This is a genomic window from Streptococcus suis (genome assembly GCF_046032115.1).
GTDB lineage: Bacteria > Bacillota > Bacilli > Lactobacillales > Streptococcaceae > Streptococcus > Streptococcus suis_AJ.
In genome coordinates, this window is record NZ_JARQOZ010000013.1 from 1 (window position 1) to 56815 (window position 56815).

At 41.3% G+C, this 56815-nt stretch carries 48 protein-coding genes and 1 pseudogene; 3 read left to right on the forward strand and 46 right to left on the reverse strand.

The genetic code is table 11. From position 1 onward, the window contains the following. Positions 1 to 1133 precede the first annotated feature (1133 nt). The 13 genes from P7J36_RS05500 to P7J36_RS05560 form a co-directional block, all read right to left on the reverse strand. A complete protein-coding gene (locus P7J36_RS05500; protein WP_222353261.1) occupies positions 1134 to 1454 on the reverse strand; it encodes a hypothetical protein in 321 nt (106 codons plus the stop codon). 3 nt (positions 1455 to 1457) lie between these two features. Beyond that, positions 1458 to 2600 (reverse strand): glucosyltransferase domain-containing protein, encoded by a 1143-nt coding sequence (locus P7J36_RS05505; protein WP_408551671.1) that lies wholly within the window; start codon positions 2598 to 2600, stop codon positions 1458 to 1460. A 19-nt stretch (positions 2601 to 2619) separates the two neighbouring features. Further along, positions 2620 to 4449, reverse strand: a complete 1830-nt coding sequence (locus P7J36_RS05510; protein ID WP_408551670.1) for a glucosyltransferase domain-containing protein — start codon at positions 4447 to 4449, stop codon at positions 2620 to 2622. A gap of 113 nt (positions 4450 to 4562) precedes the next feature. Then, a complete protein-coding gene (locus P7J36_RS05515; RefSeq protein ID WP_408551669.1) occupies positions 4563 to 6041 on the reverse strand; it encodes a nucleotide sugar dehydrogenase in 1479 nt (492 codons plus the stop codon). Between the two features lie 116 nt (positions 6042 to 6157). After that, positions 6158 to 7654, reverse strand: a complete 1497-nt coding sequence (locus tag P7J36_RS05520) for a polysaccharide biosynthesis protein (RefSeq protein WP_408551668.1) — start codon at positions 7652 to 7654, stop codon at positions 6158 to 6160. Next, entirely contained in the window at positions 7651 to 8682 is a 1032-nt protein-coding gene (locus P7J36_RS05525; RefSeq protein ID WP_408551667.1) for a glycosyltransferase family 2 protein, read from the reverse strand. The genes P7J36_RS05520 and P7J36_RS05525 overlap by 4 nt, the downstream gene beginning before the upstream one ends. Before the next feature lie 2 nt (positions 8683 to 8684). After that, positions 8685 to 9686, reverse strand: coding sequence for a glycosyltransferase family 2 protein (locus P7J36_RS05530; protein ID WP_408551666.1), 1002 nt, complete (start codon positions 9684 to 9686; stop codon positions 8685 to 8687). A 2-nt stretch (positions 9687 to 9688) separates the two neighbouring features. Continuing rightward, positions 9689 to 10687, reverse strand: coding sequence for a glycosyltransferase family 2 protein (locus tag P7J36_RS05535; RefSeq protein ID WP_408551665.1), 999 nt, complete (start codon positions 10685 to 10687; stop codon positions 9689 to 9691). Beyond that, positions 10684 to 11706: a glycosyltransferase family 2 protein gene (locus P7J36_RS05540; RefSeq protein ID WP_408551664.1), complete on the reverse strand. Its 1023-nt coding sequence runs from the start codon at positions 11704 to 11706 to the stop codon at positions 10684 to 10686. The genes P7J36_RS05535 and P7J36_RS05540 overlap by 4 nt, the downstream gene beginning before the upstream one ends. Further along, complete coding sequence (locus tag P7J36_RS05545; RefSeq protein ID WP_408551663.1) at positions 11703 to 12707, reverse strand: glycosyltransferase family 2 protein; 1005 nt, start codon at positions 12705 to 12707, stop codon at positions 11703 to 11705. The genes P7J36_RS05540 and P7J36_RS05545 overlap by 4 nt, the downstream gene beginning before the upstream one ends. Further along, positions 12697 to 13647, reverse strand: a complete 951-nt coding sequence (locus tag P7J36_RS05550) for a capsular polysaccharide synthesis protein (protein WP_408551662.1) — start codon at positions 13645 to 13647, stop codon at positions 12697 to 12699. Before P7J36_RS05550 ends, P7J36_RS05545 begins: the two co-directional genes overlap by 11 nt. A 70-nt stretch (positions 13648 to 13717) precedes the next feature. Next, complete coding sequence (locus tag P7J36_RS05555; RefSeq protein ID WP_408551661.1) at positions 13718 to 14380, reverse strand: glycosyltransferase; 663 nt, start codon at positions 14378 to 14380, stop codon at positions 13718 to 13720. Beyond that, positions 14335 to 14541 (reverse strand): glycosyltransferase family protein, encoded by a 207-nt coding sequence (locus P7J36_RS05560; RefSeq protein ID WP_408551660.1) that lies wholly within the window; start codon positions 14539 to 14541, stop codon positions 14335 to 14337. Before P7J36_RS05560 ends, P7J36_RS05555 begins: the two co-directional genes overlap by 46 nt. Positions 14542 to 14671: 130 nt before the next feature. Between P7J36_RS05560 and P7J36_RS05565 the strand changes: the two genes are divergently transcribed. After that, complete coding sequence (locus tag P7J36_RS05565) at positions 14672 to 14854, forward strand: 4-oxalocrotonate tautomerase (RefSeq protein ID WP_002934978.1); 183 nt, start codon at positions 14672 to 14674, stop codon at positions 14852 to 14854. Between the two features lie 46 nt (positions 14855 to 14900). Here P7J36_RS05565 and lepA read toward each other — a convergent pair whose 3' ends face one another. The 26 genes from lepA to nth all read right to left on the reverse strand — a co-directional run bounded on the left by lepA (position 14901) and on the right by nth (position 43776). Beyond that, entirely contained in the window at positions 14901 to 16733 is a 1833-nt protein-coding gene (gene lepA, locus P7J36_RS05570) for a translation elongation factor 4 (protein ID WP_408551698.1), read from the reverse strand. A gap of 298 nt (positions 16734 to 17031) precedes the next feature. Continuing rightward, positions 17032 to 17445, reverse strand: a complete 414-nt coding sequence (gene ndk, locus P7J36_RS05575; RefSeq protein WP_408551697.1) for a nucleoside-diphosphate kinase — start codon at positions 17443 to 17445, stop codon at positions 17032 to 17034. Positions 17446 to 17467: 22 nt separating this feature from the next. Then, entirely contained in the window at positions 17468 to 18055 is a 588-nt protein-coding gene (gene yihA, locus P7J36_RS05580) for a ribosome biogenesis GTP-binding protein YihA/YsxC (RefSeq protein ID WP_408551696.1), read from the reverse strand. Positions 18056 to 18115: 60 nt separating this feature from the next. Further along, positions 18116 to 19342 (reverse strand): ATP-dependent Clp protease ATP-binding subunit ClpX, encoded by a 1227-nt coding sequence (clpX, locus tag P7J36_RS05585; protein WP_408551695.1) that lies wholly within the window; start codon positions 19340 to 19342, stop codon positions 18116 to 18118. Between the two features lie 21 nt (positions 19343 to 19363). Further along, positions 19364 to 19537, reverse strand: a complete 174-nt coding sequence (locus tag P7J36_RS05590; protein ID WP_002934972.1) for a hypothetical protein — start codon at positions 19535 to 19537, stop codon at positions 19364 to 19366. Positions 19538 to 19539: 2 nt separating this feature from the next. Then, positions 19540 to 20052: a dihydrofolate reductase gene (locus P7J36_RS05595; protein WP_408551694.1), complete on the reverse strand. Its 513-nt coding sequence runs from the start codon at positions 20050 to 20052 to the stop codon at positions 19540 to 19542. A gap of 173 nt (positions 20053 to 20225) precedes the next feature. Further along, the gene (locus tag P7J36_RS05600; protein ID WP_408551693.1) at positions 20226 to 21065 is read right to left on the reverse strand and encodes a thymidylate synthase; all 840 of its coding nucleotides are present in this window, start codon (positions 21063 to 21065) and stop codon (positions 20226 to 20228) included. A 52-nt stretch (positions 21066 to 21117) separates the two neighbouring features. Next, positions 21118 to 21420: a hypothetical protein gene (locus P7J36_RS05605; protein WP_408551692.1), complete on the reverse strand. Its 303-nt coding sequence runs from the start codon at positions 21418 to 21420 to the stop codon at positions 21118 to 21120. An 11-nt stretch (positions 21421 to 21431) separates the two neighbouring features. Next, on the reverse strand, positions 21432 to 21710 hold the full coding sequence (locus P7J36_RS05610) for a hypothetical protein (protein ID WP_002934968.1): 279 nt from the start codon (positions 21708 to 21710) through the stop codon (positions 21432 to 21434). Positions 21711 to 21835: 125 nt separating this feature from the next. Further along, positions 21836 to 22795, reverse strand: a complete 960-nt coding sequence (locus P7J36_RS05615; protein WP_024390350.1) for an ROK family glucokinase — start codon at positions 22793 to 22795, stop codon at positions 21836 to 21838. Positions 22796 to 22886: 91 nt separating this feature from the next. Continuing rightward, positions 22887 to 23222, reverse strand: coding sequence for a hypothetical protein (locus P7J36_RS05620; RefSeq protein ID WP_024410081.1), 336 nt, complete (start codon positions 23220 to 23222; stop codon positions 22887 to 22889). Next, a complete protein-coding gene (locus tag P7J36_RS05625) occupies positions 23223 to 25091 on the reverse strand; it encodes an ABC-F family ATP-binding cassette domain-containing protein (protein ID WP_408551691.1) in 1869 nt (622 codons plus the stop codon). It abuts the gene before it with no gap. Beyond that, the gene (locus tag P7J36_RS05630; RefSeq protein WP_408551690.1) at positions 25084 to 26295 is read right to left on the reverse strand and encodes a CCA tRNA nucleotidyltransferase; all 1212 of its coding nucleotides are present in this window, start codon (positions 26293 to 26295) and stop codon (positions 25084 to 25086) included. Before P7J36_RS05630 ends, P7J36_RS05625 begins: the two co-directional genes overlap by 8 nt. Further along, entirely contained in the window at positions 26292 to 27059 is a 768-nt protein-coding gene (dapB, locus tag P7J36_RS05635) for a 4-hydroxy-tetrahydrodipicolinate reductase (protein ID WP_408551689.1), read from the reverse strand. Before dapB ends, P7J36_RS05630 begins: the two co-directional genes overlap by 4 nt. An 8-nt stretch (positions 27060 to 27067) precedes the next feature. Further along, positions 27068 to 27919: a DegV family protein gene (locus P7J36_RS05640; RefSeq protein ID WP_408551688.1), complete on the reverse strand. Its 852-nt coding sequence runs from the start codon at positions 27917 to 27919 to the stop codon at positions 27068 to 27070. 1 nt (position 27920) lies between these two features. Beyond that, complete coding sequence (locus P7J36_RS05645; protein WP_408551687.1) at positions 27921 to 28295, reverse strand: DUF1149 family protein; 375 nt, start codon at positions 28293 to 28295, stop codon at positions 27921 to 27923. A gap of 148 nt (positions 28296 to 28443) precedes the next feature. Beyond that, positions 28444 to 34116 carry a ZmpA/ZmpB/ZmpC family metallo-endopeptidase gene (locus P7J36_RS05650; protein ID WP_408551686.1) on the reverse strand — a complete coding sequence of 1891 codons (5673 nt, stop codon included), beginning with the start codon at positions 34114 to 34116 and terminating at the stop codon, positions 28444 to 28446. Positions 34117 to 34307: 191 nt separating this feature from the next. Then, positions 34308 to 36257, reverse strand: coding sequence for a PTS fructose transporter subunit IIABC (locus tag P7J36_RS05655; protein ID WP_408551685.1), 1950 nt, complete (start codon positions 36255 to 36257; stop codon positions 34308 to 34310). Next, entirely contained in the window at positions 36254 to 37165 is a 912-nt protein-coding gene (gene pfkB / locus P7J36_RS05660) for a 1-phosphofructokinase (RefSeq protein ID WP_408551684.1), read from the reverse strand. The genes P7J36_RS05655 and pfkB overlap by 4 nt, the downstream gene beginning before the upstream one ends. Further along, positions 37162 to 37911: a DeoR/GlpR family DNA-binding transcription regulator gene (locus P7J36_RS05665; protein ID WP_408551683.1), complete on the reverse strand. Its 750-nt coding sequence runs from the start codon at positions 37909 to 37911 to the stop codon at positions 37162 to 37164. Before P7J36_RS05665 ends, pfkB begins: the two co-directional genes overlap by 4 nt. A 123-nt stretch (positions 37912 to 38034) precedes the next feature. Beyond that, positions 38035 to 39102, reverse strand: a complete 1068-nt coding sequence (locus tag P7J36_RS05670; protein ID WP_408551682.1) for a pyridoxal phosphate-dependent aminotransferase — start codon at positions 39100 to 39102, stop codon at positions 38035 to 38037. A gap of 30 nt (positions 39103 to 39132) precedes the next feature. Next, complete coding sequence (trmD, locus tag P7J36_RS05675; RefSeq protein ID WP_408551681.1) at positions 39133 to 39858, reverse strand: tRNA (guanosine(37)-N1)-methyltransferase TrmD; 726 nt, start codon at positions 39856 to 39858, stop codon at positions 39133 to 39135. Continuing rightward, complete coding sequence (gene rimM / locus P7J36_RS05680; protein ID WP_408551680.1) at positions 39848 to 40366, reverse strand: ribosome maturation factor RimM; 519 nt, start codon at positions 40364 to 40366, stop codon at positions 39848 to 39850. The genes trmD and rimM overlap by 11 nt, the downstream gene beginning before the upstream one ends. Positions 40367 to 40463: 97 nt before the next feature. Next, positions 40464 to 41813: an MATE family efflux transporter gene (locus tag P7J36_RS05685; RefSeq protein WP_408551679.1), complete on the reverse strand. Its 1350-nt coding sequence runs from the start codon at positions 41811 to 41813 to the stop codon at positions 40464 to 40466. A 69-nt stretch (positions 41814 to 41882) separates the two neighbouring features. Further along, positions 41883 to 42866 carry a GMP reductase gene (gene guaC, locus P7J36_RS05690; RefSeq protein WP_408551678.1) on the reverse strand — a complete coding sequence of 328 codons (984 nt, stop codon included), beginning with the start codon at positions 42864 to 42866 and terminating at the stop codon, positions 41883 to 41885. Between the two features lie 286 nt (positions 42867 to 43152). Continuing rightward, positions 43153 to 43776 carry an endonuclease III gene (nth, locus tag P7J36_RS05695; RefSeq protein WP_012775083.1) on the reverse strand — a complete coding sequence of 208 codons (624 nt, stop codon included), beginning with the start codon at positions 43774 to 43776 and terminating at the stop codon, positions 43153 to 43155. A gap of 97 nt (positions 43777 to 43873) precedes the next feature. Between nth and P7J36_RS05700 the strand changes: the two genes are divergently transcribed. Then, positions 43874 to 44725 (forward strand): NAD(P)H-hydrate dehydratase, encoded by an 852-nt coding sequence (locus tag P7J36_RS05700; protein ID WP_408551677.1) that lies wholly within the window; start codon positions 43874 to 43876, stop codon positions 44723 to 44725. Between the two features lie 54 nt (positions 44726 to 44779). Here P7J36_RS05700 and P7J36_RS05705 read toward each other — a convergent pair whose 3' ends face one another. Then, positions 44780 to 49537 (reverse strand): S8 family serine peptidase, encoded by a 4758-nt coding sequence (locus P7J36_RS05705; protein ID WP_408551676.1) that lies wholly within the window; start codon positions 49535 to 49537, stop codon positions 44780 to 44782. A 488-nt stretch (positions 49538 to 50025) separates the two neighbouring features. Between P7J36_RS05705 and P7J36_RS05710 the strand changes: the two are divergent. Then, a pseudogene (locus P7J36_RS05710) lies at positions 50026 to 50229 on the forward strand (IS110 family transposase); the annotation flags it as partial. 52 nt (positions 50230 to 50281) lie between these two features. Here P7J36_RS05710 and P7J36_RS05715 read toward each other — a convergent pair. The 6 genes from P7J36_RS05715 to murB form a co-directional block, all read right to left on the reverse strand. Beyond that, positions 50282 to 51820: a ClC family H(+)/Cl(-) exchange transporter gene (locus P7J36_RS05715; protein WP_408551675.1), complete on the reverse strand. Its 1539-nt coding sequence runs from the start codon at positions 51818 to 51820 to the stop codon at positions 50282 to 50284. 113 nt (positions 51821 to 51933) lie between these two features. Beyond that, positions 51934 to 53004, reverse strand: a complete 1071-nt coding sequence (locus tag P7J36_RS05720) for an ABC transporter substrate-binding protein (RefSeq protein ID WP_408551674.1) — start codon at positions 53002 to 53004, stop codon at positions 51934 to 51936. Continuing rightward, the gene (locus P7J36_RS05725; protein WP_408551673.1) at positions 53004 to 53774 is read right to left on the reverse strand and encodes an ABC transporter permease; all 771 of its coding nucleotides are present in this window, start codon (positions 53772 to 53774) and stop codon (positions 53004 to 53006) included. The genes P7J36_RS05720 and P7J36_RS05725 overlap by 1 nt, the downstream gene beginning before the upstream one ends. Beyond that, entirely contained in the window at positions 53774 to 54574 is an 801-nt protein-coding gene (locus P7J36_RS05730) for an ABC transporter permease (protein WP_408551672.1), read from the reverse strand. The genes P7J36_RS05725 and P7J36_RS05730 overlap by 1 nt, the downstream gene beginning before the upstream one ends. Continuing rightward, positions 54558 to 55712 carry an ABC transporter ATP-binding protein gene (locus P7J36_RS05735; protein WP_014637974.1) on the reverse strand — a complete coding sequence of 385 codons (1155 nt, stop codon included), beginning with the start codon at positions 55710 to 55712 and terminating at the stop codon, positions 54558 to 54560. The genes P7J36_RS05730 and P7J36_RS05735 overlap by 17 nt, the downstream gene beginning before the upstream one ends. Positions 55713 to 55750: 38 nt before the next feature. Then, the gene (murB, locus tag P7J36_RS05740; protein ID WP_024410097.1) at positions 55751 to 56659 is read right to left on the reverse strand and encodes a UDP-N-acetylmuramate dehydrogenase; all 909 of its coding nucleotides are present in this window, start codon (positions 56657 to 56659) and stop codon (positions 55751 to 55753) included. Between the last annotated feature and the right edge of the window lie 156 nt (positions 56660 to 56815).

A 56815-nucleotide genomic window follows, 5' to 3' on the forward strand; every position in this document is an offset into this window, starting at 1 on the left:
ATGGAATTACAAGCAGCCACCACCATATTTGTAGTCAATATGAAGCGAATTATGACCTTAATAGACCAAAAGGAAGAGTAGAAAAATAGGAATTCTCCCAATCATTTAGGAGAATTCCTATTTTTTATAAGAGTCGGAGTAACTGGAGACTTTTTCAGTGGGCTCGGTTTTTCAGCTCTTTTTATAAAACCAAAGAATCTCTCCTCAGTTTTATACCACTTCTTTATTCGATTTTGATTGCCTTGAATAGTGAAAAGGGCTGGGGATAGCCCTTTTCAGCTTATCTCCTGAAAATAGGAAAGAGATAAAGAAAGGGAGTGGGAAAGAACTCGACCATTCATAGAAGAGTTCCCCTCACTTCCAAATATGTAGGTTCGGGCTAAAATAGTCCACTGGACTATTTTGACACAAACTTCGTTTGTTTTATTTCCGCGCTCAAACAGTCACTACTCTGACTGTTTGACCTCCCATCCCCGCACAGCTCCAACAGTCAGAGTAGTGACTGTTGGAGGTTGGAAATAAGGCAAACACTGTTCGCAACAATAGTAAAGGTCAGATTTGGAGTGTGAAACACGAATTGCTGAGATTTGCAAAGCAAATCCTATCTCCCACCTTTAACAGTCTCCCAGACTGTTAAAGCCAATCAACCACTGCGCTGAGATGTTGACACGAACTCTGAGTAGTGGAGCTGGGCTTTTTTCCCAGCCTCTAGGTGTTAACATTTCATCTACCCACTACAGTTTTATTTACGTTAAAATAAGGTAAAATAAGTTTCAAGACCATTGATAAACCAAGACTTCGTCATCGTCTTGGATATATATCGTCATTTAGTTTTTCTTTTATTACTTCGTTAACTCGCTTTGCCGTACTCCAGTACAGCCTGCAGCTCGTTGCCTAGTACTAAAAGTAAACTAAAAGACTATAAAAATCTCAAAGGTTGACCAATTGTTGACCAAAAAATACTCTACATATGCAGGGAAGTAGCTCGTGGGAAGTACTCTCAGATCAAAGACAAAGTCGCTAGAATGACATTTCTAACGACTTTCAGAATGAAGACAAACCTCAATCGAGATATTTGTCTTTTTTCCATCTTCTAGCCTAAATTTTTTTCTAAATATAGAGGACATTTCCCCTCAATACACCGCCATATGGATGGTATCACCTTTGATGATGATTTGGTCTGGTGAGAAGGTTGACCAGTCCTTGCTTTTAAAATAGGCTTTTATAGCGGAATCCTTCTCTGTTTTTTCAAGCTTTTCCCCTGTCATATACGTATAGATTGAAAATGGGTAGAGATTTGTAACGGGGCTTTTCACTAAATTCCCCGTGTTAAGTATTCCCGAATGACTATCTATAAAGTCTGTATATTGATTATCCAAGCGAGGATGTGCATCTGTATATATTGCTCGCTTTGTTACTTTTATCTGCGTCTTTTCCTCATAGTCACGAACCATTTGCTATACCACCTGCATACGGTTTTGGTCCAACTGGGTGACGACTATCTGTTGTAAAAATATTTTGTTAAATGTCAGCGTAAGTACTGCTAGATAGAGGGTGACTAGTGTACCTTTGACTAGCTTAGCCTTTTTGAAGTCTAGTCTAGCCAATAATAAGAAGAGACCAACCAAACAAGCAGCCGAATACGTAGACCGAGCACCTGAACCAGCTTTTGTAACCAAACTTAGGGCACATGGCAAAAGAAACAATAAAGGAAGAGCCAGCAAGATAAGCTTCGCTCTCGTCTTCTCAGCTGCTGTTCCATTAAGTTGTCGTTTCACTCTCCAAAGTAGATAGCCAATGGCAAGCAAAAGGGAAAACAAAAGAAAACCATCGGGACCAATGTTGAAACCTAAAATATATGATTTGATCAAACTTTTTAAAAGTTGTAACATTCGAGCGACTAGTCCGAGATTTTCAAGATTAAATCGACCAATGCTAAAGAGTTTTAGGTAAAAAAGTGAAACAAGACCACTCACGACAAATGGGATAGAGGAGATGAGAAAGCTACGAATAGCAGTCTTAACATCTCGTTTTTCCACCGCAAAACACAGACAAAGCATCAAGTACAAGGAAGTAAAGGACTGGTAGGTGAGCATGGATACTGTCGCTAAAACGGTAGAAATCAGGAGCCAATGCGTGATCGGTTTGCAAATCCGTATATAAGTGGCAAGAATAGCCATCAATAAAGCAAACATCATCATACCACGTTCAACAAATAAAAAATAGCTGATAATAAAGGGATTGACCAAGATGCTTAATGACAAAAAAGGAGCCATCAAAGAGGAAGCTACCTCAGTCTTTTCAAACAATCTCGCTAAACACCACACAGACAAGCCCAGAGAACAAAACGCTAAACAACTTGAAATAAGCAAATAGAGTTCTGGTGCTTGATGCAGACTCCCCATCAGGATAAAGAATAAAGACATAAAGGGACGACCATTTTTATGAGACATGTTGATGGCACTTTCCATCCATGTGCGATTAAAATGAAGATACGTATCAACTGTAAAACTCGGATAGAAACTCAATCCAAGGACGAGTAGCAGGAACAGGATTACCCCCCCTGCTACTATTTTTTTATTGTTTTCTTTTGCGGACATGCAATCTCCTTCTCATTTATCATTCAATCAGCTTTCCATCTTCTTTCAAGCGAATGTAAATCATCTTATCATCCCCATAGATAGTGTGGTAGTATGTGTCCACTAGCATAGGAAGATGGGTTAATGTAGGAAGTTGAGTGTCGGGTATGCCTTTAATTGTTTTCACAGTAGGCATGTTATGCAACGTTCTAGGTCCCCAGTACTCCTTATGACTGATTGCTAACATTGGGTAGGCAAGAAACTGCTTTTTTAAGGCCGGTGGCACAGGAATCTTTCCAGGAAAATATACATCTACTGTCTCTTTATTCTTAACCTGTGGTAAGTGACTCAAATCCTCATAGACCAACTGATAACGGAAGTCTTTATAGTCCTTAGAAACTGTCAAAGAATTCCCATAGACCAAACTATAGATAAAAAAGCTGTAGGCAAGGACAAGAATTGGTAAACGAAAAACAGGTCGTCCCCCCTGCTCTACTATAACCAAGCCACAGAGGACAATGACAACTACTAGACCGTACATAGCACGATTATTTAGCTGTGGTTCTACCAGTATGGGATAGAAGCCAAAGGAAAGGAGCAACATCAAGACAAGTGAAACAAGAGAAAAACTAAATCCAAGAAGATTTCTCTTTTTACTAATAAAGTACACTAGGAAACTTCCAAAAATGACCAAAGTGGAAATAAGCCACAAAGGGGTAAACCCATCCCATACCTTGCTAAAATAAGCTGTATAGTTTTTTAGGAGAAACTCAGGAATCTCCGATAGAGGAGGAAGGCTTGCATCAAGGTAAACTCTACGAGGATCAACAATCATAACGACTAGATAGAAATACAGAGCGCCAGCTCCATATCCTAACAGCGACTGCCAGAAGAAGTCAACTAACTCCTGATTCCAGCCCTTCTCCTGCCACATTCTCAGGAGCAATAGGATGACTAGCATGGGAAATATCCCAAAAGAAGCCTGATAGGATGTCAGGACCAGTAAGCTCCCAAGAAAACAAGCCAAGATATACCATCTAGCACCTGAAAAGCGAAACACAAGCGGAAAAACTGCCGCAAGAATCGAAAAAGCCATAAAAGGCGCATCAAACTTGAAGCTGAGATTAGTAATGAAGAAAGGATTTAGCCCCAGTGGCACCAGTGCCACTACTTCCCAAATCGTAAATGCCTTACGCTTATAAAGCAGACCTAATAGGAGGATACCAACAAGAGCTAGGATAGCTACTGCTAGAATCTGACTATAGGGAGAGACATCGACCGCAAACTTGCCTCCAAAAAAATAAATAGAACTTCTATCCGTAAAAAAGCGACTCCAATCATCCCAACCTCGATTACCTCTAAAAAATCGTCCTTGATCATCATTATAGTAAATATTTGCTCTCAAAAGGGCACTAATCCCAAGGAGGTAAATGCCAAACAGGATGGCAAAGCTTTTCTTCGCCGAAAAGACCCACTTCTTCTTGGTCACTACTTCACATGATAGACCCTGCCACCAATTGACAAGTAGTCTATGAAAATGTGATAAAACCTGAGCAATAATCGGAATAGCAAGAATCCGAAGAATGTTAGTGGTGATAAAGCTAATCCCCATCCCACCAAAAAGTTTTGTCACCATACCTCCTGCAATCAAGACTGCTAGAGGGAGGTAAGTCGCATAGCGAGACCAATCATAGATTGACCCTAGCCCATTCTCTTCTCTTATATATATATATACAGCCGCTATCGCTCCCAACATCACCAATAGGGCTAAGGGTGTACGATGAGTGACTGTCAGCATGAAAAAGGCCGATAGCGATAGCAAACTCGCCCATCTAGGCGGAATGATTTTCTGAATCTTCTCTAAAAGCATAAACTTCCCTTCTAAATATTAAGACGTTTTTCTTACATACTCCATCAGCTTTGAAACAAGTAAACAAGAGAGTTGGCGTAGAAGCTACCTCCCCATTCTTTTGTCTTTTTAATCTAATCTCTCTTAAAAATATCTCTAGTGTACACCTTATCTGCTACATCATCTAAAACAGCATCGTAGCGGTTAGCGATGATGGCATGGCTTTTCTTTTTGAAGCTGGCTAGATGATTGACCACCTTAGAGCCAAAGAAGCGGCTACCATTTTCCAAGGTCGGCTCATAGACAATGACCTGTGCCCCCTTGGCTTTTATCCGCTTCATCACGCCTTGAATGGCACTCTGTCTGAAATTATCCGACTGACTCTTCATGGTTAAGCGGTAAATCCCAATCACCAAGTCTTTCTCATTCTCCTGATTATAGCTTCCATGGTCAGTGTAATCATAGTAACCAGCCATCTTCAGCACCTGATCAGCGATAAAATCCTTTCTTGTCCGATTGGCTTCGACAATGGCAGACATCATGTTTTGAGGTACTTCATTGTAATTAGCTAGTAACTGCTTGGTATCTTTTGGTAAACAGTAACCACCATAGCCAAATGACGGATTGTTATAGTGCTGACCTATCCGTGGATCCAAACCGATACCAGTAATAATAGCCTGAGTATCCAAGCCTTTCAATTCTGCGTAGGTATCCAGTTCATTAAAATACGACACACGAAGCGCTAGATAGGTATTGGCAAAAAGCTTCACTGCTTCTGCTTCTGTCGCACCCATCTGTAGCAGTGGTGCATCATTCAAGGCTGCATGAGCAAGTAAATCAGCAAACTGGCTAGAAAGCCCCTGAACCTCTTCACTGTCTGTAGCTTCGCAAGATACGATAATGCGTGATGGATAGAGATTATCGTATAGTGCTTTTGATTCTCTCAAAAACTCTGGACTAAAGAGGATACGATCCGTTTGGAACTGTTCGCGCATCCGCTGGGTAAAACCAACTGGCACTGTTGACTTGATGACCATAACCGCCTGTGGATTGACAGCCCTAACAAGGGCAATCACCGCCTCGACGTGACTAGTATCAAAATAATTTTTCGCACTATCGTAGTTTGTTGGAGCAGCAATCACGACAAAATCTGCTTCAGCATAGGCCGTCTCAGCATCCAAGGTCGCTGTCAAGCTCAAGTCCTTTTCAGCCAGATAGGCTTTAATATAGTCATCCTGGATGGGAGAACGACCAGCCTGTAAAAGCGCCACCTTTTCCTCCACGACATCTACTGCGGTGACATCATGGTATTGTGCCAGCAGAACAGCCAAGGAGAGGCCGACATAACCAGTCCCAGCCACTGCAATCTTCGCCCGAGAAGGGAGGTCTCGCTCCTTCTTTTTCTCCACATAAAAATCCGTCACATCACATGCCAATGCCTGAGCCAGCAACTCCAACTGAGCTAGACTGGGAGTATGTTCTCCCTGCTCAATACGACTGATGACAGAGCGATTGATGCCTGTCCTATCTGCAATATCTTGCTGTGACAAGTTGTCTTGACGACGTTTGTTTAGTAATGTATTCGCTAAAACTGCTAATGAAAATTGTTTCATCACATCTATCTCCTAACATGATTGATAAAATCTATTATACTATTTGTGACGAAAACAATCAAACCGTGAATTTGTTGCGATATTTATCCACAAAAATGTTTCATTTAAGAACACCATTACCCAAATACTCTTACTACAAGTTTTTTCGTCAGTTGTCGAAATTCCTGGCTCAAGACCCAGTTACAGACAAATAAGAGTACGGCTACATATACAAGTGCCGCAAGCCCTGGAAGGATAAAATCGAGATAGCTCGAGACCTGAAATGGATATAGGAATTGAAAAGACAAGCCCACCACCACGATAAACAAAGCACCGCCAACACTCATCAAAAAAGATTTTTTTCCATTTATATAGAGTATCTCTCGGCTCAGATAGTGATTATTGTAAAACAGGCGGTATAAATTGGCAACGACTGCTGCTACCGCCAAGCCCACAAGACCAACGAATAAAAATAAAACAAGAGACAAGACGATGAGCACTATAGACTCAAAAATAAAACTCTTTCGATTCCTTTCCCAATGCCCTGCCGCCTTAAAAGCGTAGGAGGACATAGCCCGTGCATTTTGTAAAAAGTCAGCCACAAGGTAAACATAGGCAAAGAGAGGTTGTACATAGTCTGCCCCTGAAAATTTTCTCGCATAGTGAGATAAAAATGCCATGAAGAGACAAGCCGCCACCGTATAGATAAAAACAAACCAATTATGCCAGAGATAGACCTGATGCTGGTAACTCTTTCGCGTTTCCTCGATTGACTTCGTGGCTAACTGATGTCCCAAAACAAAGTCTAGATTATTAAAAGCCGTGATTGCTAGACTGCTAAACATGGATACAAATCTCGTATAGAGCGTAAAAACGGACACCAGAGCTAGCCCATTGAAATACGAAATAATAAAAATAGCACTGGAGTTTCGAGTGGTATAAAGGATATGGTCAATGACCGCCAGAGGATTATTTTTCAAAGGGATAACTTCTGTCGATTCATTCTTGAGAAAAGGATAGTGTCGCTTCACATACAGCCAGATTAGGATAGGAGTTAACAAGCCAAGTCCAGCCATCAAGCTCTTATAGCCAAGATAGGAAATTCCTGCTGTTACAGCCACAATCACAGAAAGCTGCGTCACGACCCGTATCCCAATACCGATGCTCATGGATACATAGGACTTCCCATCTGCCCGAAGCAACATCCGATGCTTGCGGCGAAACATATACTCTACAAACGTACCGAATGCTGAAATAAGAGTCAATACAAGTATGGTCCAGCGGTCAAACGGCATCTGGATAATAAAGGGCAAACCAATACCAATCAACAGTGCATACAGTACAAACATCAACCCCTGCCGTTTAAAGAACTGATCCGCAGAACTCAAAATCGTATTGACTTTCTTATAGTCCTTATCCGCCAAAGGTTTGTAAAGCCGAGCCTGGACAATGGTCGGAACGCTAGAGTCAAAGGCAGCAAAATAACCCAGATAGGCAGACAAGGTAACCCCCAAGCCTCTCAAATCTGATCCAAAATGACTGATAATCAACCCCGGAGCAATTAAGCCAAATACAATCCCAACCAGTTGAGAAAGATAGGAGGTTAAAACCGTTCTAAAAATCTTTTTTTTCATCTTTGTTTTCTCAACTTCCATATCTTTCTAGCATACCAATGATATCCTATCGCAAGATGATAGTGGTGTTTGGCAACGAGCTTCACCAGCTTTTTATAGCGGTGAAAAATGGGCATTGTATCTAGATAGTCAACACTCTCTTGAAAGTAAGGAGATTGACCTAATTGTTTTAAAAACAGATATTTTTCGGTGTAACTTCCACTGCTTCGTAAGCCATTTTTTAGCAACTTCACCTGATTGCGAAGGGCGACTTCTCGCAGAGATTGTTGATAAACGTTTCTCTCTTCCAAAGGATAAGCCTGTAACCGCTCAAAAAGAAGAGCATTGAGATAGCTCCTAATCTGGTAACGCTTCGCTAGTGAGAGTGACATAAACTTGCTCTCCTCGTATATCCGATGAAAATAAAGATTTTCCCCCAGATAATAGGGCGATTGACATTTTTCAAAGAGGACAATCGTAGGCAAGACATCTCCAAATATACTTGAATCATGCTCGCCACATTCCTCTACTGTAGGAGCTAACTCACGTTTAAACGCCTTGTACCACATAGCAGACCCATACTGACTGTAATACCATGAGAGCAAGTCTTTTTTAGCAATCCTCTCATACGACGTAAAAGGAAAGTCCTTACAGGCCAGCTCAAAATCTGCCTGCTCTGAAAAATTGTATAACACCATATCGGCATGGGTCTCTACTACTAAGTTATAAATCTGCTCCAGACAGTCCTTGCGAAGGAGGTCATCATGGTCAAGACTGACGATATAGCGACCTTTTGAAGCTTGATAACCTGTCAAACGAGATGCCAGCTCCCCTTTATTGACCGCATGAGAAAGGATACGCAAGGGCTGATCCAACTTATCCTGATACTCTTGACTGATAGCAACCGTCCTATCTGTCGAACAATCATCCACCAAAACAATCTCAAAATCTTGAAAAGTCTGATAACGACAGGATTCTAGAGCCTGTTCCAGATAATCTTCGCCATTGTAAACAGGAATATTGATCGAAAAAAAAGGTCTGTGACTCATTTTCAAAATAACCTTCTCCAAATTCTTGATAGGTAGGTAGTGAGATACGCTACTGACGCTAAAATAGGGTAACGATGAACCGTAAACCAGCGACGTTGCTGAGGAGTGACTGCATCAAACTCCAGATAGGCCAGGCTCTGCTGAAAGACAGCAGAGGAACGCGCATGCCTTAATCGTTTCAAAAAATCAAGATAATTCTTCGCCGCTGAAAGATAGAGAGCGGAAAACCAGCTCACTCGACGAACCAAGCTGGACTTTACAACATCACCAAGTTTTTTATACTTTTCTTGAAAATAAAGCTCTAGTTCCACTTTTGAGTCAAAAAAATATGTGTCCAGTGTATTACTCAAACTATTTGGAACCTGTCGATAAAAATAATAGGCTTCATCGATAGAAAGTGGTTTCTGAGCATGCTCCATCACATAAGCGGAAACAACGGCATCCGTACCTGTTCGAAAGTCAGGCAAGTCCTTGTAAAAATCAGTAGGTGGGCAAAGCGAACGGTGAAAGACTTTAGTCCACAGTGTCATCAGATTCCCTTTACTAAAAAAAGCATCTAACACTTGCTTAGGTTCTAAAATCTCATCTGTCGGAAAGTGACAAGGTCTTTTTTTCCTTGAAAAATCAGCTTTGATAGAATAATTTGTCAACACTAGATCCGTACCCGTCTTCTGTATCCGTTGAAAGACCCCTTCAAGATAGTCATGTCTCATCTTATCGTCAGCGTCAATACAGAGGATGTAGTTTCCTCTAGCTTTTTCCATCCCTAAAGCACGCGCAACTAAGGGGCCTTGATGAGGAGTTTGAATCAGGGTTATCTGCTTCTCATACCGCTTCTGAAAGTCTGTGACAATCGCCACACTACCATCATCTGACCCATCATCGACCGCTATCAATTCAAAGTCTTGGTTGGTCTGCCCAAATACAGCTTCCAAAGCCTCTACCAGATAGGGCTCGGCATTGTAAATCGGCATGACAATCGAAAAAAGGGGGGTGTGACTCATTTTCAAAATAACCTTCTCCAAATTTTTAATAGATAGGGAACAACATATGCTAACGGGTCTAGGATGGGATAGCGATGAACGGTAAACCAGCGGCGTTGGTAGCGAGTGACTTCGTCAAAATTCAGATAGACCAAGCTTTGCTGAAAGACAGCAGAGGAACGCACATGCCTTAATCGTTTCAAAAAATCAAGATAATTCTTCGCCGCTCGAAGGTAGAGGGTGGAAAACCAACTTATACGACGAACCATACTGACTTTTACAACATCGCCAAGGTCCTTGTACTTTTCTTGAAAATAAAGCTCTAGTACCACTTTTGAATCAAAAAAATTTGCGTCCAGAGTATTACTCAAACTATTTGGAACCTTACGATAAAAATAATAGGCTTCGTCAATAGAAAGTGGTTTCTGTGCATGCTCAATCACGTAAGCAGAAACAACGGCATCCGTACCCGTTCGAAAGGCAGGCAAGTCCTTGTAAAAACCAGCAGGTGGACAAAGGGAACGGTGAAAGACTTTGCTCCACAATGTCCTCAGATGCCCTCTTCTAAAAAAAGTATCCAACACTTCTTGCGAATCTAGTAGCTCGTCCGTTGGAAAGAGGCAAGGGCGTTCTTTGTTGGAAAAATCAGCATAGATAGAATAATTAGTCAATACCAAATCAGCACCAGTCTTTTGTATCCGCTGGAAGACCCCCTCAAGATAGTCATGTCTCATCTTATCATCTGCATCAATGCAGAGAATATAGTCACCTTTAGCCTTTTCCATTCCTATGGCACGTGCTACTAATGACCCCTGATGAGGACTTTGAATCAAGGTCAGTTGCTTCTCATACCGCTTCTGAAACGCTTTGACAATCGCCACACTGCTATCATGTGAGCCATCATCAACCGCTATCAATTCAAAGTCTTGGAGGGTCTGTCCAAAAACAGCATCCAAAGCCTCTACCAGATAGGATTCAGCATTGTAGATTGGCATGATAATAGAAAAAAACGGTTTATTCATCTAGCCTCCCTTTGCAGATACCATTTTCTGATGCGTCCCAATGGAAAATACAACAATAACATTGGGTGTGTAAAGCGATGCTCAACAAGATACAAGAATACCTTATCACTAAAACGCAATTTTGCGGAACTCCCAACTGCTATCGCTCTCTTGAAAAACAAAGATTCCTTGATATGCTGAGTATTTTTTAATATATCACTTAAAGGACTTGAGAGCAGTAATCGTTTTCCTGACCAAGAAACACGTCTCATCAAACGTTCCGCCATCTCCACTGGCAAATCTGTCGCGTATTTTTCATAAAAATACCAATCTGAAAAGGCTACTGAGTCAAAATGTTTTACCGTGTAAGAGTTACTGAGGCTACTTGGCACAAATCGATAATAATAGAGTGCCTCATCAAGAACAACAACATGATGGATGTTTGAAAAAATGGCTTCAATGGTCACTAAGTCAGAACCACATACTAATCGCTGAAAAGACCCAAAAAAGTGGTCATCTGGTAAAAAACGTGACTGAAAGACCGTACACCACAAGGTCATTAGCACACGATTTGCCAGTATCATCTCTTTCACAACCTCTGGTCCAGTCATCTGACGATGAACATAAGGAGTGTAATCAACAGGCTTTTGTGAAAAATCTATCCGACGAGAAGAGTTAATCACCACAGCCTCTGCCTGCGTCTCATCAATCGTTTGCCTAACCATTTCTAAATAATCCGCTCTCAAGACATCATCCGCATCCATGCACAGGCAATACTGACCTCTCACCTCTGCCATGCCTGTCGCACGTGTCAAAAGTAAGCCCTTGTTTTCAGGATGAGAGTAGAGGCGGACTTTATCCTGATGCGAAGCGACAAACTCCTGACAAAGCGTCTCAGACTGGTCAGTCGATGCATCATTGACCAAGATCAGCTCAAAATTCTGATAGGTCTGAGCTAGAACAGACATAATCGCCTCAGTTAAATAGAGCTCCGCATTATAGACTGGCATGACAATCGAGAAAAAGGGATTGGTCTTCATAATAACCTCCTTAAACGCTTTCTATACCAATTGATAGCCAAAAGCAAATGTAGGATTCGGTAGTTCAAGAGTAAGAGAAATAGGCGGTCATACTGTGACTGCGTGTCTTTCTTTATTTCCATTACCTTCCTAAAAACGAGAGACTGACGAATCACCCTTGCTCTATCACACACTTCCTTGAAAGATTTACTTTTTAGCAACACTTTTTTGCTACACCAGAGAAATCTCCTTACCAAGTATGCATCCATTTTTTCTGGAAATTTCTTATGATAACTATCATACAAATACAAATCTGTCTGGGCATACACTTCAAAGTTAGTTATATTGAAGCTATGGCTCAAACTTGTTTCTACCTGACGGTAATAATAGAGAGCTTCATCTAAAACAATCGCTCTTTCTACCCTTGCCAAAATATGATGCAAGGTTATCCGATCCACACTCCGAACAAAGTACCCAAATTGTTGGTTAAAAGCTTGATCGGGTATAAAAGAAGCCTTAAACACCAATTGCCATACAGTTGTCAACTGAGTCTTTTCCAGAAGTAGTTCTTCAATGACTTCCAAGCCCGTCATTTGACGATTCAGAAAAGGACTAAAATCTCTTCGCTTGACAGAAAAATCTGCCTCCATCGAAAAATTGATCACCACCGCTTCTGCCTGCGTCTCATCAATTGTTTGCTTGACAAGCTCTAGATAGTCCACCCGTAAGACATCATCCGCATCCATACATAGGCAATACTGACCACGTACTTCTTCCATACCTGTCGCACGTGTCAGAAGTAAGCCCTTATTTTCAGGATGAGAGTAGAGGCGGACTTTGTCCTGATGCGAAGCGACAAACTCCTGACAAATCGTCTCGGACTGGTCAGTCGAGGCATCATTGACCAAAATCAACTCAAAATCCTGATAGGTCTGAGCTAGAACAGACATAATCGCCTCAGTTAAATAGAGCTCCGCATTATAGACTGGCATGACAATCGAGAAAAAAGGCTTAGTCTTCATTGGTCTCCTTTACGTTTGGAAAAAATGGACGATAAATCATATCCGCATAACTGCCATCGAGAATGGATTTACGATAAAATTTCCAAGAAAATTTCACTATGGGACTTGTCTTTAGCACTTCTTGCCATCGCTTCTCATCAAATGGTTCATTAAAATGAACAGACACGAAATCTCTATTTTCAATCCCAGAAACAATAGGCAGGTAATCAATCACCTCTCGAAACTCAGGATGAAGCCGGTAATGAATATCTTGAAATAAATCAATCGTATAGTTGATAGGATTATCCACTTGACTAAAATAGTAAAGCAAACAATCACGGATATAGCGTACATGAGGATTTCCCTTCTTTGCAGAAAAACAAAACGAAGTCCACCGCCCTTGCTCTATCCAATATAGATAATAGTTTCTGACACTTTCAATCTGATGTCGAAAGGCAAAAAAATCATTTGCAAACAAATGACTGTCTAATTGGTCAGTGACATAAAGCGTCGCATCCATCCAAACGCCACCATGTTGGGCAAGCAGAGCATAGCGAACATAGTTTGAAAAAGGGGTAAACGCCATCTTTTTTCGTGCCAGCTTATCCAACAAATCCTCTGGAATCGCTATATAATCAGCCAGATTATCCTTTGTCAAGAAGATGTGCTGGTAACCATTTTTCTGTGCAAAGCGTTTTTGACTCTCAATCGCATGGCGACAGACTGCGGGAAGCTCTGACTCACCCTGCCACCACAAGGTCCAGATGATTGGTGTTAGGGAGTCAGCTGTATTGTCATTCTCTAAATAAGCAGAAAACGGAGACAAGTGACGAGTAACTGTCTTCTCATAAAAACGTGAATGAACTCGCCACTTTAGGCGCGAAAGCTGCATTCCCAAAAAGGAATCAGGCTTTATGGCCTCTTCAGCCCCAAACTTTGTCAGAACTTTAAACAAAGCCATACTCGGCGACTGTCTGAATACAGTCATAAATTTACCGACATTCCTTATCATCTAGCGACAAACTCCTTTTCTATCTTCGTAGCATATACTTATAAAATGTCCTTTGTGCACGTAAAGGAAGAATCCCCATCATCAAGTGAAGAAGATTTACCGATAGGAAATCCCAGGCTGTCATCTCCTGCCGTCGATAGGAAGCATACCGCAACCGTATCAGTTGCAAGAGACTCGTCCAAGATTTCCGCCTTTTCAAGGTATCGCGGTTAAAGCGGAAGTCAAGCAAAATCTCAGGGATATTGGCCGCACGATAGCCATGATGAAGCATCCGCAACCACAAATCCCAATCTTGATTGTAGCGAATGGTAGGATTATATCCACCAACTGCATCAACCGCCGATTTGCGAAACATGACACTTGAGTGATTAAATGGATTTCTTCGTTTCGAAAAATTCATAATCGCCTCGTGATTCAAGGGAACTTTTCGGATACTCAGTGATTCGCTAGTCGTTTCTTCAAATTCTGATACATAACTTCCTACAATCGAAAGCGTCGGGTCACTTTCAAAACAGCTCACTTGCTTTTCGCACCGCTCCTGTCGTGAGACGTCATCCGCATCCATACGAGCAATCAAGTCTGTCTTAGCAACTGATAAACCAGCCATCAGAGCCGTAGCCAGTCCCGAATGTTTCTCTAAAACCACTTCAACAATGGGAATTTGTGCATTTTTTTTCGGCAATCATTGATAACATCTTGTAAAATAGCTGGAACAGGTCCATCTTTTACAATGATACATTCCTCTGCTGGATAGGTTTGTGAAAGCATACTTTCTATCGCCTCACGAAAATGGTCTGGATTTTCTTCCCGCCATACCGCTAATAAAATCGAATACGGCTCCATGTTCCTCCTTATTGTTGATTGCGATATTATTATAACAAAATATAAATATATTTTGCAATACATTATGAAAATATCCTTGGAGAATCATAAAAACTATGGTACAATAAACGAAAAATAAAGGAGGAAATATATGCCGTTTGTACGTATTGATTTGTTTGAAGGACGCACAGAAGAACAAAAGATTGCCTTAGCACGTGAAGTTACCGAAGTTGTATCTCGTAATACTAATGCGCCAAAAGAAGCCATTCATGTCTTCATCAATGACATGCCTGAAGGAACTTACTACCCACAAGGCGAAATGAAGCGCAAATAAGAGAAAACACTCTTGCACAATGCAGGAGTGTTTCTTTGTATAAAGATTATTTCTTATCATCTTCATCCATGCTGAGAACGCTGAGGAAGGCTTCTTGTGGCACTTCTACCGATCCGATTGCCTTCATCCGTTTCTTACCGGCTTTTTGTTTTTCTAGGAGTTTGCGTTTACGGGAAACGTCACCACCATAACACTTGGCCAAAACGTTTTTGCGAAGGGCTTTGATGTCGCTACGGGCAACGATTTTCTGACCAATTGCTGCCTGGATTGGTACTTCAAATTGCTGACGAGGGATGATTTTCTTGAGTTTATCAACGATGATTTTCCCACGTTCATAAGCAAATTCCTTGTGGACGATAAAGCTGAGGGCATCGACCTTGTCGCCATTGAGGAGAATATCCATTTTCACCAACTTAGATGAACGGTATTCTGAAATCTCATAGTCGAAGCTAGCATAACCACGAGTGGATGACTTAAGCTTGTCAAAGAAGTCAAAGACAATCTCCGCAAGTGGAATTTGGTAGATAACATTGACACGGTTATCATCAATATAATCCATAGTCACAAAGTCACCACGTTTCCGCTGAGCCAATTCCATGACTGCACCGACGTATTCCTGCGGTACCATAATTTGCGCTTTAACGTAAGGTTCTTCGATAGTAGCAATCTTGGTTGGGTCAGGAAACTCTGACGGGTTGGCTACATCAATCATTTCTCCGTCTGTCATGTTGACATGGTAGACTACCGACGGTGCTGTCATGATGAGGTCAATGTTAAACTCCCGCTCAATCCGTTCTTGGATAACATCCATGTGCAAGAGACCTAAGAAGCCACAACGGAAACCAAAGCCGAGGGCCTGCGATGTTTCAGGTTCGAACTGCAAGCTGGCATCGTTGAGCTGGAGCTTTTCCAAGGCTTCACGGAGGTCATTGTACTTGTTGGAATCAATTGGATAGATACCTGCAAAGACCATTGGGTTCATCTGTTTGTAGCCTGAGAGTGGCTCACTGGTTGGATTATCCGCTAAGGTTACTGTATCACCGACACGAGTATCAGCCACAGTCTTGATAGAAGCTGCGATATAGCCAACATCTCCAACTGCTAGGAAATCACGACCAATGGCTTTTGGTGTGAAAATTCCGACTTCTGTTACATCGAAGGTCTTGCCATTGCTCATCATCTGGATGGTATCACCTGGCTTCACGACACCATTGACGATACGAACTTGGAGGATAACCCCACGATAAGGGTCATAGACAGAGTCAAAAATCAATGCTTGCAATGGAGCTTCGACATCACCAGTCGGTGCTGGAACCTTCTCGACAATCTGCTCCAAGATTTCCTCGATACCAATACCTGCCTTAGCTGATGTTGGCACTGCTTCTGAAGCATCCAAACCAATCACATCTTCGATTTCCTGACGAACACGCTCTGGGTCTGCTGCTGGCAGGTCAATCTTGTTAATGATTGGCAGGATTTCCAAGTCATTGTCAAGGGCCAGATAAACGTTGGCCAAGGTCTGTGCTTCAATCCCTTGAGCAGCATCCACCACCAGAATCGCACCCTCACAGGCCGCAAGAGAACGCGATACTTCATAGGTAAAGTCCACGTGTCCTGGTGTGTCAATCAAGTGGAAAATGTATGTCTCTCCATCTTTAGCTGTATAGTTGAGTTCGATTGCGTTGAGTTTAATTGTGATGCCACGCTCGCGTTCCAAGTCCATACTATCTAGCAACTGGGCTTGCATTTCACGGCTAGAAACTGTTTCTGTCTTCTCAAGAATACGGTCGGCCAAGGTTGATTTACCATGGTCGATGTGGGCAATAATGGAGAAATTACGAATTTTCTCCTGTCGTTTTTTCAAATCTTCTAAATTCATGTTTCTTCCTCTACAAGGGTATTACTCTTTATTATATCAGAAATACCAAGAACTTGCCATAAGAAAAACGGGAGTGGGAAGACGAACTCTTGCATTCATAGAAGAGTTCGTCTTCCCACCCCCGCACAGCTCAAACTGTTTGGGAGACAGTTTGAGGTTGGAGATAAAGCGAACGCTGTTCGCAACAGTCGTAATGGACAGATTTGGAGTGTGAAACACGAACAAATCTGCCAATCAACCACTGCGCTGAGATGTTGACATAAACTTTGTGTAGGATTGCTGTGGTTGAACTACTCTGCTATTTCCCCAGCCAAAGACCGATCTCGCGTTCGGCTGCTTCTGCACTATCTGAACCATGAACGACATTTGCCACAATTCCCTCAACGGGCGCTGTCGTAAAATCTCCACGAATAGTCCCAGGTAGGGCGTTTACTGGATTGGTAGCTCCCATCATATCTCGCCAAGATTTGATAACTTCTGGCCCTTCTATAATGCCAGCTATCATCGGCCCGCTCGTCATATATTGTACTAATTGCGGGAAGAAAGGTTTATCTGTCAAATGATCATAATGCTGACTGATTAGCTCTTCTGTCGCTGTAACCATTTTTAAATCTCGGATTTGAAATCCCCTGCATTCGATACGTGAAAGAATTTGTCCCGCAAGTCCACGCTTAAGAGCATCTGGTTTGATGATGAAGAAAGTACGTTCCATGATTTTTCTCCTGAACTGTTTATTAGATGTTACTTAAGATAGCATCCCATGCCTGATCGTATCCATGACGAGTCTCAGAAGAAAAGATAACGAATTGATCATTTTTATCAAAATCCAATTTCTTTTTAATCATCGATTCGTGCTTATTCCACTTTCCTCGTGGGATTTTATCAGCCTTCGTTGCCACAATAATAACAGGAATTTCATAATATTTCAAGAAGTCATACATTTGAACATCATCTGCTGATGGCTCATGACGCATGTCTATTAAACTCACCACAACACGTAGATTTTCTCGTGTCGTCAAATACTCTTCGATCATTTTGCCCCACTTAGCACGCTCAGTTTTGGATACTTTAGCATAGCCATAACCTGGAACATCTACGAATCGAATTTTATCATCTATATTATAAAAATTGAGTTGTTGAGTCTTTCCTGGTTTTCCTGACGTACGTGCAAGATTTTTTCTTCCTAGAAGAGTATTGATAAATGAGGACTTTCCAACGTTAGATCGCCCGGCAAGGGCAATTTCTGGAATGTCATCGCTAGGATACTGGGCCTTTGAAACTGCACTTAGCAGAATTTCAGCATTATGTGTATTGATTTCCATTGTTTACCTTTCATAAATAAGGGGAGAAAGCCAGTAGCTCACACCCCTCCTTGTACTTCTTTAAGCTGTTTCAAGTAAAGGTTTTTCCTTACCATCTACTGCATCTTTTGTAACACGAACACGTTTGACATCATCTTGACTTGGCACTTCAAACATAACATCCAACATGGTTTCTTCAATGATGGAACGAAGTCCACGAGCGCCAGTCTTACGTTCAATTGCTTTTTCTGCAATTGCTAACAAGGCGTCCTCATCAAAGTCAAGCTCCACGTCATCATAAGACAAGAGTGTCTGGTATTGTTTTACAAGAGCATTCTTCGGTTCCGTCAAAATACGTACCAAATCCTCTGTTGTCAATTGGTCCAAAGCTGCAAATACAGGCAAGCGACCAATCAACTCTGGAATGATACCGAATTTTTGAATATCGTCTGCAATGATATGTTGCATGTATGATTCTTTTTCATCAATAGCACGATTATTATGACCAAAACCGATGATTTTTTCACCGAGACGCTGTTTGACGATTTCTTCGATACCATCAAATGCACCGCCAACGATGAACAGGATATTTTTGGTGTCCACGTGAATCATTTCTTGGTTTGGATGTTTGCGTCCGCCTTGTGGTGGTACGCTGGCCACAGTTCCCTCGATAATTTTTAGGAGAGCTTGCTGGACACCTTCACCAGATACATCGCGGGTAATGGACACATTTTCACCTTTTTTGGCAATCTTATCAATTTCATCCACATAGATAATTCCTCTTTCTGCACGGTCGATGTTAAAGTCTGCAGCCTGCAAAAGTTTGAGAAGGATATTTTCTACGTCTTCACCAACATAACCCGCCTCAGTAAGAGCAGTCGCATCAGCAATAGCAAACGGGACATTCAAACTTTTAGCCAAGGTCTGAGCTAGGAAGGTTTTTCCTGAACCAGTCGGGCCAATCATCAGGATATTTGATTTTTGCAAATCAACATCGTTCTCATCACGGCTATCTTGGAAATTGATCCGTTTGTAGTGGTTGTAGACCGCAACAGCCAAGGCACGCTTAGCACGATCTTGCCCAATGACATAATTGTTTAAAATATTGAGCAATTCTTGTGGCTTTGGAGTGTCAGCCAGGTCAGTCAAAACTTCTTCTGCCAATTCTTCACGAATGATTTCCTGAGCTAATTCCACACATTCATTACAGATAAACACATTGTTTCCAGCGATAATTTTTTTTACTTCTTCTTGATTTTTTCCACAAAATGAGCAATAAATAAACTCATGTGTATGCTTAACAGCCATGTAATTCCTCTTTCATATCTCTTATCTAAATAAAAAGCCGTAAATGGCGTGAATACTATTGACCAGATTGGTAAAAGCATTCAATAAAAATAATATTGCTAAACCAAAACGTTTCTTCCGAAAGGCTTGAATCGCACAAAGAACACAAATCCCACAGAGAAATGCTGTAAATAAACCGAATAAACTTCTCTCCATGCCTAACCATCTCTTCTTTCATAGGTTTTTATTGTAAAATCATACGGGTTTTTCTCGTCTTTTGGACGTAAATTGGCGCTTTGTAGCTGAAATTTCTTCATAGGAAATGCTTTCGGAAAATACACATCGCCATTAAATTGACCGTGAATATCTGTCACTATTAATGTTTCAATGTAAGGTGCAAAGGCAGTAAAAATTTGTCCCCCACCAAGCACAAATAGTGTCTGCTCCTGTTTGTTATACCAATCTAGGACATCTTCCACACTGTGTAAAATGGTAACACGTTCACTCTCTAGTTGATAGGACTTATCGGTCGTCAAAACAATTGTGTGACGATTTGGGAGAGCACGCTTACCCATGCCATCAAAAGTCACACGCCCCATTACCATAGTATGACCAGTGGTCGTTTCTTTAAAATGAGCCCAGTCTGCAGGTAAATACCATGGAAGTCTATCCCCTTTTCCAATCAATCCATTTTCATCTTGAGCCCAAATGGCAACAATCTTTTTAGTCATTTTCTCTCACTTTCCGTCCTATCATTCTATCAAAAAAACATGAAAAATGCACTTACCAAGTAGGGCTAGTGCAAATTTTTAATATTGAAACTATCACCGACTCCTCAGAGGTAGGGAAGATTCCGAGATTCGTAGAATGTGAATCTCGCTGGTGCTGGAAAGCCCCCCTCATCTTAAATCGCCAAGTCAAATTTGAGTTGCGGTTTAACCGGTTCATAGTCCACCAACTCAAAATCTTCTGCTTTAATATCAAAAAAGTTTGTTCCGTCTGGGACGTTGAGGACTAAACGAGGCTCGATTTCTGAAGGCGTTCGACGGAGCAATTCTTCAGCTTGTTCAAACTGATTGTCATAGATGTGAAGATTGTTGATGAAATAGAAAAACTTCCCAACCTTCCAGCCAAAATGTTTAGCAATCATCATCTGAAGGGCTACATACTGCATAGCGTTGATATGATGGGCTACCAACATATCATTTGACCGCTGAGTTAGAGTTGCATCCAGATAAATCTCCCTATCCACTCGCCGAACGTCAAACATGGTCTGAAAGGCACATGGCAAAAGACCTGCGGATTGGTCAAAGGCTTCATAATCCCACAAAGAAATCACATTGCGGCGATTCCATGGATTTTCCTCCAATTGCTTGAGGATTTTTGAAATGATGTCATGTTTTTTCACAATAGCACCGTAACGTTCACCGATTGTACCAGTTCCCTCAACTTCCCAGTCATTCCAATATTGGACACCGTATTTTTCCTGTAAAACCGACAAATCATTGGTCTGGTCTTGGTAAATCCAGAGAATTTCTTTGATGGCCGACTTAATTGGAATAGGTCTAAGTGTTGTAATAGGAAACTCGCCCTTAGACAAATCATATTCAGCAAAGGCACCTGTAACGTACTTGGAATTAGCTACATTTCCATCCTTGTAACGTGGGCGAGCATTTTCTGAAAAAACGCCCTCTTCCATAATCTTACGAATGTTTTCTTTAAAAATACTATCTGCTTTTGTCATGGTTTTAGTATAGCAAATTCTAGCAAAAAACTCCAGTTTTGAACTGGAGTCCTCATTTATAGAGCAAGGGGTAGAGGTTGAGCTGATAGAGACCTGCTAGGGCAGTTACTAGGCTGAACAATATAAAATACAAGGCAACCAAGAGAACACACAACAATATCTGACGAACATTTTTAGTGTAAATAGCCGTTGGTAAACTAGCGAGACCGAAAAAGGGAATGATGAAAAATGTTAGTTTAAAATTCACATTTACAATATCAAACCATTGGTCTATTGGTAAAAATAGCATGACGATGAGAAAAATTGCGATACCATACAAAACTAGATTTAATCTTTTTAGTAAAGTCAGGTTCATAACTGCTCCTTCTAGGGACCAAATATAAAGTAGCCAATACCGAATATCAGAGGAAATGAGATCATTAAGAAGATACTAATCAAACCAGTCCACAATTTTTTATAGTAGATAGATAGTATAAGAATTAGAGTCCCCAGTAGAGGGAGAATCAACATGGTTGCTACGTTTCCCCAGCTAGACGGGAAAAACCAGTCACGAATCCAGTTATCAAGGAAAAAGGCAGATAACAAAATCAATAAACCAAGAATGGTCAGATAGTTGATTATTTTAGACATGTTTACCTGTTTCATAAGGTGACACTCCTTTCTCTTTACACTTTCATTGTACGCTTAAACACTACATTTTTCAATATATGTATATAAAGAAAATGTGACAGCGGATTTTAAAAAAGCAGAGGGAATTCTGCTTTTAACGATTATTTCAAGACAAGTGATGCTGCGCCCAATACACCTGCATCATTACCACGTGTTGCCAAGACAATTTGTGTACTTTCCTTGATTTGTGGGAAGCTATTTTCAGCAAAGACTTTGCGAACGCCATCCAATAAGAACTCTCCTGCAGCTGATACACCGCCACCCAGAACGATGTAGGCAGGATTGAGGACTGCAGCAATGTTTGCACAAGCAACACCTAGGTATTCTGAGAAGTGACGGTAGACAATCAAAGCCAAATCATCGCCTTCTTTTGCCAAATCAAAGACATCCTTAGCCGTTACATCTTGACCATCGTCAATCATTTGTTTCAGTTTTGCATCGCCAGCGTATTGATCAGCATAGCGACGGCTGAGATTGACAATACCTGTTGCTGAAGCAACTGTTTCTAGACAACCTTTCTTACCACAAGTACATGCAAATGGCTCATCAAAGTCAACTGTGATATGGCCCAATTCACCACCAGCACCTTTGACCCCACGAATCAAGTTTCCAGCAGCGATGACACCACCGCCGACACCTGTACCAAGCGTCATAAAGACAACGTTTGGATTGTTGTTTCCAGCACCAACCCATTGCTCACCAAGGGCCGCTACGTTTGCATCATTGTCGATAAAGAATGGCAAACCAAGGGCAGATTCAAACTGCTCTTTAACCAATTGCAAGGTTTTCCAGTTGAGGTTATAGGCACCGATAACAGTACCGGCTTCGCTATCAACGACACCTGGAGAACCCATACCAACTCCCAAGAAATCATCCTTTGTCAAACCATGAGTTTCAAATCGATGCTTGATACTGTCAATAATATCTGGAACAATATGACTTCCATCATCTAAAATATTTGTCTTGATGGACCATTTTTCTTGAATTTCTCCCTCAGTCGTCAGAATCGCTAACTTAACAGATGTACCACCCAAGTCAATACCGATAATTTTTTTAGACATAATCATCACCTCAAATGTATTTTCTTTATTATAACACAATGCAAAGGTTTGCGTAAAGCCTTTTCAAAAATTTGCACGGATAAAAATTGCCCTATCTGAAAAGATAGAGCAAAATTAAAAATTGAATATGCAAGATAAACCTTCCAATGGAAAAGAGCATAACTGTCGTAAAATTACTACCTTCTTTCGTTCCATTATAGAGAAAAAGAGTAGAAATAAAGGTAAATCCTAGAGCAAACCCCACCATCTGCAAGTCGTGATAAGACTGACCATAAAAATAAAGCGTGACAGCCAGCAAGAGCATGGATAAGACCGTTAACGCCAAGCGCAATGTATTCATTTTTTTGGTCTTTAAATAGCTAAACAAAGCCGCTCCCAAGGTCACCAAGAGATAGATGACCATATATGACATGACAAGAACTTTCATCTAGCCCTCCAACTCGCTTAGATACTCATACCGCTCATATTTTTCCAAGAGCAGATCGTTTTTCTCATCCAATTCCTTCTGCAGGTCGGACAATTTTGTAAAATCACTCCCACAGGTTAGCATTTCCGCCTCGATTTCCGCAATCCGCTCCTCCAAGCCAGCAATATCTTCTTCGATGGTCGCCCATTCCTGCTTCTCAAAGTAGGACATCCGCTTCTTGTTCTCTTTGACCTTCTCGGTTTTCTCCTTTGGTATTTCCAAGGAAATAGCAGAGCTAGAAGCCAGAAAGCCCTTCTCATCCAGGTAGTCCGTGTAGTTGCCAAAGAAAGTCTGAATACCGCCCTCCTCAAAAGCCAGAATTTTGGTCGCAACCTTGTCTAGGAAATAACGGTCGTGACTAACGGTAATAACTGGACCAGTAAAGCCCTGCAAGAAATGTTCCAAGACTGTCAGAGTCGCTATGTCCAAGTCGTTAGTCGGCTCATCTAGTAAGAGAACATTGGGTCTTTCCAAGAGAATTTTCAGCAGGTAAAGCCGCTTTTTCTCCCCACCTGATAGCTTTTCAATCAAGGTACCGTGGGTATTGCGAGGGAAGAGGAATTGCTCCAAGAGTTCTGCGATAGAAACCATACCAGATGTCGTCTTAGCTTCTTCTGCCACTTCCTGCAAGAAATTGATGACCCGCTTGCTTTCGTCCAAGCCCTTGATGGTCTGAGAAAAATAACCGATGCGGATGGTTTCACCAATATTTACCTTACCACTGTCTGCCTGCAAATCACCTGCGATTAGATTGAGTAAGGTAGATTTTCCTTTACCATTGTCACCGACAATTCCGATGCGGTCCTTGTTTTGAATGAGCAGGTTAAAGTCTTTTAAAATGGGCTTGTCAGGATAGGAAAAACTGACATTTTCAAAGTTAATAACTTTTTTACCGATACGAGAGGTTTCAAAATTGATTTCCAGTTCGCTATCGTCTATCTTGTTGGCTAAATCGCCTTTGAGGTCATGGAAACGATTGATACGAGCCTGTTGCTTGGTTGCACGAGCTTGAGGTTGTCTGCGCATCCAAGCCAGCTCTTGTTTGTAGAGTTGCTCTTTCTTATGGCGAAGGGCGGCATCTCGCTCGTCCTGTTCTGCCTTCAAGCAAACATAGTCCTGGTAATTTCCCTGATATTCGGTTAAGCTGGCGCGGTCCAATTCAAAAATCCGTGTCGCCACATTGTCCAAGAAATAGCGATCGTGGGTAATAAAGAGAACAGACTTTTTAGTATTTTTCAAGAAAGTCGTCAACCATTCAATGGTATCAATGTCCAGGTGGTTAGTCGGTTCATCCAGCAAGAGCAAGTCAGCATTGCCAAGGAGGACTTGGGCCAATTGCACTCGTCTACGTAGACCACCCGATAACTCAGCAACGGTTTTGTTGAGGTCTGTTAGCCCGAGTTTCGACAAGACAGTCTTGACCTGACTTTCAATCTCCCAAGCATTGAGAGAATCCATCTCTGCCATGACCTTCTCTAATCTTGCTTGACTGGCTTCATTGTAATGAGATAAGAGCAACTCGTATTCACGAATCAGCTGGGTTTCACGGAGGTCAGATGAAAGAACGGTGTCTAAAACTGTCTTACTTTCATCAAAATCAGGTTCCTGGGTCAAATAGGCAATTTTATAGGCATTTTTTGTACGAAAAGGTGATACATCTCCGTCAAAACCGATACGACCTGACAGAACATCCAACAAAGTCGTCTTTCCTGTACCATTGACCCCAATAATCCCGATACGGTCGCCTTGATGGATGATGAAAGACAGATCAGCAAAGACCGTTTTATCTCCGACAGATTTAGTCAGATGTTCAACGATAAAATCACTCATTCTCTAAGATTCCTTTCACAAATGTCATAATCGCTTGCTCTTCGTTTTTTAGCTGTCCTTCCACAATCTGGAATTCCACCTCTTTGAGTAGTTCTCCCAATATTGGACCTGGTTTGAGGTCGAATGCCTTCATCAAATGTCCTCCATTGACAACAATTTCATGCTTGTCGTGGATAGTTAAAGACTGATCAATATGGTCAATTGCTGCAAAATCTATAGTCAAACCTTGTGCCTGACGGAGTTCCTCTACCAAGTACAAGAATTCTTTGCCATACTTGAAACAGATTTGCTTGGTAACAGGTCCTGCTTGGCGAAGCTGATAAATCTCTACCAACTTGACCACAGTGCGTTGAAAATCATTGCTGGTTTTCCATTTTTTCAGAAAGGTCTTGATGTTCTCGATACCTAGGCAGACAAAGAGCATGGCCCAAGCTTGTTCAGAAGTCGAAAATCGAAAATCCTCTGTCAGACTTGTTAGCATGGTCTCTAATTCATCACTTTTTCCAGCTAAATCAGGCAAGAAATCATAAGCCTTGGAATCAATCATAGCGCGCAAGCCTTTTCGCCAAAAATCTGCCATCAAAAGTTTATCAAACTCGATAAAACTGCGTTCTACAGATATTTTTTCCAAGAGCGGTGCGGTTTCAACCATAGCTGTAAATGTCGTCGGCTCAATCTCAAAGTCCAAGGTCGCTGCAAAGCGAAATCCACGCATGATACGGAGGGCATCTTCGTTGAAACGCTCAGCCGGGATGCCTACAGCCCGTAGGGTGCGGTTTTCTAAGTCGGTCATCCCATCGAAGAGGTCAACAATTCGTGCTTCTTCATCCAGGGCAAAGGCATTGACCGTGAAGTCGCGGCGTTTGAGATCTTCTTCTAAGGAACGCACAAAAGAAACCTGGCTCGGTCTGCGGAAGTCCACATACTCCTCCTCTGTCCGAAAGGTCGTGATTTCATACTCCTTTTTCCCCTCTAATACTAGCACCGTACCGTGTTCAATTCCGACATCAATAGTCCGTGAAAAGATTTGTTTCGTTTCCTGAGGGTAGCTGGATGTCGCAATATCGACATCATGAATAGGTCTGCCCAAAATAGCATCCCGTACGGAGCCGCCAACAAAATAAGCCTCGAAGCCAGCTGCTTTAATTTTCTCTAAAATCGGCAAAGCCTCCTGAAACTCAGAAGGCAGATTGTGTAATTTCATAATAAGTGTTCCAAACCATAAACGAGTTGTGAGCGTTTGACTACCTCTTTAATGCCGAGGTTGACACCGCCCATAAAGGAAATGCGATCGTAAGAATCATGACGAATAGTCAATCCTTCTCCCTGTGCCCCAAAAATCACTTCCTGATGGGCAACAAGGCCTGGCAAGCGGACAGAGTGGATACGGAAACCGTCAAACTCTGCACCACGAGCTCCAGCAATCAATTCTTCTTCATCTGCTGCACCTTGAGCCTGTGACTGACGGACTTGGGAAATGAGTTCAGCCGTTTTGACAGCTGTTCCGCTCGGTGCATCCTTCTTCTTGTCATGGTGTAATTCGATGATTTCAAGATTTGGGAAATACTTGGCTGCCTGTGCTGCAAATTGCATGAGCAAGATAGCTCCAATAGCAAAGTTAGGAGCTATCAAGCCTCCCAAGCCCTTCTCAGCAGACAAGGAGATTAATTCTTCAATTTCTTCTGGAGTAAAGCCTGTCGTTCCAACTACAGGTGCAAAGCCATTTTCTAAGGCAAAGCGGGTGTTCTCATAAGCAAATTTTGGCGTTGTAAAATCCACCCAGACATCAGCTTCTAGGCTGGCAACTTCTTCTTTGGTCTTGAAAACAGGAACTCCATCCACTTCTGATTCTGTCGCAAATGGATCCACCAAGGCAGCCAGACTAAGTGCTGCGTCACCCTTGACCATTTCAACAGCCGTTGAGCCCATTTTCCCTTTAAATCCTGCGATAATTACCTTAATTGTCATGAAAACTCCTATTCAATGATGGGAGAAATACCAAAGGCCACAGCCCCTTCTCCCAAGTGTGTACCGATGACTGAACCAAATGACACGATTGGCAAATCACTACCTACCCCTGCTTCTTCTAGCTGCACTTTAAAGTTTTCAGCCTTTTCAGGTGCGTTGGCATGAATGATAGCAATCTGATACTGTCCATCTTTAGTTTGTTCTTGGAGAATTTCGATTAAACGCTTAATGGCTTTCTTCTCCGTCCGAACTTTTTCATAAACTTCAATCTTACCCTCACCTGTAAAATACAGAATCGGTTTAATGCTCAAAAGATTGCCAAGCAAGGCCGCACCATTAGACAAGCGACCACCTTTTACCAAGTGATTGAGGTCATCAACCATGATAAAGGCAGTTGTCTTGCCAATTTCTAGGTTTAACTTGCCTGTAATTTCTTCAAAACCTAGTCCTGCATCAGCCCATTTAAGGACATTCTCCACCATCATGCCCAAAGGTGCTGAAGTGATTTTTGTATCTGGAAAGGCAACTGTCAGACCGTCAAATTCATCAGCCAAATATTGAATATTTTGATAAAAACCTGAAATACCTGATGATAAAAACAAACCTAGCGCGTGGGTATATCCTTTTTCTTTCAAGCTACCAAGAATTTCTTCCAATTCCATCAAACTTGGCTGGCTGGTTTTTGGCAATTCTTTTGAAGAGGCCATTTTTTGATAAAATTCCTCAACCGTCAAATTTTGCCCTTCGATATAATTTTCCCCATCAATGCTGACTGGAATGCTTAGGACAAACAGGTCATCCCGCTCAATACTTTGAACATTCAAAACAGCTGATGAGTCAGTAATAACTGCTAATTTCATATTAAAACTCCAAATTTACACCTGGTGCATCAAAAGCGATTTCTGTGACATCATAGGTCATGCGTTTTAGCATATCCAATAGCGGCTCAACTAAGGTTCGTTTTTCTTCATCAGTGAATTCAGTCGGTTCATTAACATAACGTTCCTGTAGATGAACAGCTTGGCTCATAGCACCTGAGATTACAAAATGATTCAAAACAATGATAAAACGTAAAATAGTAATCATTGACGTTTTATTTTCTTCCTCATTGCGTTCAAGTAGTTGGAAATCAACATTTAATTTGGTTTCTGGCACCCCGTTTTCCTTTTCCCAGGCATGATTACGTGCATCAAAGTGATACTGATTGACAAATTCTTTTTCGCGAACGATTTCCATTTCTAAATTCTCCTAAAAACAATACTATGCTCATTATACCATAATTTAGTAGATAATTGGGAAAATAAAAGGAAGAAGCTGAAAATACAATCATTCCAACTTCTTCCTAAAAGAGCCAAGTAGACTAAGAAACATAACTAGATCTAGATCAGTCAGTAAATATCGAAGATGTGAAGCTATCTGTCAAACCGACATAGGCTTTCAAAATAGCGTCTTTCAAACTTTGGCGATTAAAACCTACTTGCTTATTCTTAGCAGCCTGATAATCTTTTTCGACAGCCTCCGCCATCAGCCTGCTCAGCGTTTCAACATTATCTATTGTTTCAGTCTGACCATTGAAGCTAATCGTGACGGCTCTCAGTCTATCTTTCTTATCCCAGCGTTCCTTGTACATAGCTTTTTTGAAACTTGCATAGTCAGTATAGTGATTAGCAAATAGTTTTTCAAAAATAAACTGATCAGATAGTGGACGACCTGCCGCCTCTGCTTCTGCTTTTAGCTTATCTGTTGCATATGGAATAAAACCATCTTCCCACCCTTTTGCTGCTAGAAGCTCCAAGGCCGTCTTACGGAATTGTAAACCACCAACAGTACCTTGATCATTTTGTAATCCTGCATAAATCGGATAATAGAGCGGTACGAAATAGTAGTTCTTCAAATTTTCACGTAGATAGTCTTGCTCTGGTAACAGTGATGTTTTGGCAACTAGGGCATGGTCAATGGCATCATTGATAGTCGCAATGTTCAAGTTAGCCAGTTCCTCATTACTCAATTTCCTGATACGGTCATGTGCATTTTGATAGCCAAGGGACTGACCAACAGTTGCTTCATTGGCTTGAACCAACTCTATCTTGTTAAAGAAGTAAGGATAAGCCTCTTTCCCCTTGGCAGCAATAGCTTGGATTTCGACTGCATCCAAGAGGTAGGTAACATCAAAGACACCTTTTAGATAGGTTTGTAAATCTTCTTTTGTTTTGAAACGACCACTTGAAACATTGTGTGGAGTATTTGGACTATGTTCATTCATGAAGTTAAATCCATAGTAATAAATACCCCCACCAGCTGATGACTGCAACAAGCCCATAGCATAGGATTCTGCATCTTGACCAGGACGACGCTTATGACCGTCCAATATGATGGTTTCATCATAGTTATGAATCAATTCATGGCTCATGGTCGAATCTCCTAAATCAGATAGCATATCTCGATTGGAGAATTTAACAAAGGTTTCTGTGTCTGAAAAGGCGCTATCTCTTGATTGTCTATGCCATTCATTCAAGGCACCTGCTAACTCCTGAACATAGCGGTATTCCTGGTCATACTTACCTGCCCAACGACGTTTATCATTCGGTTCTTCAAATGCATTTGAATCCTTGATCCAGTAACCATCCCAAATTTCAGTTGAGCGTTGGATAAACTTGTCTCTCAGATGAGAATCTGCCATCTGATACCACATATCCAAGAAGTCACCCAAGCGTTTGGCATGTTTTGGTATCAGATTTGTCTGTACCGACTGGACATGTTGGTAATATTGGTCAGGATCGGTCTTTTTCAAAGCTGTATCCACATATCTTCCATAACCACCAAAGGCTACTGTAGCCATAGAACTCAGGACAAAAATATCATCTTTTTCCTTGATATTCAGCAGTGGCAAATAGTATTTTTCATAGCGTGGAATACGTCCCAAATGGCTATATAGACTGGTGTCAATGCTCGAGTTTACATTTGATGGAATTTCATAAACAAAGGCATTGGTCGCTTCTTTGAACCACTTCCTTGAATCAGTTTCTCCCAAGAACAATTTCTTATTGTATTCCAAGAAATCACGAACTGTTCCGAGTTGACCAGATAAATGCCCAAAGCGTTCCTTATGAATAGCTGCATTATTGGCAAGTGTTAATCTGTCAAAATACATATTTTCATAGCCATTTTGTGAAACATAATACACATCCGTATCCTTGATTATCTTATCTGTAAAGGACTTCAACCACTCAAGAGTATCCAGTTGACGACTATAAAAATCTGCATGATGGAGCACAATATTCTTGATGTTGGTATCTCCGTATGTAATACCGTATAGCCTATTGAGGTAGGCAAGTGCAAACATGATTTTTTCTTTGTCTGCCAAGAATTCATTTTTAATGACATCCCTGACAGCCTTGCTTGTGGTATCAACCACCTGTCTGTTTGCCAACAAACCTTTGATATGGCCCTCGAGATTGGCTTTGACTTCTGCAAAGGACTCATCTAAATACAAGTCTTTTAATTTGACCTGTTTATCTGATGTTTGGATATGCAAGATGTCAGCCATCTTTTCGCTGTAAAGTTCAACCTGTGAAAATGCCGCTACTAGATCATCGATGAGGCTGGATTCCAGAGATAGTAACTGTTCCGGTGTATAGAGGAGTTGTTCGCCTAAACGATATTCCACAACCTTGGTGTTGCCATACTCACCCTTAAACACTAGGGGTAGTATTTCTGAAGTTCCGTCTTCAAAATGGATCAGCAATTTATTCAAGTAAGCATGTTGATCATAGATATTTGTTACTATGCCATCCTCAGTCAAGGTAAGGACAGATCGGATAGGTTTGCTGTAGAGGTTGCTTGTTTCATCAATCAAGTTCCCATATTTAACTATCGTATGCCGATCATAGAAAGGCAACAACTTAGCAGTGTTTTCATAGGCAGTTCTTCGTTCAGCCTGAGCATTTTGAACCTGGTTATAATCGATGGTCTGCACTGAATTCGACTGACTGTCGGTAGTTTCCTGTCCTGTCGTGGTTGGCGTTGTTGGAATTCCCCATGCCTTGATTTTCTCTAGCACGGCTTCTTGAGAAAGGCTTGTAGACTGAATGGTAGGATTTGGTTGCCCTGCTGCATGACCTTCAACACTATAGAGATTGCTTATGGTGGACCATACTGTAGCAGATTGAGTTTGACCCGAAGCGATGATGCCGCCATTTGTGACAGATGCACCTGTTGCTATATTATTCAAGAAAGACATTCTAGCTAAGCCAACCACACCACCTGTATCAGCAGGGGCACTGGCTTCTACTTTTCCTGTAACATAGACATTTGTTATGATCGGTTGCTGGGTTAGCACTATCATCTCCGCTGTGACACCACCAATTTTTTGTCCACGTCCACTTGCAGTTTTGGCATCAATCGCAACAGTAGCCCGCACCTTATCAATGGTTGAACTATTTAAAATTCCTGTAACACCACCCATATGATAAGTTTCATGACTTGCTGTATTGCTTAGGTTGACATTAACAATGGAATTACTAATGGTTGTGCCGTTTGTGGCGTTATAGACAATGCCAGCAATATTTTGTTTGGCAGTAATATTTCCTGAAATAGAAACCTTATCGATGATAGACTTGTCTGATTTTTTAGCTAGAGCAGCTACTTCCGTTTGCTCGTTTGAAATCGCCACATCTTTTAGGGAGATATTTTCTACCCTAGCATTCTTGAGCGTGTTGAAAAGCGGTCTATCCAACTGCAAAATAGAATAAGTCTTGTGGTCACCCAGGCTCTTCAGACTACCAGTAAATTCTTTGGTAATGTAGGTGTCCGTTGAAACTGACTTATCAACTACCATATCCGCAGCTAGATAGTAGGTTCCACTAGGATTGTTATTGATGGCATCTACTAATTCACTAAATTTACTGTAGGCACCCTCTTGTAAAACGAGCTTATCAACTGTAAAGGTATGGTGTTCATCGAAACTATGATTATTCTGATTAAATTTCACTAATTTTGGGTGAATAATGCTCACCTTAATGCCATTGACATCATTCTCAAATTTATCGACAGGGAGGTAAATATCTTTATTGTTTACAGTAGCAATTTTAACAAGATAATTTTCTGTAGTAGTTGGAAGATTGCTCAAGGCTGTAACCCTTGTTTTCTCTCCACTTTCATCCACCTGATATAGCTCAATACTCTTGTATTCTCGTAATTCCAGTAATTTATTTTCTAGTTCAAATTTTTCTGTTCCGAGCTCTTCTTCCACATCATCACTACCTAAATTATAGGCAAATCGTGTTTTAACTTTATATTCAGTGTTCAGTAGTAAGTTAGCAAATTGAACCTTGTATAGCTCTTCTTGTGTTAGAATTTCTTTTTCTGTGACTAATTCATCCCCTTTGTATAGAGATACCATAGCCTTGACAAATGTAGAATCACTATCTGTCAGTGTATAGCTTAGTTCTACACTCTTATCATCTACATTTTCTTTAAGAATTGATAAAACTAACTTCGGTTTGGTTTTAATAGGTTCTTCTGGTTGTTCCGTAACTGGAGAACTTGGGACAACTGGTTCTGTTGGTTCCTCGGGTAGAACTTCGGCTTCTGTAGCTGGTGGAACGGGGGCTTCTGGCTGTTCAGTAACCGGTTCACTTGGGGCAACAGGCACTGTTGGTTCCTCGGGTAGAACTTCGCCCTCTGTTGATGGCGGAACGGGAGTTTCCGGTTCTTCTGGTTGTTCAGTTACTGGAGAACTTGGGACAACAGGTTCTATTGGTTCCTCGGGTTGAACTTCATCTTCTGTTGATGGTGGAACGGGAGTGACTGGAACCTCTGGTTCTTCCGTTACTGGGGCACTTGGGACAACTGGATCTGTTGGTTCCTCAGGTAGAACTTCATCTTCTGTTGATGGTGGAACGGGAGCTTCTGGTTGTTCAGTTACTGGAGAACTTGGGACAACAGGCGCTGTTGGTTCCTCAGGTAGAACTTCGGCTTCTGTTGATGGTGGAACGGGAGTGACGGGGGCTTCTGGCTGTTCAGTAACCGGTTCACTTGGGACAACAGGCGCTGTTGGTTCCTCGGGTTGAACTTCATCCTCAACCGTTGGAGAAACTGGTGTTTCAGGCACTTTTGGCTCGTCCGTAACCGGTTCACTTGGGCCAACAGGCGCTGTTGGTTCCTCGGGTTGAACTTCGGATTCTGTTGATGGAGGAACGGGAGCTTCTGGTTGTTCCGTTATTGGTTCACTTGGGGCAACAGGCGCTGTTGGTTCCTCAGGTAGAACTTCATCTTCTGTTGATGGAGGAACGGGGGCTTCTGGTTGTTCCGTAACTGGAGAACTTGGGGCAACAGGCACTGTTGGTTCCTCAGGAATAATATCATCAACAATGGGAGCTTCTGAATGCTTAGATATTCCCTCAACCAATATATTTGGCAATATCAATTCGCTCGATGACCCTTGCTCATCAATAATTGCTTCGCTAACTGTGATTGCTTCAGAATTAACATGCCCTTCTAAAATATAACCTACAAATTCATGTTGATCTATAGAAATCACTGCTTGTGGCAAAGCTTCACCTATGGCAAGGCTAAATTGTTTATCAAAACCTGAGAGGCTACCTGTAGAAATTGCAGCCACTGAAAGACTACCTGTAGCAGTTAAAATAATCAGACTTCTAACAATTCGTTTTTTCCTATCTTTTGTAAGAGATAGACCGATAATCAATAGCCCTAAACCAACCAGACTACTTGTAAAAGTCGGTATATCTCCTGTTTGAGGCAAATTTGTCTTTGGCCGATAGACCATATAGTAAGTATGGGTATCCCCAACCTGCCTTGCTGGAATGGTCGCTTGAATTCGTGCCTTCTCATCTGATGTCAGTTCCGAATAAAGGACATATTTATAGGAAATCTGTTCTCTTGCTACATTTGTATGGGCAAGAGCTGTCAATTCTGCTTTAATAGCCAAATTTGGTACAAAAAATAAGGCGGCAGTCATACCAATAATAACTGATGCAACGCCTCTATTAAATTTGCGAATAGAAAACTTATTTTGCTTTTCCTTCCAAAACATATGAAGCTCCTTCGTTTGTTTCTTCTTACTTAAAAGTATAGCATATTTTTCTAATAATATACTATTTTAAAGCAAACAAAATATGGCTCAATATACTATATTTGGTATTATTTACATAATTATTTATATCTTGATCTAATTATAGCATTTTCCTGATGAAAAAACCTTGTCAAATGACAAGGTTTACAATCTTATTTAGCTTTACGAAGTACGCCGTAAAGAACACCTGATACTACTGCACCAATTGCTACATAAGCAAGGTAAAGAAGTGGGTTAGAAGTCAAAGCGATAACGAAGATACCACCGTGAGGCGCCATCAATTGGATGCCTGACAAACCAACCAAGGCACCTGCAAGGGCAGAACCAGCGATAAAGCTTGGGATTGCACGAGCTGGGTCAGCAGCACCAAACGGAATCGCACCTTCAGTGATGAATGAAAGACCCATTACGATATTTGTCAAACCTGAGTTACGCTCTTCTTGTGTGAATTTATTTTTGTAAAGAAGGGTTGCAACAAAGACTGCCAATGGTGGAACCATACCACCAGCCATGACCGCTGCCATTGCAACAGAACCACCGTCTGCAACAGTCGCTGCAAGCGTACCTGTACCGAAGACATAAGCTGCCTTGTTGACTGGACCACCCATGTCGACTGCCATCATACCTCCGAGGACAAGGCCAAGGAGAATAGCAGAGCTACCTTCAAGACCAGCAAGGAAGTTGTTCATACCAGTGTTGATTGCTGCCATAGGGATGTTGACAAAGAACATCAAGAAACCAGTGATAGCTGTACCCAAAAGTGGCAAAAGCAAGATTGCATTCAAACCTTGGAGTGATTTTGGCATGTTACGCAAAGCGTTGCGAAGAACAAGTACTACACCACCAGCAAGGAAACCACCAACAAGGGCACCCAAGAAACCAGATGATACAGCTTCCGGAATTTCTGAAGTAGCAGCTTCGTATGGAATTTTACCGAACGCAAGACCGCTGCTAGCGATTGCACCAGCTACGAAACCTGCAACCAAACCTGGTTTTTCAGCGATTGAGTAAGCAATGTAACCTGCAAGGAGTGGCAACATGAAGCCAAAGGCTGCCTGACCAACCTTCATGAACATGGATGCAAGCTCGTTATACGATCCTAAGTTTCCAAGACTGTCTTGCGGCACGCCAATAAAGTTATCCACTAAGAAGGCAAGGGCAATCAAGATACCGCCACCGATAACGAACGGCAACATTTGAGAAACACCACTCATCAAGTGTTTATAGAATGCTTTACCAAGACTGAGTTTTTCTGAAGATTCCACAGTAGCTGCTCCTTCTGTCGCTGTGTATGCAGAGGCTTTTCCGTCCAAGATGATGTTAATCAATTCTTCTGCTTGTTTGATACCAGCTGCAACTGGACGAGATACCAATGGCTTGCCATTGAAACGTGGCATATCAACAGCCTTATCTGCTGCGATGATAACACCTGCTGCATTCTTGATGTCTTCAGCCGTTAGTTTGTTTCCAACACCTGAAGCACCGTTGGTTTCAACCTTGATGTCAACACCCATCTCAGCAGCTTGCTTCTTAAGTGCTTCTTCTGCCATGTAAGTGTGAGCAATACCTGTTGTACATGCTGTAACAGCAACGATAAATGGACGGTCACCGCTTGGAGTTGCAACCACTTCTTCTGTTGCCTTGTCTGCTGCTTCAGCTGTATCAAAGACCGCAATGACTTCTTCTGGGTTCGTTACGGCACGAAGTCTATCTGCAAAACCTGGCTTCATCAAGTATTTAGACAATTCAGCAAGAGCAGCCAAGTGGGTATCGTTAGCACCTTCTGGAGCTGCAATCATAAAGAACAAGTCTGTTGGTTGACCGTCAAGACTTGCATAGTCAACACCCTTGTTTGATTTAGCAAAGAGAACAGTTGCCTCTTTCACAGCAGCATTCTTAGCATGTGGCATTGCGATACCGTCACCAAGACCTGTTGTCGTTTGTGCTTCACGGTTCATAATACCTGTTTTGAATACGTCAAAATCCGTTACATAACCTTTATCAACCAAACTAGCAATCATTTCATCGATAACTGCTTCCTTGCATGTCGCTTGCAAATCAAGCAACATGACATCTTTTCTCAAAACATCTTGAATTTTCATAGTGTTTCTACCTCAACTTTTTCATAAGTTTCCTTAATAAATTCGATACTTGCCAAATCGTCTGAAAAGGCTGTTGCCGTACCGCAAGCAACTCCCCATTTGAGAGCTTCGATTGGGTCTTGTGAGCGAACATATTCGCCAGTAAATCCTGCCACCATGGAATCTCCAGCTCCGACAGAGTTTTTCACTGTTCCCTTGATTGGTTTAGCAAAGTAAGTAGCTGTTGGAGTGACCAACAAGGCTCCGTCACCTGCCATAGAAATGATAACATTCTGTGCTCCCATATCTAAGATTTTCTTAGCATAGGTCTCGATGTCCGCAATGCCATTCAACTCAACATTGAAGATTGCTTCAAGTTCATGGTTGTTTGGCTTGACCAAGAGTGGTTGGTGAGCAAGTGAATCCAGAAGTGTCTGACCTTCAAAGTCACAGACAACTTGCGCTCCTGCTTTTTTCGCCACTGGAATCAGTCTGTTATAAACTTCATTTCCAATACTTGCTGGTGCAGAACCTGCAAAAACAACTGTGTCTTCCTTGGTCAATCCTGCTAGAACCATTTCTAATTCAGCCAATTGTGTATCTGTCACAATCGGTCCCAATCCGTTGATTTCTGTCTCTTGGTCGGCCTTGATTTTCACGTTAATACGTGTATCTTGGTCAACTTGTACAAAATCGGTATCAATGCCTTCAGCAACCAATCCATCTTTGATGAACTGACCTGTGAATCCCCCAAGGAAACCCGTTGCTGTATTCGGATAGCCCAATCGCTTCAAAACACGGCTAACGTTAATTCCCTTACCGCCGGCATACTTATCGTCGCTCTCCATACGATTGACACTGCCCGTTTCGACATGTTCTAAACGAACGATATAGTCAATGGCTGGATTGAGCGTAACTGTATAAATCATACCTCGATTACCCTCGTTTTCTCTTTTATGATGTCCAACAAACTGCTTTCTGAAGATTGGCAGATAATGTTGGATTTTTCGATTGCCGCAACTTTAACAAAGGAGAATTGACCGATTTTTGACGCATCTGCTAAAACAAAGCTTTCTTTGGCATTGTCTATGATAGTGCGTTTGATGGTCGCTTCTTCAATATCTGGCGTTGTAAAATAGTTTTTATCAATACCATTCATCCCCAGAAATGCCTTATCAAAATTGAGCTGTCGAATTTGTTCCAATGCTACTGCTCCAACGGAAGCATCTGTTGATTGCTTAACAAAACCACCTATAATGATTGTTTTTATCTTGCGTTCAACCAGCCTCACTGCGTGGTGAATAGAATTGGTAACGACTGTCAGATTTTCCTGCTGAAGATAATCAATCAGTACACCGGTTGTTGTACCTGCATCTAAAAAAATTACGTCTCCGTTAACAATCTGTCGAGCTGCTCTTTCCGCAATCTCTCGTTTTTCTTGAACGTTTTTGACAGATTTTTCTAGAATAGACTCTTCCTGTTGCAAATTTCCTGGCGCTTCAGCACCGCCGTGTACACGACGAAGCTTACCTTCGTTTTCCAACTCGTCCAAATCCCTACGTACAGTAGACTCGGATGTATCAAGAACTTCGATTAATTCCTCTAGCCGAACAAACTGTTGGGAGTGTATTCGCTCCAATATAATCTGTTTTCGTTCTGATTTGAGTATGTTCAACACCTCCTGCAATCGTTTACAAAAATCATTATACACGATTTTCTGCCATTGTCAATCATTTTCTATCATTTTCTTTCAAAAAAACAAAAAACTAGCAGATTTCTTCAAAAAAAGAACAATCTCTTATGAAATTGTCCCATTTTCTATCAATGATGTGATCATCTCTTTAACCATAGCCATCTCTTCTGGTCTTCCGATAGATAAGCGAATATATCCTTCTAATTTACCTGTTGGATAGTATTTGAAATTCCAATCCTGTGCCAAGGCTTGCTGATAAATTTCTTCTGTCCACGGTGCTTTAAACGTTACAAAACTAGCCTGACTAGGTAGAACTTGACAGTTATCTAACCCTTGCAAGAATAAGATCATTTCTTCTCGCAAATTCTGAATTACTCCCACTGTTTCTAAAACTTTGTCTGTATAATTCAATGCAACGGCTGCCATTTTCGCAGTCAAGTTTGACAAGCTGAATGGCGGAATGACCTTGTCCAATTCATAAATTAACTCTTCGCTTCCTACCGCAAAGCCAACTCGTAAACCTGCTAGACCGAAGGCCTTTGATAAAGTCCGTAAAACTAAAACATTGTCAAATTGTTGCAGACGACTGATGAAGCTTTCAACATTTGCAAATTCAATATACGCCTCATCTACAACGAGTAGCCCTTTAAAAGAAATAGCCAATTTCTCCAAATCTTCTAGCGAATAAGCTACTGAAGAAGGATTGTTAGGATTGGAAAGCATGATTATCTTCGCCTTCAACTCCTCTGCACGCGCCAACAGGCTCTCCACAGGCAAAACCAAGGTTCCATCTTTTTCAACCAGGTCAACGGCTTCAAACTGGCTACCATGCATGTGATTATAGGTTTCATACATGAAAAAGTCTGGATTAACAGTCAAAAAAGTATCATCTTTTTCCATAAAGGTGGACACAATCATGTGAATAAGGTGATCAGAGCCCACACCTACCGTCACTTGTTTGGGATTCACTCCAAGATAGGCCGCATATTTCTCAATCAGTTCGGAGTAAGTGTTATCACCGTAATAACTCAACTGGCTTACTTCCAAGCTCTCCAAGGTTTTTTGTGGCAAGAATGACCAGTCGATTATGCGATTTTCATTGTTACCTAGGTCAAATTTGGCAATTCTTCCTAATTTGTATGGCTTATAATCATCAAATACTTTGCGTTTCATCATTTCTCCTTCTAGCAAGAAAAACACAGTCTAATCAACTGTGTCTTCTGCTTTGATTTTTTCAAAAATTGCTAATTCTTCAGCTGTAAAATTGTAGTTTTCTAACAAGTCTGGACGACGTTGGTAGGTTTTGCGTAGACTTTCTTCCAAACGCCATTTACGAATATTTTCATGGTGACCGCTCATGAGAACATCTGGTACAACCATACCCCGATATTCATAGGGACGCGTGTATTGCGGATACTCCAATAGTCCAGATGAAAAACTATCATCCGTATGGCTTGCTTCCTTGCCAATAACCTCTGGAATCAGGCGAACAGTAGCATCAATCATGGTCATAGCTGCCAACTCCCCCCCTGTCAGAACATAGTCCCCAAGAGAAATTTCATCTGTCACCAAGGTCTTAATCCGCTCATCATAGCCCTCGTAATGACCACAGATAAAAATCAACTGGTCTTCCTTAGCTAATTCTTCAGCATAGGCTTGGTTAAACGTTTTACCAGCAGGATCCAGCAAGATAACACGTGGCTTGGTTTGTTCAATGCTATCCATGGTATCAAAAATTGGCTGGGCACGGAGTAGCATTCCTTGGCCACCACCGTATGGCTCATCGTCCACATGGCGAGCCTTTTCAGCTTTCTCTCGGAAATTGTGGTAGTTGATTTCCAACAAGCCCTTGTCTCGTGCCTTGCCCACGATAGAGTGTTCAAGTGGCGCAAACATCTCTGGGAAGAGGGTCAAAATATCAATTCTCATCGTCTAAGCCCTCGAGCAATTCCACATCGACACGATTATTTTGAATATCAATGTTCAAGACAACAGGTGGAATATATGGCAAGAGCAGGTCTTTCTTACCTTTTCGTTTCACCACCCAGACATCATTGGCACCTGGTTGCAAGATTTCCTTGATTTGTCCGATCAACTGGTCATTTTCATAGACATCCAAGCCGATAATTTCATGGTAATAAAATTCACCATCTTCAAGGTCTGTCAAATTTTCCTCGGCAATTTTCAAACTAAAGCCCTTGTACTTTTCAATATCATTGATATGGTACATGCCCTTAAACTTGATAATATCAAAGTTCTTAGCCTTACGGTGACTAGCAATTTCCACTTCCATGACAAACTGATCCTTGTCATCAAAAAGTGCAAGCTTTGCCCCTTTTTTAAAACGTTCTTCAGCAAAATCGGTCACAGACAAAACACGCATTTCCCCTTGTAGACCTTGCGTGTTAACAATCTTTCCTACGTTAAAATAATTCATAATTTCTCCATTTGATTTTCTATCCTTTTATTTTAACATGAGCAAGATATTTTCACAAGAGAGAAAAAGCCGGATGCCTCCGACTTTCATAGTTAATTTATTTCACGGACAAATGAGAATGAGCTATTTTGATCAAGCGCAAATTAAGAGCTATTCCGCAGACAAAAATCCCTGAAATAAGACCAATCCAATAGGCTTCTGGACCCATTTGGAAAAATCTTTCAAGCAAGAATGCGACGGGGAAAGTCATGGACCAATAGGCAACTAAACCAAGTACAAAGGGAACAGTCGTATCCTTGTAACCACGTAATATCCCCTGAATAGGTGCTGTAAAGGCATCTGCTAACTGGAACATGAGGGCAAAGCTAAGAAAATGCGAGGTCAGACGGATAAATTCTGCGTCATTACCATAAAGGTAGGCAACTTTGGAGCGGAAAAAATATAGGAAAGTGAGTGTTAAGCCTGCAAAACCAAGTGCCACCAGGCGTCCTAGACGGCTGTAGGCTTTCACATCTTGTGGTCGTTTAGCCCCTACTTCATAAGCAATGACAATAGCTAGGGCTGAAGAAACTGAGGCAGGAAAGGCATATAATAATGTCGCAAAGTTCATAGCTGACTGGTGGGCTGCTATAATCTGGGCTGAAAATTTTGCCATGTAGAGCCCTACTACTGCAAAAATTGCTACTTCTGCAAAGACTTGTAAACCGATGGGAAGCCCGATTTTCAATCCTTCTTTCAGTAAAGTCCCATCAATCGGACTCCACCGCCAAATCTGATAAGAAGCAATGGTCTTATTTTTGCACATGACAATGACGATTACTAGCAGTACCGCCCAGTAAGCTAAAGCAGTACCCAATCCAGCTCCAGCTCCGCCTAGGGCCGGTAGGCCTATTTTCCCATAAATTAAGAGATAGTTAAATAGACTGTTAAATGGGACAAGGAGCAACATGAGGTACATGGAGAGTCGGGTTAAGCCGAGGGCGTCGAAAAAAGAGCGACAGACACTAAAGAGCAAGAGAGGCAGGATGCCAATGGAAATAAAATAGAGGTACTGCCTACCAACTTGAAAAACAGATTCATCGAGTCCAAACTGAGCCAAGGCGGGAATGGCAAGCAGGTAGACCAAGAGCCAGAGAAGGACTGTCAGCCCAAGGGCTAGATAGACAAACTGATGAAATTCCTGTCGGATTTTTATCTTCTCTCCTTGTCCTAGATATTGAGCAATGATTGGAACAAGTGCAGATACGATACCCGTCAAAAATGAGAACAAGGGATTCCAAAGACTGGTCGCCATGGAAACACCTGCCAAATCCATAGTGCTGTACTGGCCTGTCATCATGGTATCGATAAAGGATGCGGAGTAATTAGCGAACTGATAAATTAAAATAGGTAAAAAAATCTTAATAAAAAGCCAGAGCTTTTCTTTGTTATTTCTTGTTTGGTACATACTTATTCTCTTTCAATTTTATATAAATATTGTAACAAGAAAAGGACCTGCATTGCAAGTCCTCTTTGACTAGATTGAGTCACCATTCCAGATAGAGTTTTTCACAATAACATAGTCCACATGCTTCAAGCTGGTAATGTCACGTCCACCTGCATAAGAAATAGATGACTGCAAATCTTGCTCCATTTCAATCAGAGTATCTTTCAAATGTCCCTTGGCTGGCAAGAGAATTTTCTTTCCTTCGACGTTTTTGTAAGCACCTTTTTGGTATTCAGAGGCGGACCCGTAGTATTCCTTAAACTGTTTGCCATCCACTTCTACCGTCTTACCTGGGCTTTCGATATGACCGGCAAAGAGGGAGCCTATCATGACCATACTTGCACCAAAGCGGATGGATTTGGCAATATCTCCGTGGGTACGAATTCCACCATCCGCAATAATTGGCTTACGAGCAGCTTTTGAACACCAACGAAGGGTAGCCAGCTGCCAACCGCCAGTACCAAAACCAGTCTTGACCTTGGTGATGCAGACCTTACCAGGACCAATACCAACTTTTGTCGCATCTGCACCAGCATTTTCTAGTTCACGAACTGCTTCTGGAGTACCGACATTTCCAGCAATAACAAAAGTCTCAGGCAATTCTTTCTTGATATGTTGAATCATCTTGATAACACTTTCTGCATGGCCATGAGCAATATCGATGGTGATAAACTCAGGGGTATCAGCTTTCAAGCTAGTCACAAACTCATATTCATATTCTTTTACGCCAACAGAGATGGAAGCAATCAAACCTTGCTCGTGCATGCGTTTGATAAATGGAATACGACCAGCTTCATCGAAACGATGCATGATATAGAAATACCCTTCTTTGGCAAGCATTTCTGCCACATCTTCATCAATAATAGTCTGCATATTAGCTGGAACAACTGGTAATTTAAAGCTATATTTCCCAAGAGTCACTGTTGTATCTGCCTCGGAACGGCTATTGATGATACATTTATTTGGAATGAGCTGAATATCTTCGTAGTCAAAAACTGGAGTTTCGTTGAACATGCTTCTACCTCTTTTTCTTAACATTGGAACAGAAAAACGGTTTGTTTTTCGTATTTTTTCCTTATTACAAGATATAGTATAGCTTGTCGTTTGTGTTTTGTCAATAAAAAAGAAACCTATCTAGACAATATTCGGATATGTCACTTTTTCGACTTGTTTATAAAACATAACATTCGTATAATTCTTTTCTGAGTTACTATTCTTATAAAATTTAAAAAAATGTTCAGAATTTACTCAAACAATTTTACATAAAAACTAAAAAAATCTTCAAAAACAGAAGATTTTTTTAGTCAAATTCATATAATTGTGGGAATTTTTCACATTCAGGGTTCTTAGGATGGCAAACCTCACGACCAAAATAAATCATAGCTTGATGAGCAGGGAGCCAGAGTTCAGGAGGTAAGACTTCCATGACTCGTTTCTCTGTTTCCAGGGGTGTAGCCGATTTTTTGACAATATCGTGGTGTTTACAAATCCGTCCCACGTGGGTATCAACTGCAAAGGCTGGGATTCCGAAACCGACACTTAAGACAACATTGGCCGTTTTTCTTCCCACTCCTGCCAGAGCTTCTAATTCCTCACGAGTCTGCGGAACAATGCCATTATGCCGTTCCATCAACTGCTGGGCACAGTCTTTTAAAAACTTTGCCTTGTTTCGGTACAAACCCAAACGAGAAATATAAGGCTCAATATCCTTTACTTCTGCTGCTGCCATGGCTTGGGGCGTAGGGAAAGCTGCGAACAAACCAGGTGTTGCCTTATTCACCGCAGCGTCTGTAGTTTGAGCAGATAAGAGCACTGCACATACCAACTCAAAGTGATTTCGAAAGTCCAAACTAGGCTTAGCATCAGGATATAGAGCGATGATTTCTTCAATAACTTTTCTTGCACGTTTTTTTGATAATACCATGAATTCATTATAGCATGAAAACTTGGATTTATCTAAAATCTGGATTGTCATAAACCTCATTCCTCGTGATATAATAAGAAGAAAAGGGGGAATAAGTATGGACTTACAAGAACTCTGTAGAAAGGTTATTCAAGCACGACCACGCAATAGCCATAAGGGGAGCTATGGTCGAGTCTTGCTGATTGGTGGACTGTATCCTTATGGTGGAGCGATTATCATGGCCGCACTAGCAACCGTCAACAGTGGAGCAGGTTTGGTAACTGTTGCTACTGAAAAAGACAACATACCAGCCTTACATAGTCATCTGCCTGAAGCCATGGCATTTTCATTTGACGATCAAGCCTTGCTGATAAGTAGCTTAGAAAATGCTGACTTGGTATTGATTGGTCCAGGTTTAGGGGAAAATAGCAGAGCTGAACAGTTATTGGACTTTGTTTTTGAACATTTATCTGACCAGCAGATTTTAGTTCTTGACGGCTCAGCCCTTACCTTAGTCGCAAAGCAAAACAGGAAGAACTTCCCGTGTAAACAAGTCATCCTGACGCCCCACCAGAAAGAATGGGAACGGTTATCAGCCATTCCGGTTGCTGACCAAACAAGCCAAAGAAATCTTGAAGTCTTGCAATCTTTTCAAGAAAATACAATCCTTGTAGCTAAAAGTTCTGCTACTCAAATCCTAAAAACCCAGCCAAACCAAGTCACTCCAATAGGAGCTGGTGGTCCCTACCAAGCAACAGGAGGTATGGGAGATACTCTTGCAGGTATGATTGCAGGATTTGCTGTACAATTTCCCCATGTTCAACTATATGAAAGAATCCTTGTAGCAACCTACCTCCACTCCTATATTGCCGACCAACTGGCTCAAGATTATTATCTTGTAAAGCCAACTGATGTCTCAAGAAACATCCAAAAGATAATGCTTCAATTTCAAACACAAACAACCGCCTAATCAATGATTAAGCGGTTTTATTATTTAGTAAACTTGTGATAAAGCTAGTGTTGGTTATACTTCTTCCTTATGACGTCGTTTGCTTACTAACAAAGTCCCTAGCCCAATAATGACACCAAGAACAAGATAGTATCTCGTATCATTTTCTCCAGTATTTGGTAGTTGAGTCACCTGTTTTTCTTGATTAGGGCTAGATAGACTAGCTTGCAAAGTGACTGGACGAGGTAAAGTTGGTTGAGGGTTTGGCTTTTGACCTATCGGTACATACCCTGAATTCCCAGTATCTTTTACAGGAGGTGCCTGTACATCAACTTTTTCTGAGTCTATAGGTGGAGGCGTTACAGTGCCTTCATCTTTTTTGTCAGTGGCAGTATTTGCTGGCTCTTTGGCATCATTTGTTGAAGTAGCAACACCATCCAGTTCTGCCTGAGCGCTTGTCAGAAGGGCTAGAGCTTGATCGACACTTGCTTGGCTTGCAGATTCATCAGCTAGAATCGCTTTCGCTGCTTCAACTGCCTGGTCATAAGCTTGTTTCACGTTCTCAGATGCATTGAGATACTTAGCATCTGTCGCTTTTAATACGGAAGAAACGGATACTGCGCTACGAAGGGCTGAAATATCAGTCTTTTGACCATCTAAGTTGGCTTTCGCTGCTAACAAGTCAGCCAACGCTTGGTTGACAACTGCCTGTGTTACATTCTCTTGGTTCAATACAAGTTGTGCTGAACGAATAGCTGTATCATAGGCAATTTGTTTGGTATTTTCAGCATTGTAATAAATAAAGTTTGCCTGAGTCGGTGTGTAGTTTGATACTTCAGCAATTAGTTTTTCTTTATCGGTAGCCTGACCGTTTAGCTGTCCTCTCGCCGCCACAAGACTGGCAAGTGCTGAATCTACTTGTGCCTGATTGTGTTTGTTGGCATATACTGCATTGGCATCTTCTAATGCTTTAGCATAGGCAGTTTGAAGTTCTGGACTAGCATTGTAATAACGCGCTGTTTCTTCAAGTCCAGCAAGTTCAGCAATCTGTTCTTTCAAAGCAACTTTATTAATTAAGGTTAATTTCTTAACATTTGACTGGTTTGCAAGTACTGCTACGTCTAATTCTTCCAAAAATTCATAGCCTTCTGGGAGGGTTGGAAGGATAGTGTAGGTACCAACTGGTACAAATTTACCATAATCAGTCTTAGAATATTTAGCATTTGGTAGCTGAATAGTCTGGCCATCAGCGGTTACCAGTTGGATGGTTGAACCAGAAGGTAGTAATGCATCAATATCTACCAGCAAGTTTGCCTTATCTTTCAAAGTCACATAGAAATTCACCTCGGCAGTGCTATTTTCTTCCGAAATCGTCACGACTGCTTTTGTTTCACCTGCTAGGCTTGACCACTCTGTATCATATAGGAATAAATCAAAGGTGTAAGTACCAAATGGTAGCTTAAGAACGCTAGTATCGCCGGCATATCGTGGTAATTCTGCAACAATCTTGCCTGTTTCATCGGTGACTGAGTAAGAGAAAAGTATTGGTACAGGACTATTTGTATCTTTATCAAGAATATTGACAGTTACCAACCCTTTTTCATTGCCAATACTGATCAGATTCTCTACTTTTTCATAGCTGATGTTACCAGCATAATCCTCTACTGTGTAGTAGAATTTTGAAATATCTGCAAGATCAAGAGGCAATGTGAAGGAACCATCGTCATTTTGTGCCACAAATACCTTGTTATCAGAAACAGTTACATCACCATTTTCTAATAAGGAAGGAATAGTTGTCACACCGCTTGCATCTGCTACAAGATAGAATACTTGCTCGCGATATAGACCGGATTCTCCTTTTTCAATGGCTGGACGAGGGTTAAATGTAAAGTTTGTTTCATCATAGGTAGCTGTGGTGATAACTGGTGATTCTCTATCGATGATAACGTCGAAAATCATAGTTTGTACTGCTGCACCTGGAACTTCAGATAAGTAGGTCAAAACGTATTGATACTTACCATCTGCTAAAGCATTTCCGTCACTATCTGTTCCATTCCATTCAGTAGGATAAATAATGCTTGATTTTGGATTTTTAGGATCACCACTATAGAAGTTCTTATTGCCTGACTGTGGTTGACTTTCCCAAAGTGGATTTGTTCGCTCAGTATCATCTGCAGCATAGACGCTTGCGACTAAATCAGTATAATTTCTTAAGAAGACACCTTTGAAAGCGAGCGAATCTTGGTTGTCATCCCCATTTGGCGAGATAGCTAAATGAGGTTTACCAGACTCATCAAGCTCTAAAACAAAGTATCCTGCTTCATTTTTAAATGTACCAAGAGTCTTGATTGCAAAGTCAGATCGTTTGTCTGTAGAATAGATTAACTCCGTACTTCCTGTAACAAGACCTGTGTAGTGATGGCTGATGTCAACAGTATTTGGCTGTGCTGTAACAGGTTCAAAGTAGAAGCCCCCCTTACCATCGGCAATAAGATTGTAAATCGGCTCTTCCAGAACGGCTAGATTTTGGAATTCCCCTCGGAAACCAACGTATGGAATGCTGACAATATCACCGCCGTCGGCTACATCTGTAAATCGAACAAAACCTTCAAGATAGTAACCATTTTTCATCAATCCTGTCAATTCTTCTGCAAAGCTTGATGCATCGACATTAATTGTAACAGTTGTACTTGAATTGGCTTTCACAGTCACCTTACCGCCAGAAATCTCTGCTAATAGACGTGGAGCCAAGGTGAGCAATCCATTTTGGACAGTATCCGTTGTTAATTGCGTTGAGTAGTTTAAAGTCTTATCTTCGTTTGTAATGTTATGAAGTGTGACCGTAAAACTGAATGTATCCTCAACATTTCCCAAGGTAATGCTGCCATAACCGTCTTCGCCAGTCAAATATAAACCTGTAGAAATAGCTGCTGCAGTATCGATGATACCTGCACCTTGTTGGCGTGGGGAAGTGTAGGCTGTTGTTTCTTTGTTCACATGTGCTTTAGCAGTAGACATAAGCAAGTGTTTTACTAAGGCTTCGATTTCTTGAGGGGACTTAGTAGGGTAAGTTGCCTGTAAATACTGTTTTACTAGTACGGCTGCTCCTGCCACGTGTGGAGAAGCCATACTTGTTCCTTGCATGTTGGCATAGTCATTATCATTGATGGCTGCATAAATAGCACCACCTGGAGCAGCTAAGTCTGGTTTTAGCTCACCATCTGCTGATAGACCCCAACTTGAAAAATCTGAAAGAAGACCTGATTCTGGGTTAGGGCGAATATCCGTTTCGTTATTGAACGCAATCTTATATGAGTTAGCTGCCAAAGCCTCACCAAATTCCAATGGAATGAAGACAGATGGAATTGCAATAGCTGTATCATCAAGTTGCATGCTTACATTGGCTTCACCTGGACGACTATTGAAAATGACCACTCCTACTGCACCTGCAGCTGTTGCATTGGCTATTTTTTCTGAGAAGGTAATCGTTCCACGTTTGATGAGTGCAAGTTTTCCAGTCAAATCTAGACCATCAAAATCCGAAGCTTGACCGATTCCCGCATAGACATATTCATATTCTTTCCCGATTTCAAATGGTACAGGACTTTTCTCTGGATTATCAAACGAACTCTTACCGTAATTCAAGTCAGCATTGTTTTCTAAGCCAATGATAGTAATTACTTTACTACCAACCGTTGTGTTATTGTAAGAAGCGACAGAAATTGCATCGCGAGCTGTTGAAGGAGCACCGACCAAGCCATAATCTGGATAATCGGCTGACGGATTAGAATGACCTGAACCAAATGTTCCATCATTACCAGCTGCAATAACAACAGAAACCCCTGCACGACGAGCAGCCTCGATTGCTGCAGTCACATTTTCATTCATGTTAACAACAGAGCCGTTAGCTCCTCCCAGACTGAGGTTGATGCTATCTGCACCTAATTTTACAGCATCTTCAATCGCCTTTACGTACAATGCTGCGCCTGTTGTAGCTTTGAGGTCTGAGAATACACGCATAAACATGACTTGCGCTTCAGGAGCTACACCATACATTAATTGTCCAGCGACTGGTTGTGTCGGATTTCCTGTGGCAATACTTGTTACGTGCATACCGTGTGAACGTTTGTCTTCTTCTTTCAAGACAGTATTCACATCAACATAGTTATAACCAAATACAACCTTATCGTTAAACCATTCACCGTAGGTAATTCCTGCAGCTTCTTTAGCTGCTTCTATCTCTTTTTCTGATTTATATTTTGCAGTTGAGAGGTCTGAAATATGCAATACATCGTGGTCAACATCAAGACCGGAATCTATGATTGCAACTACTGTTCCTTCGCCCTTGTAACCACTATCCCAAACTTTAGGTACTGTAATGATCGTATTACTATCAATGTTTTGTGGTTTCGCTTCTTCCTGATTCGTAATAGCAGTAGTCTCATCTGCTACGGAAAGCTTCTCCTCTTCTTCTACTTTTTTCTCTGAAATAGCTGGAGTTTCTACAGCTGGTTGAGTTGTCTCTACTTCTGTATTTGTGATGTTTTCAAGAGCTTCTGAGCCAGGTGTTTCCTCTTTATTATCTGTAGTGGTTACATCCGTTGGGGTAGCCTCCACAGAAGTGTCAACTAACTCCTCGACTACGGGACTTTCTGAGGCTGATTCGCTGACGATTGCGTCAGGAACAGTTGCTTCCACCTTAGTCTCTACAAGGCTTGTCAATTCATCTGCAGCTACCGATGGTGCACCTGCAAACAAAAAAACTGCACCCAAAAGAACAGACACAGTTCCAATTTTATACTTCCGAAGTGAGAAAGTTTCTTTCTTTTTCATAACTTTTCCTCCTAGTTTTTCTCCTTCATTATTGGCAAAACCAATAAATATATTAAAACATAAAACTATCGGCATTGCAAGTATATTCTGAAAATTCAGTTATTTTTTCAAACTATAAGTAGCTATCAATAATATCTATAACCATAGATACAGATAATGCACACTAAAAAGGGAGTGAGCAAGACATTCATGATGGCTCCATCCTTACTCACAGAATAATGAAAATGAGCATAAAGCCCTCACTAAGATTATTTACCTAGTGAGGGCCTTGCGGTTGGTGCATTATTGATGTTAATTATGATGACAAAACTGCTCCACCCTACTGATAAGAACCACAATATGCACTCAAGAATATGACTAAAATTCAGTAGATAGGCTCTCTAATTTTAAGGAAGGAATTGTCATAGATAATCATGTGTAAATCAAGTCGATATTGTCGTTTGTATTCCCCTTAACTTGTCCAAAGTGTTACTTAGCTACATTGGTGACCTGTCTGGCATGCTCTATGTGATGACTTCGAGTTGATACTGGCTCAACCAGCCCATATGAAGGCTATCCCAGGTCAGAAAACCGACAAGAAGGATGCTCACTGGATTGCTAAATTAACACGGATTGGTCTGCTGCCTCGGAGTTTCGTTCCCGATGAAATTATTCCTGAATTGAGAAAGTTGACCGGACAACGAAAACAGTATAATATTGGGACTTTTCTACCTCATCTCTTTGTTAAGACAATCTAAAAAAATGCTAATCTCCCCCAAATATCCTACGAACGGCATGAATTTGAGAGATTGGAACTGCAACGAGCAAGGAATCACCCATAGAAAGTTGGCTATTTCCTTTCACAATCCTTGACTTACCATGATGAATTTGACTAGTGATTAAGCATGAATCCGGCAAACGTAACTCGCTAACAAATCTTCTGTCCAATGTTTCGTTGACAACAACCTCTATTAAGGTCATATGTTCTTGCTGTTCTACTTCTTCTGGCAGAATTTTTTCCAACATTGCTTCATAGACTGGCGCGCCACCTAAAAGATCCATCATCACATAGGAACTCAAAGCTACCAACCCGATGACCATCAATTGATTCAAACTTCCTACCATTTCAGTGACTAAAATAATAGCAGTTAGAGGTGCTTTGGAAATCGCTGCGAAAAAGCCTGCCATACCCAATACGATAAACAATAGCATCTGCTCCTGACTGATGAAACCAATATCAAGGAAGAATCGTGCGACAAAAAGCCCAAGGAGACTTCCTAAGGTCAATATGGGCAAAAAGATGCCCCCTGGTAGACCAGAACCATAGGAAATCATGCTCCAGACAAATCGTATTAAAATCAGGATTGCCAATGTCAGTAGTCCTTGTTCCAAATATGGAAGCTCTAAAATCAAATGATGCCCGCCACCCAACAGATTAGGGAAAAAATAACCAATCGGTATAATGAACAAAAAGGCAAATACACTGTAGTATGGAACTGGGAGAGGAATGATTTTTGAGAGGAGGGTATAGAAACCTTGTATATTGAGGATAACAACTTCATACACATATCCAGCAAGTCCAAGGAAAACTCCAAGTAAGATATAGATCCAATATTGGTCAAGAGATAATAGCTGCAAATCCTCTGGCATGTGCAAAACAGGTGTCAATCCAAAAACATGTAAGGAAATAAAGTTCGCAGTGATACTAGCTGCTAAGGCTGAGACCCAAACCAGACGCGAAAACTGATGATAGACTTCCTCTACAACAAATAAAAGACCTGCTATTGGTGCATTGAAAGCTGCTGCCAAACCTGCCGCAGCGCCACTAGCAATCAAACTCCTTCTTTCCATTTCACTGGATTTAAGAAGAACTGATATACCTTTAGCCGTTACAGCTCCTAATTGAATACTGGGACCTTCACGACCCAGCATTAGACCTGATGCAATGGATAAAACACCGCCGATAAATTTTCTCCAAAGGACTGACCACCAGTTTAAATCCATAATTCCTTTTAGTTCTGCCTCCACCTGTGGTATACCAGAACCTTTTGCATTTGGCTCGTCTTTGATCAACTTGCCAACAAGTAAAGCTATGACCAGATAAAACCCTCCAATAAGAAGTAAATAGATTGCATTATCTGTTGCCAGAGAATAGAGGTGTGTAAAGACAGAAAATAGTTTTTCAATGGCTAAGCGAAATGCAACGACCACTAACCCAGCGACAATGCCAACTAAACTACCACGCAGAACCGAATAGAGGATTGATTGAGAAATAAAACTAACTTCTTTCCGGTGATTTTCCATTGGTATTTCCCTTCCTTTCTATAGTATGTATAACCAAAAAATAGGAGCAATAAGTACTTAGTAAAGAACCTCACTCCCATTCTTTTATTTATATTGCTACCTGTCCAATCAGACTATTTCCGATACATCTTGAATTGGAGATAGAGGTCATTATACATTCCAAGTATCTCTGGTCCAAGATTATCATAAACTTCCATCTTCTTCATCGTTTCCTCTGAAGGATAGAAAGATTCGTCGTTCTGAGTTTCTTCATCCAACATGGCCTTGGCTGCAGGAATTGGTGTTGAGTAGCCAACATATTCTGCATTTCGGAGTGCATTTTCAGGACGAAGCATAAAACTCATGAAGGCATAGGCACCATCAAGGTTCTTAGCTGTTTTGGGAATAACCATATTATCAAACCAAAGGTTTGAACCTTTTGATGGTACGACGTAACGTAGATTTTCATTGCCATCCAACATTTCACTGGCTTCTCCAGAGAAGGATACTGCGATAGCTGCCGCATCTTGTATCATGTAGCCCTTGATTTCGTCAGCTACGATAGCCTTAACATTTGGTGTCAAATTGTAAAGATGTTCAGCAGCTTCTTCAATCTCTGCAGGATTTTTAGAGTTCAAGCTGTAACCCAAAGATTGCAAGCCAAATCCCATGACCTCACGAACACCATCGATCAACATGATATTATCACGGTACTCCTCTGACCACAAATCTTCCCATTCATGAGGTGGGTTTTCAACCATGGTTTCATTGTAAACAATGCCCAAGGTCCCCCAGAAATATGGAATAGAATAATCATTATTCTTATCAAAGCTCAAGCCCATAAATTGCGGATCAATATTATCTAAACCTTCAATTTTGGATTTATCAAGTTTCACGAGCATATTTTCTTCTGTCATTTTGGAAATCATATACTCAGAAGGAACGGCTAGGTCGTAGGTAGTTCCACCCTGCTTGATTTTGGTGTACATGGATTCGTTGGAATCGAAGGTCTGGTAATCCACCTGAATACCTGTTTCAGCCGTAAATTCTTCCAGCAATTCTGGGTCAATATAATCTCCCCAGTTATAGATGACAAGTTTATCAGTTGTCCCTTGGGTTGAATCAGCTTCTAATTTTGAACTAATTCCCCATAAAACAAGAATAATAGCTACAATACCTACAAAAAATGAATACAATCGTTTCATTAGTTGGCCTCCTTTTCACGTGAGATGAAATAATAACCCACTACCAATAAGATAGAGAAAAGGAAAACAAGGGTTGATAGAGCATTGATTTCCAAAGAAATCCCTTGACGAGCCCGTGAGTAAATCTCTACAGATAGGTTTGAGTAACCGTTTCCCGTAACAAAGAATGTCACGGCAAAGTCATCCAAGGAATAGGTAAAGGCCATGAAGTAGCCTGCAATGATGGCTGGTGTTAGGTATGGCAACATGATTTCTTTCAGCATTTGTGGCTGAGTTGCACCCAAGTCATAAGCTGCTGAAATCATATCGGCATTCATTTCCTTCAAGCGTGGCAAAACCATCAATACTACGATTGGAATGGAAAAGGCAATGTGACTGAGCAATACTGAGACAAAGCCTAGCTGGAAACCAATCATGGTAAAGAGTATCAAGAAACTTGCCCCAATCATAACGTCTGGTGCCACCATCAAGATATTATTGACAGATAGCAAGGCATTTTGAAAACGAGGTTTTGCTTGATAGATATAGATGGCGCCGAAAGTTCCGATAACGGTCGCAATCAAAGAACTCAAAAAAGCTAATAGGAAGGTTTGAGCTAAGATGAGCATGAGACGGCTATCACTGAGCATGGAAGAAAAATGCTCCAAGGTAAAGCCTGTAAAGCCATTCATATCTCCGCCTTCATTAAAGGCATAAAAAATGAGATAAAAAATGGGCAAGTAAAGTAGGAGGAAGGCAACTGTTAAGTAGATATTTGCAAATTTCTTCATTATTTCTTCCTCTCTTTCGTCATCCACATAATCAAGAGCATGGCCAAAATCAAGACCAAACCAATTGTTGAACCCATTCCCCAGTTTTGTGTTGTGAGGAAATGTTGTTCGATAGCTGTTCCCAGTGTAATAACTCGGTTACCACCAATCAAACGGGTCAACATGAAGAGGCTCAAACTTGGAATGAAAACCGCCTGAACACCAGAACGGACCCCATTCATGGAAAGAGGAAAAATAACTTTTGTAAAGGTCTGCCAAGAAGTTGCCCCCAAATCACGACTAGCATTGATGAGATTTTTATCCAAATCATCTAGGGCATTAAAAATTGGCAAGATCATAAACGGAATCTCAATATAGGCTGCAACAGCAATGAAAGAGAAATCCGTGAAGAGAATTTGCTGAGCTCCTAGACCAATAAATTCTAGGAACTGATTGATAGAGCCGTGTTGTCCAAAAATACCGATAAAGGCATAGGCTTTCAGCAAAAGATTGACCCAGGTTGGTAAGATAATCAACATGAGCCAAAGCTGTTTATGCTTGAGCTTGGTCAAGAAATAGGCTGTTGGGTAGGAAACCAAAAGTGTGACCAGAGTAATAATACCTGCGTAAAAAATAGAGTTAAAACTCATTCGCAGATAGGTCATATTTGGCGAGTTAAAATAGGTCTGGTAGTTGGCCAAAGTGAAATTACCATGAATATCAAAGAAAGATTTGAAGATAATCAGGGCAACAGGTGCGAGTACAAAGAGAAAGACCCATAGGGCATAGGGAATTGCAAAAAGCCTAGAGGTTTTCTTCATTGCGTTCCTCCTCAATGGCGTTAATCAAACCATCTTCTACTTCTTCCACTTCAACATATTCTTCGATACGAGCATCGAATTCTTCCTCTGTTTCATTGAGACGCATGATATGAATATCTTCTGGCTCAAAGCTGAGTCCAATCACTTCTCCGACAATGGCCTTACGAGTTGAGTGAATCATCCACTCATTACCAAGGTCGTCATAGGCGATGATTTCGTAGTGAACACCACGGAAGAGCTGAGTATCCACTTTTACCTGCAATTTGCCTTCTTCAGGTAAGGTAATCTGCAAATCTTCTGGACGGATAACAACTTCAACTTCTTCGTTTGGTCGCATACCGCCATCGACAGCTTCAAAGCGTTTGCCGTTAAACTCAACCAAGTAGTCTTCTATCATGCGGCCTGGAAGGATATTGGATTCACCGATGAAGGTAGCAACAAAATGGTTGATTGGCTCGTCGTAAATGTCCACTGGCGTCCCAGACTGGACAATCTCACCTTCATTCATGACAAAAATCCAGTCACTCATGGCCAGAGCTTCTTCTTGGTCATGGGTAACGAAGACGAAGGTAATTCCTAGACGTTGTTGCAATTCACGCAGTTCGTACTGCATTTCTGTTCTTAGTTTCAAGTCCAGGGCAGAAAGTGGTTCATCTAGCAAGACGACGCGAGGCTGGTTGATAATCGCACGTGCAATAGCAACCCGCTGGCGTTGACCACCAGACAATTTCTGAATGGAACGATTTTCATAACCAGAAAGTCGGACCATTTGTAAGGCTTCTGTCACACGGCGTTCGATTTCAGCCTTATCAACCTTTCGTAATTTAAGAGGAAAAGCCACATTTTCAAAGACAGTCATATGTGGGAAAAGGGCATAGGACTGGAAAACAGTATGGACATCCCGTTTATTGGTCGGAACATCGTTTATCCGTTGACCGTCCAGATAAATATCACCTGAACTCGCATCCAATAGACCAGCAATAATGTTCAAAATCGTTGATTTACCTGAACCAGAAGCTCCTAAAAGGGTATAAAATTTCCCCTCTTCCAATTCAAAACTAATATCCTTTAATACAGTTGTTCCACTGTCTTCAAATACTTTTGAAACGTTCTTAAATTCAATAATTGGCTTTTTCAATTCTCATAAATTCCTTCTTTTTTGTAAGAGCCTGATGGCTAGAGTGTATCAGCAGGGTCGCCGATAATACGCACCTCTCTCTCCAGGGTAATTCCTGAAGATTTTTCAACGACTTCAATCACATGGGCAATCAAATTTTCATAGTCCAATGCCGTTCCATCAGCAACATTGACCATAAAGCCAGCGTGTTTTTCAGAAACTTCGACTCCACCGATTCGATAACCTTTTAAACCCGCATCCATAATCAACTGTCCTGCGAAGTGACCAAGTGGACGTTTGAAGACTGAACCACAAGATGGATATTCCAAAGGTTGCTTGAGCTCGCGTAAATGTGTCAAACGAGCCATTTCTTGTTGAATAACCGTATGATTTCCTGGCTTGAGGGCAAATTTTGCAGACAAAACAATCGCACCGTTTTCCTGCAAAATAGAAGAACGGTAGCCAAATCGTAACTCACGATTGTCCAATGTTTCGACATAACCTGCTGGAGTCAAAATCTGCGCTGAAACTAGAATGTGTGCTACTTCACCTCCGTAAGCACCTGCATTCATATAGACAGCACCACCAATGCTTCCCGGAATACCACAAGCAAATTCAAAACCTGATAAAGAATGGAAAAGTGCGACTTTTGTCGTTTCAATCAGATTGGCACCTGCTTCTGCTTCAATGGTGTATCCTGATACAGTAACGGAGTTAAGTTTATCCATACGGATAACAAAACCACGAATACCGCCATCGCGGACAATGATATTACTTGAATTTCCTAACACTTGCCATGGAATACCTTCGCGTTTAGCAAATTCTACTATACGAACAATCTCGTAACGATTCCGCGGAAAAGCTAGATAATCAACAGCTCCTCCTACTTTTGTATAGGTATATTCTTTTAAAGGCTCATCGAATCGAATATCGATGCCTTCTAATTCAAGTCTAATTTTATCTTTCATAACCTTCTCATTTCAATTTAAGATATACAGGATTTATTATACCAAAAATTACAGGAGAAAACGAATAAAATTCAACAAAGAATCATTCCCGTAGTTCGTATTTTATCCAATTTGTTACCGTCCAAAAGAGGATAGTGACGACTTTCCTTATCTCAC

Bases quoted from the DNA above. Each gene is read 5' to 3' on its own strand.
- P7J36_RS05500 (WP_222353261.1), bottom strand. From the start codon at position 1,454: ATGGTTCGTGACTATGAGGAAAAGACGCAGATAAAAGTAACAAAGCGA.
- P7J36_RS05505 (WP_408551671.1), bottom strand. From the start codon at position 2,600: ATGTCCGCAAAAGAAAACAATAAAAAAATAGTAGCAGGGGGGGTAATC.
- P7J36_RS05510 (WP_408551670.1), bottom strand. From the start codon at position 4,449: ATGCTTTTAGAGAAGATTCAGAAAATCATTCCGCCTAGATGGGCGAGT.
- P7J36_RS05515 (WP_408551669.1), bottom strand. From the start codon at position 6,041: ATGAAACAATTTTCATTAGCAGTTTTAGCGAATACATTACTAAACAAA.
- P7J36_RS05520 (WP_408551668.1), bottom strand. From the start codon at position 7,654: ATGAAAAAAAAGATTTTTAGAACGGTTTTAACCTCCTATCTTTCTCAA.
- P7J36_RS05525 (WP_408551667.1), bottom strand. From the start codon at position 8,682: ATGAGTCACAGACCTTTTTTTTCGATCAATATTCCTGTTTACAATGGC.
- P7J36_RS05530 (WP_408551666.1), bottom strand. From the start codon at position 9,686: ATGAGTCACACCCCCCTTTTTTCGATTGTCATGCCGATTTACAATGCC.
- P7J36_RS05535 (WP_408551665.1), bottom strand. From the start codon at position 10,687: ATGAATAAACCGTTTTTTTCTATTATCATGCCAATCTACAATGCTGAA.
- P7J36_RS05540 (WP_408551664.1), bottom strand. From the start codon at position 11,706: ATGAAGACCAATCCCTTTTTCTCGATTGTCATGCCAGTCTATAATGCG.
- P7J36_RS05545 (WP_408551663.1), bottom strand. From the start codon at position 12,707: ATGAAGACTAAGCCTTTTTTCTCGATTGTCATGCCAGTCTATAATGCG.
- P7J36_RS05550 (WP_408551662.1), bottom strand. From the start codon at position 13,647: ATGGCTTTGTTTAAAGTTCTGACAAAGTTTGGGGCTGAAGAGGCCATA.
- P7J36_RS05560 (WP_408551660.1), bottom strand. From the start codon at position 14,541: ATGGAGCCGTATTCGATTTTATTAGCGGTATGGCGGGAAGAAAATCCA.
- P7J36_RS05565 (WP_002934978.1), top strand. From the start codon at position 14,672: ATGCCGTTTGTACGTATTGATTTGTTTGAAGGACGCACAGAAGAACAA.
- lepA (WP_408551698.1), bottom strand. From the start codon at position 16,733: ATGAATTTAGAAGATTTGAAAAAACGACAGGAGAAAATTCGTAATTTC.
- ndk (WP_408551697.1), bottom strand. From the start codon at position 17,445: ATGGAACGTACTTTCTTCATCATCAAACCAGATGCTCTTAAGCGTGGA.
- yihA (WP_408551696.1), bottom strand. From the start codon at position 18,055: ATGGAAATCAATACACATAATGCTGAAATTCTGCTAAGTGCAGTTTCA.
- clpX (WP_408551695.1), bottom strand. From the start codon at position 19,342: ATGGCTGTTAAGCATACACATGAGTTTATTTATTGCTCATTTTGTGGA.
- P7J36_RS05590 (WP_002934972.1), bottom strand. From the start codon at position 19,537: ATGGAGAGAAGTTTATTCGGTTTATTTACAGCATTTCTCTGTGGGATT.
- P7J36_RS05595 (WP_408551694.1), bottom strand. From the start codon at position 20,052: ATGACTAAAAAGATTGTTGCCATTTGGGCTCAAGATGAAAATGGATTG.
- P7J36_RS05600 (WP_408551693.1), bottom strand. From the start codon at position 21,065: ATGACAAAAGCAGATAGTATTTTTAAAGAAAACATTCGTAAGATTATG.
- P7J36_RS05605 (WP_408551692.1), bottom strand. From the start codon at position 21,420: ATGAACCTGACTTTACTAAAAAGATTAAATCTAGTTTTGTATGGTATC.
- P7J36_RS05610 (WP_002934968.1), bottom strand. From the start codon at position 21,710: ATGAAACAGGTAAACATGTCTAAAATAATCAACTATCTGACCATTCTT.
- P7J36_RS05615 (WP_024390350.1), bottom strand. From the start codon at position 22,795: ATGTCTAAAAAAATTATCGGTATTGACTTGGGTGGTACATCTGTTAAG.
- P7J36_RS05620 (WP_024410081.1), bottom strand. From the start codon at position 23,222: ATGAAAGTTCTTGTCATGTCATATATGGTCATCTATCTCTTGGTGACC.
- P7J36_RS05625 (WP_408551691.1), bottom strand. From the start codon at position 25,091: ATGAGTGATTTTATCGTTGAACATCTGACTAAATCTGTCGGAGATAAA.
- P7J36_RS05630 (WP_408551690.1), bottom strand. From the start codon at position 26,295: ATGAAATTACACAATCTGCCTTCTGAGTTTCAGGAGGCTTTGCCGATT.
- dapB (WP_408551689.1), bottom strand. From the start codon at position 27,059: ATGACAATTAAGGTAATTATCGCAGGATTTAAAGGGAAAATGGGCTCA.
- P7J36_RS05640 (WP_408551688.1), bottom strand. From the start codon at position 27,919: ATGAAATTAGCAGTTATTACTGACTCATCAGCTGTTTTGAATGTTCAA.
- P7J36_RS05645 (WP_408551687.1), bottom strand. From the start codon at position 28,295: ATGGAAATCGTTCGCGAAAAAGAATTTGTCAATCAGTATCACTTTGAT.
- P7J36_RS05650 (WP_408551686.1), bottom strand. From the start codon at position 34,116: ATGTTTTGGAAGGAAAAGCAAAATAAGTTTTCTATTCGCAAATTTAAT.
- P7J36_RS05655 (WP_408551685.1), bottom strand. From the start codon at position 36,257: ATGAAAATTCAAGATGTTTTGAGAAAAGATGTCATGTTGCTTGATTTG.
- pfkB (WP_408551684.1), bottom strand. From the start codon at position 37,165: ATGATTTATACAGTTACGCTCAATCCAGCCATTGACTATATCGTTCGT.
- P7J36_RS05670 (WP_408551682.1), bottom strand. From the start codon at position 39,102: ATGAAACGCAAAGTATTTGATGATTATAAGCCATACAAATTAGGAAGA.
- trmD (WP_408551681.1), bottom strand. From the start codon at position 39,858: ATGAGAATTGATATTTTGACCCTCTTCCCAGAGATGTTTGCGCCACTT.
- rimM (WP_408551680.1), bottom strand. From the start codon at position 40,366: ATGAATTATTTTAACGTAGGAAAGATTGTTAACACGCAAGGTCTACAA.
- P7J36_RS05685 (WP_408551679.1), bottom strand. From the start codon at position 41,813: ATGTACCAAACAAGAAATAACAAAGAAAAGCTCTGGCTTTTTATTAAG.
- guaC (WP_408551678.1), bottom strand. From the start codon at position 42,866: ATGTTCAACGAAACTCCAGTTTTTGACTACGAAGATATTCAGCTCATT.
- nth (WP_012775083.1), bottom strand. From the start codon at position 43,776: ATGGTATTATCAAAAAAACGTGCAAGAAAAGTTATTGAAGAAATCATC.
- P7J36_RS05700 (WP_408551677.1), top strand. From the start codon at position 43,874: ATGGACTTACAAGAACTCTGTAGAAAGGTTATTCAAGCACGACCACGC.
- P7J36_RS05705 (WP_408551676.1), bottom strand. From the start codon at position 49,537: ATGAAAAAGAAAGAAACTTTCTCACTTCGGAAGTATAAAATTGGAACT.
- P7J36_RS05715 (WP_408551675.1), bottom strand. From the start codon at position 51,820: ATGGAAAATCACCGGAAAGAAGTTAGTTTTATTTCTCAATCAATCCTC.
- P7J36_RS05720 (WP_408551674.1), bottom strand. From the start codon at position 53,004: ATGAAACGATTGTATTCATTTTTTGTAGGTATTGTAGCTATTATTCTT.
- P7J36_RS05725 (WP_408551673.1), bottom strand. From the start codon at position 53,774: ATGAAGAAATTTGCAAATATCTACTTAACAGTTGCCTTCCTCCTACTT.
- P7J36_RS05730 (WP_408551672.1), bottom strand. From the start codon at position 54,574: ATGAAGAAAACCTCTAGGCTTTTTGCAATTCCCTATGCCCTATGGGTC.
- murB (WP_024410097.1), bottom strand. From the start codon at position 56,659: ATGAAAGATAAAATTAGACTTGAATTAGAAGGCATCGATATTCGATTC.